The 56,804-nt window shown below is 70.0% G+C and carries 51 protein-coding genes (1 of these 51 running past the window's edge); 27 read left to right on the top strand and 24 right to left on the bottom strand.

The window, feature by feature from the left end:
• Window positions 1-626, top strand: the final stretch of a protein-coding gene (locus O9280_RS12015) for an ATP-binding protein (protein WP_298342930.1). Its footprint begins 628 nt before the window's first position; the window shows 626 of its 1,254 coding nt (coding positions 629-1,254); the start codon falls outside the window, past its left edge; it ends in the stop codon at window positions 624-626.
• A gap of 1 nt (window position 627) precedes the next feature.
• Here the strand turns inward: O9280_RS12015 and O9280_RS12020 are convergent, their stop codons facing one another.
• From O9280_RS12020 to O9280_RS12030, 3 genes are read right to left on the bottom strand one after another with little or no spacing between them, the layout of a single operon-like run.
• A complete protein-coding gene (locus O9280_RS12020) occupies window positions 628-1,296 on the bottom strand; it encodes a potassium channel family protein (RefSeq protein ID WP_298342933.1) in 669 nt (222 codons plus the stop codon).
• Between the two features lie 31 nt (window positions 1,297-1,327).
• Window positions 1,328-3,010: an EAL domain-containing protein gene (locus tag O9280_RS12025; protein WP_298342936.1), complete on the bottom strand. Its 1,683-nt coding sequence runs from the start codon at window positions 3,008-3,010 to the stop codon at window positions 1,328-1,330.
• A gap of 6 nt (window positions 3,011-3,016) precedes the next feature.
• A complete protein-coding gene (locus tag O9280_RS12030; RefSeq protein ID WP_298342939.1) occupies window positions 3,017-4,150 on the bottom strand; it encodes an HDOD domain-containing protein in 1,134 nt (377 codons plus the stop codon).
• 201 nt (window positions 4,151-4,351) lie between these two features.
• On the opposite strand from O9280_RS12030, the gene O9280_RS12035 reads away from it, so the two are divergent.
• From O9280_RS12035 to O9280_RS12055, 5 genes are all read left to right on the top strand, one after another.
• Window positions 4,352-5,443, top strand: a complete 1,092-nt coding sequence (locus tag O9280_RS12035) for an HDOD domain-containing protein (RefSeq protein ID WP_298342941.1) — start codon at window positions 4,352-4,354, stop codon at window positions 5,441-5,443.
• Between the two features lie 88 nt (window positions 5,444-5,531).
• Window positions 5,532-7,775: an EAL domain-containing protein gene (locus O9280_RS12040; protein ID WP_298342944.1), complete on the top strand. Its 2,244-nt coding sequence runs from the start codon at window positions 5,532-5,534 to the stop codon at window positions 7,773-7,775.
• Window positions 7,772-9,763 (top strand): TonB-dependent receptor, encoded by a 1,992-nt coding sequence (locus O9280_RS12045; protein ID WP_298342947.1) that lies wholly within the window; start codon window positions 7,772-7,774, stop codon window positions 9,761-9,763. Before O9280_RS12040 ends, O9280_RS12045 begins: the two co-directional genes overlap by 4 nt.
• The gene (locus tag O9280_RS12050) at window positions 9,760-10,317 is read left to right on the top strand and encodes a YfiR family protein (RefSeq protein WP_298342952.1); all 558 of its coding nucleotides are present in this window, start codon (window positions 9,760-9,762) and stop codon (window positions 10,315-10,317) included. Before O9280_RS12045 ends, O9280_RS12050 begins: the two co-directional genes overlap by 4 nt.
• Entirely contained in the window at window positions 10,314-12,287 is a 1,974-nt protein-coding gene (locus O9280_RS12055) for an ATP-binding protein (RefSeq protein ID WP_298342955.1), read from the top strand. Before O9280_RS12050 ends, O9280_RS12055 begins: the two co-directional genes overlap by 4 nt.
• An 18-nt stretch (window positions 12,288-12,305) precedes the next feature.
• Here the strand turns inward: O9280_RS12055 and O9280_RS12060 are convergent, their stop codons facing one another.
• The 6 genes from O9280_RS12060 to O9280_RS12085 form a co-directional block, all read right to left on the bottom strand.
• A complete protein-coding gene (locus O9280_RS12060) occupies window positions 12,306-12,644 on the bottom strand; it encodes a hypothetical protein (protein ID WP_298342958.1) in 339 nt (112 codons plus the stop codon).
• Entirely contained in the window at window positions 12,637-13,386 is a 750-nt protein-coding gene (locus O9280_RS12065; protein ID WP_298342961.1) for a J domain-containing protein, read from the bottom strand. Before O9280_RS12065 ends, O9280_RS12060 begins: the two co-directional genes overlap by 8 nt.
• Before the next feature lie 7 nt (window positions 13,387-13,393).
• Window positions 13,394-14,155 (bottom strand): hypothetical protein, encoded by a 762-nt coding sequence (locus O9280_RS12070; protein ID WP_298342965.1) that lies wholly within the window; start codon window positions 14,153-14,155, stop codon window positions 13,394-13,396.
• Between the two features lie 19 nt (window positions 14,156-14,174).
• Window positions 14,175-14,771, bottom strand: a complete 597-nt coding sequence (gene folE, locus O9280_RS12075) for a GTP cyclohydrolase I FolE (RefSeq protein WP_298342968.1) — start codon at window positions 14,769-14,771, stop codon at window positions 14,175-14,177.
• A 74-nt stretch (window positions 14,772-14,845) separates the two neighbouring features.
• Window positions 14,846-16,096, bottom strand: coding sequence for a TCR/Tet family MFS transporter (locus O9280_RS12080; RefSeq protein ID WP_298342970.1), 1,251 nt, complete (start codon window positions 16,094-16,096; stop codon window positions 14,846-14,848).
• Between the two features lie 72 nt (window positions 16,097-16,168).
• Entirely contained in the window at window positions 16,169-16,777 is a 609-nt protein-coding gene (locus O9280_RS12085; RefSeq protein WP_298342973.1) for a pyridoxamine 5'-phosphate oxidase family protein, read from the bottom strand.
• 122 nt (window positions 16,778-16,899) lie between these two features.
• Here O9280_RS12085 and O9280_RS12090 point away from each other — a divergent pair, with 122 nt between their 5' ends.
• On the top strand, window positions 16,900-17,283 hold the full coding sequence (locus O9280_RS12090) for a DUF393 domain-containing protein (RefSeq protein ID WP_298342975.1): 384 nt from the start codon (window positions 16,900-16,902) through the stop codon (window positions 17,281-17,283).
• Window position 17,284: 1 nt separating this feature from the next.
• Here O9280_RS12090 and O9280_RS12095 read toward each other — a convergent pair whose 3' ends face one another.
• From O9280_RS12095 to O9280_RS12105, 3 genes are read right to left on the bottom strand one after another with little or no spacing between them, the layout of a single operon-like run.
• Window positions 17,285-18,475 carry a class I SAM-dependent rRNA methyltransferase gene (locus O9280_RS12095; protein WP_298342978.1) on the bottom strand — a complete coding sequence of 397 codons (1,191 nt, stop codon included), beginning with the start codon at window positions 18,473-18,475 and terminating at the stop codon, window positions 17,285-17,287.
• Window positions 18,476-18,531: 56 nt separating this feature from the next.
• Entirely contained in the window at window positions 18,532-19,686 is a 1,155-nt protein-coding gene (locus O9280_RS12100) for a GGDEF domain-containing protein (RefSeq protein WP_298342981.1), read from the bottom strand.
• Window positions 19,671-20,888, bottom strand: a complete 1,218-nt coding sequence (locus O9280_RS12105; RefSeq protein WP_298342985.1) for a GGDEF domain-containing protein — start codon at window positions 20,886-20,888, stop codon at window positions 19,671-19,673. The genes O9280_RS12100 and O9280_RS12105 overlap by 16 nt, the downstream gene beginning before the upstream one ends.
• Window positions 20,889-20,975: 87 nt before the next feature.
• Here O9280_RS12105 and O9280_RS12110 point away from each other — a divergent pair, with 87 nt between their 5' ends.
• Window positions 20,976-21,767 (top strand): rhomboid family intramembrane serine protease, encoded by a 792-nt coding sequence (locus O9280_RS12110; protein ID WP_298342988.1) that lies wholly within the window; start codon window positions 20,976-20,978, stop codon window positions 21,765-21,767.
• A 3-nt stretch (window positions 21,768-21,770) separates the two neighbouring features.
• Here the strand turns inward: O9280_RS12110 and O9280_RS12115 are convergent, their stop codons facing one another.
• The 5 genes from O9280_RS12115 to O9280_RS12135 all read right to left on the bottom strand — a co-directional run bounded on the left by O9280_RS12115 (window position 21,771) and on the right by O9280_RS12135 (window position 27,370).
• Complete coding sequence (locus O9280_RS12115) at window positions 21,771-23,027, bottom strand: ABC transporter permease (RefSeq protein ID WP_298342990.1); 1,257 nt, start codon at window positions 23,025-23,027, stop codon at window positions 21,771-21,773.
• Window positions 23,024-24,244 (bottom strand): HlyD family efflux transporter periplasmic adaptor subunit, encoded by a 1,221-nt coding sequence (locus tag O9280_RS12120; RefSeq protein WP_298342994.1) that lies wholly within the window; start codon window positions 24,242-24,244, stop codon window positions 23,024-23,026. Before O9280_RS12120 ends, O9280_RS12115 begins: the two co-directional genes overlap by 4 nt.
• On the bottom strand, window positions 24,241-26,181 hold the full coding sequence (locus O9280_RS12125; RefSeq protein ID WP_298342996.1) for an HlyD family efflux transporter periplasmic adaptor subunit: 1,941 nt from the start codon (window positions 26,179-26,181) through the stop codon (window positions 24,241-24,243). The genes O9280_RS12120 and O9280_RS12125 overlap by 4 nt, the downstream gene beginning before the upstream one ends.
• Window positions 26,165-26,842, bottom strand: a complete 678-nt coding sequence (locus tag O9280_RS12130) for an ABC transporter ATP-binding protein (protein ID WP_298342997.1) — start codon at window positions 26,840-26,842, stop codon at window positions 26,165-26,167. The genes O9280_RS12125 and O9280_RS12130 overlap by 17 nt, the downstream gene beginning before the upstream one ends.
• A gap of 81 nt (window positions 26,843-26,923) precedes the next feature.
• Window positions 26,924-27,370 (bottom strand): Lrp/AsnC family transcriptional regulator, encoded by a 447-nt coding sequence (locus O9280_RS12135; protein ID WP_298342998.1) that lies wholly within the window; start codon window positions 27,368-27,370, stop codon window positions 26,924-26,926.
• A gap of 126 nt (window positions 27,371-27,496) precedes the next feature.
• Here O9280_RS12135 and phhA point away from each other — a divergent pair, with 126 nt between their 5' ends.
• From phhA to O9280_RS12160, 5 genes are all read left to right on the top strand, one after another.
• Window positions 27,497-28,387 (top strand): phenylalanine 4-monooxygenase, encoded by an 891-nt coding sequence (gene phhA, locus O9280_RS12140; RefSeq protein ID WP_298343000.1) that lies wholly within the window; start codon window positions 27,497-27,499, stop codon window positions 28,385-28,387.
• 67 nt (window positions 28,388-28,454) lie between these two features.
• Window positions 28,455-29,135, top strand: a complete 681-nt coding sequence (locus O9280_RS17505; protein ID WP_343228754.1) for a methylamine utilization protein — start codon at window positions 28,455-28,457, stop codon at window positions 29,133-29,135.
• On the top strand, window positions 29,128-31,521 hold the full coding sequence (locus O9280_RS12150; RefSeq protein WP_298343002.1) for an EAL domain-containing protein: 2,394 nt from the start codon (window positions 29,128-29,130) through the stop codon (window positions 31,519-31,521). The genes O9280_RS17505 and O9280_RS12150 overlap by 8 nt, the downstream gene beginning before the upstream one ends.
• On the top strand, window positions 31,518-32,420 hold the full coding sequence (locus O9280_RS12155) for a DUF3034 family protein (RefSeq protein WP_298343004.1): 903 nt from the start codon (window positions 31,518-31,520) through the stop codon (window positions 32,418-32,420). Before O9280_RS12150 ends, O9280_RS12155 begins: the two co-directional genes overlap by 4 nt.
• Before the next feature lie 16 nt (window positions 32,421-32,436).
• Window positions 32,437-32,877 carry a group 1 truncated hemoglobin gene (locus tag O9280_RS12160; RefSeq protein ID WP_298343006.1) on the top strand — a complete coding sequence of 147 codons (441 nt, stop codon included), beginning with the start codon at window positions 32,437-32,439 and terminating at the stop codon, window positions 32,875-32,877.
• Window positions 32,878-32,899: 22 nt separating this feature from the next.
• Here O9280_RS12160 and mnmE read toward each other — a convergent pair whose 3' ends face one another.
• From mnmE to rpmH, 4 genes are all read right to left on the bottom strand, one after another.
• Window positions 32,900-34,285: a tRNA uridine-5-carboxymethylaminomethyl(34) synthesis GTPase MnmE gene (gene mnmE / locus O9280_RS12165; RefSeq protein WP_298343008.1), complete on the bottom strand. Its 1,386-nt coding sequence runs from the start codon at window positions 34,283-34,285 to the stop codon at window positions 32,900-32,902.
• 100 nt (window positions 34,286-34,385) lie between these two features.
• Entirely contained in the window at window positions 34,386-36,152 is a 1,767-nt protein-coding gene (gene yidC / locus O9280_RS12170; RefSeq protein WP_298343010.1) for a membrane protein insertase YidC, read from the bottom strand.
• A gap of 4 nt (window positions 36,153-36,156) precedes the next feature.
• Entirely contained in the window at window positions 36,157-36,654 is a 498-nt protein-coding gene (gene rnpA, locus O9280_RS12175; RefSeq protein ID WP_298343012.1) for a ribonuclease P protein component, read from the bottom strand.
• Window positions 36,655-36,686: 32 nt separating this feature from the next.
• Complete coding sequence (gene rpmH, locus O9280_RS12180) at window positions 36,687-36,827, bottom strand: 50S ribosomal protein L34 (RefSeq protein WP_297876766.1); 141 nt, start codon at window positions 36,825-36,827, stop codon at window positions 36,687-36,689.
• Between the two features lie 178 nt (window positions 36,828-37,005).
• On the opposite strand from rpmH, the gene dnaA reads away from it, so the two are divergent.
• From dnaA to O9280_RS12240, 12 genes are all read left to right on the top strand, one after another.
• Window positions 37,006-38,352, top strand: a complete 1,347-nt coding sequence (dnaA, locus tag O9280_RS12185) for a chromosomal replication initiator protein DnaA (protein ID WP_298343014.1) — start codon at window positions 37,006-37,008, stop codon at window positions 38,350-38,352.
• Window positions 38,353-38,586: 234 nt separating this feature from the next.
• Window positions 38,587-39,687: a DNA polymerase III subunit beta gene (dnaN, locus tag O9280_RS12190; protein WP_298343016.1), complete on the top strand. Its 1,101-nt coding sequence runs from the start codon at window positions 38,587-38,589 to the stop codon at window positions 39,685-39,687.
• Between the two features lie 120 nt (window positions 39,688-39,807).
• Entirely contained in the window at window positions 39,808-40,902 is a 1,095-nt protein-coding gene (locus O9280_RS12195) for a DNA replication/repair protein RecF (RefSeq protein ID WP_298343019.1), read from the top strand.
• A 254-nt stretch (window positions 40,903-41,156) separates the two neighbouring features.
• Window positions 41,157-43,622 carry a DNA topoisomerase (ATP-hydrolyzing) subunit B gene (gene gyrB / locus O9280_RS12200; RefSeq protein ID WP_298343022.1) on the top strand — a complete coding sequence of 822 codons (2,466 nt, stop codon included), beginning with the start codon at window positions 41,157-41,159 and terminating at the stop codon, window positions 43,620-43,622.
• Window positions 43,622-44,416, top strand: a complete 795-nt coding sequence (locus tag O9280_RS12205; RefSeq protein WP_298343025.1) for a CPBP family intramembrane glutamic endopeptidase — start codon at window positions 43,622-43,624, stop codon at window positions 44,414-44,416. Before gyrB ends, O9280_RS12205 begins: the two co-directional genes overlap by 1 nt.
• A gap of 85 nt (window positions 44,417-44,501) precedes the next feature.
• Window positions 44,502-46,121, top strand: coding sequence for a UUP1 family membrane protein (locus tag O9280_RS12210; RefSeq protein WP_298343028.1), 1,620 nt, complete (start codon window positions 44,502-44,504; stop codon window positions 46,119-46,121).
• A gap of 3 nt (window positions 46,122-46,124) precedes the next feature.
• The gene (locus O9280_RS12215) at window positions 46,125-47,096 is read left to right on the top strand and encodes an alpha-L-glutamate ligase-like protein (RefSeq protein WP_298343030.1); all 972 of its coding nucleotides are present in this window, start codon (window positions 46,125-46,127) and stop codon (window positions 47,094-47,096) included.
• A 160-nt stretch (window positions 47,097-47,256) separates the two neighbouring features.
• On the top strand, window positions 47,257-48,540 hold the full coding sequence (locus O9280_RS12220; RefSeq protein ID WP_298343033.1) for a tetratricopeptide repeat protein: 1,284 nt from the start codon (window positions 47,257-47,259) through the stop codon (window positions 48,538-48,540).
• A gap of 104 nt (window positions 48,541-48,644) precedes the next feature.
• Window positions 48,645-49,307: an energy transducer TonB gene (locus O9280_RS12225; protein WP_298343036.1), complete on the top strand. Its 663-nt coding sequence runs from the start codon at window positions 48,645-48,647 to the stop codon at window positions 49,305-49,307.
• 177 nt (window positions 49,308-49,484) lie between these two features.
• Complete coding sequence (locus O9280_RS12230) at window positions 49,485-50,147, top strand: MotA/TolQ/ExbB proton channel family protein (RefSeq protein ID WP_297876997.1); 663 nt, start codon at window positions 49,485-49,487, stop codon at window positions 50,145-50,147.
• 32 nt (window positions 50,148-50,179) lie between these two features.
• The gene (locus tag O9280_RS12235) at window positions 50,180-50,596 is read left to right on the top strand and encodes a biopolymer transporter ExbD (RefSeq protein ID WP_297865588.1); all 417 of its coding nucleotides are present in this window, start codon (window positions 50,180-50,182) and stop codon (window positions 50,594-50,596) included.
• 3 nt (window positions 50,597-50,599) lie between these two features.
• The gene (locus O9280_RS12240; protein ID WP_298343039.1) at window positions 50,600-51,040 is read left to right on the top strand and encodes a biopolymer transporter ExbD; all 441 of its coding nucleotides are present in this window, start codon (window positions 50,600-50,602) and stop codon (window positions 51,038-51,040) included.
• Window positions 51,041-51,136: 96 nt separating this feature from the next.
• On the opposite strand, the gene O9280_RS12245 is transcribed toward O9280_RS12240, so the two are convergent.
• Window positions 51,137-51,925, bottom strand: a complete 789-nt coding sequence (locus O9280_RS12245) for a pyridoxine 5'-phosphate synthase (RefSeq protein ID WP_298343043.1) — start codon at window positions 51,923-51,925, stop codon at window positions 51,137-51,139.
• Window positions 51,926-52,019: 94 nt separating this feature from the next.
• On the opposite strand from O9280_RS12245, the gene O9280_RS12250 reads away from it, so the two are divergent.
• Both O9280_RS12250 and O9280_RS12255 read left to right on the top strand, forming a co-directional pair.
• Window positions 52,020-54,884 (top strand): diguanylate cyclase, encoded by a 2,865-nt coding sequence (locus tag O9280_RS12250; RefSeq protein ID WP_298343046.1) that lies wholly within the window; start codon window positions 52,020-52,022, stop codon window positions 54,882-54,884.
• Window positions 54,871-55,032 carry a DUF2256 domain-containing protein gene (locus O9280_RS12255; RefSeq protein ID WP_343228755.1) on the top strand — a complete coding sequence of 54 codons (162 nt, stop codon included), beginning with the start codon at window positions 54,871-54,873 and terminating at the stop codon, window positions 55,030-55,032. Before O9280_RS12250 ends, O9280_RS12255 begins: the two co-directional genes overlap by 14 nt.
• Here O9280_RS12255 and O9280_RS12260 read toward each other — a convergent pair.
• Complete coding sequence (locus tag O9280_RS12260) at window positions 54,981-55,226, bottom strand: hypothetical protein (RefSeq protein ID WP_298343052.1); 246 nt, start codon at window positions 55,224-55,226, stop codon at window positions 54,981-54,983. The genes O9280_RS12255 and O9280_RS12260 overlap by 52 nt on opposite strands.
• Before the next feature lie 61 nt (window positions 55,227-55,287).
• Window positions 55,288-56,757 (bottom strand): cardiolipin synthase, encoded by a 1,470-nt coding sequence (cls, locus tag O9280_RS12265; protein ID WP_298343055.1) that lies wholly within the window; start codon window positions 56,755-56,757, stop codon window positions 55,288-55,290.
• Window positions 56,758-56,804: the final 47 nt, after the last annotated feature.

Here is a 56,804-nt window from a genome sequence, read left to right on the forward strand (position 1 = left end):
CGCTGGCCACGATCTCGGAAGTGCGCGCGCGCGTCGATTTCGACTTCGTCTCCACCGACCTGCCCGAGCTGATCAACGAATCGCGCGAAGGGCTCGAACGCGTGCGCCGCATCGTGCAGGACCTCAAGGACTTCTCGCATGCCGGGCGCGAGGCCGGCTGGCGCCGCGTCGACCTGCACAAGGGCCTCGAGAGCACGCTCAACATCGTCTGGAACGACCTGAAGTACAAAGCGAAGGTCGAGCGCCAGCTCGGCCCCCTGCCCCTCGTGGAGTGCCATCCGAGCGAGGTCAACCAGGTCTTCATGAACCTGCTGCTCAATGCCGGCCACGCCATCGGCGAACGCGGCACGATCACGCTCGCCAGCGGCCATGACGGCGCCCGGGACGAGGTGTGGATCAGCATCCGCGACAGCGGCCCGGGGATCGACGCCGAGGCCATGCCGCGCATCTTCGATCCCTTCTTCACCACCAAGCCGGTCGGCACGGGCACCGGCCTCGGGCTGTCGATCAGCTACGGCATCGTCAAGAAGCACGGCGGCCGCATCGAGGTGGCGAATGGTGCCGAGGGTGGCGCGATCTTCACCATGGTGCTGCCGGTGCACCAGCCGGTGCGGCTGGGCGACTGACTCACTCCGGCCGTCGGCGCTGCATGCCAATCAGGCGCGAGATCACGATCGCGAGGTAGAGCACGCCCGTCACCTGCTGGATCATCACCACCGAGCGGGCCACGTCATGCACCGGGGTGATCTCGCCGAAGCCCACCGAGGTCAGGCAGGTGAAGCTGAAGTACAGCAGCTCCCACCAGCCGGTGACGCCGTCCGGATTGTTGGTCGGGTTGATGAAGAAGGCGCCCGGCGCGAGGTGCTCGATCACCGCGTACACGTAGGCGAACACGAAGGCCAGCAGCACGTAGAGCGAGGCCAGCGCCCACAGCTCGTCCAGCGTCATCACGTCGTCGCGCAGCACGTAGCGCAGCAGGCAGGTCACCACGAATCCGTGGAACGCGGCCTGCGCCAGCTGGCTCGCCACGTACAGGCCGCTGCCGCCGGCCACCACCTCGGCGGCATGCAGGACGACCGCCGGCCCGAGCAACCACCAGCCGAGCTGCGCTTCCGCGCCGGTGGCACGCGCGGCGCGAAGCGCGAGCACGAGGATCACCCAGTCGAAGCCGACGAGCATCAGACGACCGCCCTCGATGCCCTCCAACCAGGGCCAGGCCAGCACCTGGGCGAGCAGCGCGGACAACAGCAGCAGGTTCGGCAGGCGGCGCAATTGGCGCAGAATCACGAAGCGCATGGGCACTCCCCGCGAGGACGCGCAACAGGGCTCATTGCAGGCCTTCCCAGGTGCGGAAGGCTTCGCGGATGTGGTGGCGCAGGTCCTCCTCGTCCCAGGGCTTGGTCAGGAAGCGGTAGATGGCGCCCTTGTTGATCGCCTCGGTGACGGTGGCAAGGTCGGTGTATCCGGAGAGGATCAAGCGCACCGTGCGCGGGTAGAGCTCCTTCACGCGGCCGAGGAACTCCGTGCCACTGACGTCGTTCATGCGCTGGTCGCTGACGATCACCTGGACCTCGTTGCTGGCCAGCAGCTCGAAGGCTTCCGAGACGCGGCTGGCCGCCAGCACGCGGTAGCCGTCGCGGCGGAACACGCGCTGCAGGGCGCGCAGCACGTTCTCCTCGTCGTCGACCAGCAGCAGCGTGCGCGAGGCGGCGCCTTGCGCGAAGAGCTCCGGGCGCAGGTAACGCTGGCGCAGCAGCGGGTCGATCTCGGCCAGTGGCTTGGGGCCGGAGAACAGGAAGCCCTGCAGCTGGTCGCAGTCGGCGCGGCGCAGGTAGCCCACCTGCGCCTCGGACTCGACGCCCTCGGCCATCACCTTCAGGTGCAGCTGGCGGCCCATCGCGATGATCGCGCGGGCGATCGCCGCCTGGCCCTGGTCGTGGGCGATCTCACCGGTGAAGTCGCGGTCGATCTTGATCTTCGATAGCGGGTAGCGCGGCAGCTGCACGAGGCCGGCACCGCCCATGCCGAAATCGTCGAGCGTCAGGCCCACGCCGCAGCTGCGCAGCCGCCGCAAGGTGTCGCGGATGCGGTCGACATCGCGCAGAAGCGTACTTTCCGAGAGCTCGATCTCGAACTGGTCGAATGCGACGTCGGCGGCCGCAAGGCGCGTCTCCAGCTGGTTGACGAGGTCATCCTCGAGCAGCTGCACGGTGGAGACATTCACGGCGATGCGCAGGTCGTCGAACCCGGCGCGTCGCCAATGCCGCGCATCCGCGATGACGCGGTCGAGCACCCAGCCGCTGATGCCACGCATCAATCCGAGCTGCTCGGCGCGCGGCAGGAACTGCGGCGGTGCGAGCAGGCGGCCATCCGGCGCGCGCCAGCGCAGCAGGGCCTCGACCCCGGCGATGCGGCCGTCGGCGGCATCGACGAAGGGTTGGTAGTGCATTTCGAGTTCGTCGCGCGCCAGCGCCGTCGCCAAGGCGTGGGTGAACACCGGCACGCTGGGACCGGCGGCACCGGACGCGGCGTGGCGCAGCGCCCTTCCGACGCCGGAGCGCTGCGCGGCGTAGAGCGCGCGGTCGGCGGCACTCAGTGCCGCCGCAAGGGTGGGCGCGTCGTCGGGATACAGCGACAGGCCGATGCTGCCGTTGATCTCGAGCGTGTAGGGCGGCACCGACAGCGGCGCGACCAGTTCGTCCAGCAGGCGCTGCGCCCAGGCCTCCGGATCGACGAGGACCTCGGCGGCATCGGTCGCCAGTAGCAGGCAAGCACCACGAAGGCGCCACAGCCGACCCTGCGGAAGTGCGAAGGCGGCGATGCGATCGGCGGCCACGGCCAAGGCGCGACCGGCGGTGTCCTCGCCGAGGCCATCAACCAGGCCGACGAAACGGTCCAGCGCGATCTCGGCGAACAGCACGCGCCGGCCATCGGCCGCGAGCGCTTGGAGTGCCGGGGCGTCCGCCCCCAGCCACGTCAGACCGCTGACCGGATCCGTGGATTCGTCCACCCTGGTTCAGCCCTCGCCGCGGAGTTCGGCGCCCAGCGCCTGCCAGCCGTCGCGCTGGTCGGCGAGGCCTTGCGCCTCGACCCAGGCCTCGTCGAGCGGCACTTCGCCCAGCAGGGCCCAGGCCACGTGGGAGGCGCCGACGACGCCCAGCCCATGTTCCGCTGCCCCCATGGGCGTGGCGTGTTGCGCGACCGCCTCGACCAGCGTCTCCGGAAGACCCCACAGGGCGAGCAAGTAGGCGCCGGCCTCGGCGTAGGTCGGCCAATCCGCCGCCTCTCCGGGCTGCGGCGCCCACGGCACGCGGACCTGAGGCAGCAGGCGGCCGACGCCGGCCAGCAGCGCGGCGGTGGCGGCGAGGTCGGATTGCGGGCCCGGCAGCAGGCGGGCCGCCAGTCGCGAGGCGCGCAGGCTGGTGTCGCGGAGACGGTCGAGCGCCTCCGGCTCGGCCTTCGGGCGGGTGGCGCCGAAGATCTCGCCAGCCATTACCAGCCGGCGAAGGCTGAGGTTGCCCAGCCACACCACGGCGCTGTGGACGTTATCGATGCGGCGGCCGCCGCTGTACATCGCCGAATTGCACAGGCGCAGCACCTTCGCCGCCAGTGTCGGGTCGCTTTCGACCAGCGCGGCGACATCGCGCGCGGCGACGTCGAGGTCCTCCGTGCGGCGCATCAGGTCGAGCGACAGCGCCGGGGGCGGCGGCAGCCGGCCGATGCGGCCGATCGCCTCCGCCAGCAAGGGGCTTTCCAGTCGCCGCCGCAGCGCGAGCAGCGATTTCAGTCCAGAAAGCAGCGCTTCGGCATCGAGCGGCTGGTAGAGGATTCGGTGCAGGTTCTCGAGCGCGGCGAGGCCCGGTGCATCGCGCCCGTCGTCGAGCACGAGGCAGCGCACCAGCTTCGGCGCTTCGCGCTTCAGGACGCCGAGGAGCGCGTTACCCGAACCCTGACCCAGCCGCGGCTGCACCAGCACCGCCTCGAAGGCTTCGCGACGGACGAGGGCGAGGGCTTCGTCGCTGGCACCGGCGACCTGCAGGACGATCCGGTCGCCCAAGGCCTCGACGAGTGCGGCAGCCACGCTGACATCCGCACCGGCGAAGAGCAGGCGCAGCGGCGCGTCATCGGGGGTCGCAGCAGGAGCGCTCAAGCGGGAATGCGGCTCGGAGAGACGTGTTTGGACTGTAACAGAGGCCATGCGATGCCCTTCGCGCTCGGTAACGTCATGGCGATTGCGCAAGATGTGACGCGGCGCACGCTGGCGAGGGCACCAAGCGTGATGCATCCCCGGAATCGGCGGAGTCCTGCCGCTACCCTTCGTCAAAAGCGATAAAAGGCCCGACGCTCCACCATGCGTGTTTTCTTCGCCACGCCCGATCCGAACCGCCCCGGCGCCGTCGCCGATGCGCTGTTGTCCCGGGGCTACGACTGGCAGGTGCTGTCCTACGCCCGCCCCGAGGAGTCGCGCCAGGTGCTGGAACAGCACGCCGCCGACGCCATCGTCGTCGACACCAGCCTCGACGATGCGGAGGGCCTGCTCCGCCATCAGCTCTACACCGCGCCGCAAACGGCGCGTCTGGTGATCGGCACCACCGAGCACGACGGGATCGAGCCGCGACTGCAGGCGCTGGCCCACGGCCTGCTTTCCGCCTCCGACCCGGTTGAAGCCATCGCCGAGGCGCTGGTGGCCTACGCCCAGCTCGCGCAAGGGCTCGATCGACCAGCGCTGCGGGCCCAGGTGGGCGCCCTCACGCGCCTGCCCGGCGCGCCACGGCTGTACATGGCGATCTGCAAGGCGCTCGAAGACCCGAACGTCGAGATCTCGACGATTGCCGAACAGGTGATGGCCGACCCGGCACTGGGCGCGCGGGTTCTGCAGATCGCCAACTCGGCGATGTACGGCGCCGGCCGACAGATCGCCAGCATTCCGTTCGCGGTGGCCCGCCTTGGCCTGAAGACCACCCGCAACCTGGTGCTGGCGGCCGAGCTGTACGCGTTCAGCGGCCCGGAAGCGGCGCGCGCCGAGCGCGTGCGCCAGCGCAGCCTGCTGGCGGCCTGGCTGGCCCCGCGGCTGATGGCGCCGCGGATCGACCCCGATGTCGCCGCCACCGCCGCGCTGCTGGCCGGCATCAGCGAGATGCTTCCCGAGCTCGACGAGGGCGAGGTGCCGGCCCTGCCCTCGGTGCCCCCGGTGCAGGACGAGGCGGCGGCCTACCTGATGGGCCTGTGGCAGCTTCCGAGCCTCCTCCAGCAGGCCGTGGCCTGGCAGCGCACTCCGCGCCTGTCGGGGGGCGGGTTCGGCGTCGTCGGTGCCGTCCACGTGGCCACGTCGCTCGCCTTCGATCGGCCGGTGGACTGGGTGTGGCTGGAACGCTGCGGCATGGCGGCCCACCTGCCAGGCTGGCGCGAGCTCGCCGAGCGCATGGATCGCAGCGCAGCCTGAGCCGGAGGCCGCTTGTGCGGCGGTTGTGGGCCGTGGCTATCCTAGGCTGCTGCCGGGATGCCCCCTGGCAGCACGTCTGGGGAATGGCATGAGCCACGATCGGCCCGAGGCCGGCGAAGACAGCCTGGTGTTCGCGCAGGAAGCCGGAGAACCGGGCTCGCCCGAGCGCGCCGCGTGGACGATCCTCGTCGTCGACGACGAGCCCGATGTCTACGCGGCCACCTGCATGGCCATGCGTGGCGTCGAGATCCTCGGGCGCCCGCTGCATTTCCTGCACGCCGAATCCAGCGCCCAGGCCTACGACCTGCTGCGGGCCGATCCCGACGTCGCGGTGATCCTGCTCGACGTCGTCATGGAATCGGAGAGCGCCGGCCTCGATCTGGTCGCGCGCATCCGCAACGAGCTGCAGCTGCACAAGCCGCGGATCATCCTGCGCACCGGCCAACCTGGCTACGCGCCGGAGATGCAGGCGATCCGCGATTACGACATCAACGATTACCGCATCAAGAGCGAGCTGACGCGCACGCGCCTGTACACCGTGCTCACCTCGGCGCTGCGCGGCTACCATACGCTCTCGGCCGTCGAGGCCACGCGCAACGACCTCGAATACCTGCTCAAGGCGCAGACCGAACTCCTCGCCGCGAACACCATGCCGGCCTTCGCCGTCGGCCTGCTCGAGCGCCTCGCCGGCCTGTACGGCCTGCCACCGCACACCGTGTTCTGCAGCGACGGCCGCCGCGTGCATGAAGCCGAGGACCAGCGCCGTCGCGTCGTCGCCGCGCTGGGCCGCTACGCCGACTGGTCGTGGCGCCGGCTCGATTCGCTCGGCGCCGAACCGGAAGTGCGCGCCATCGAACTGGCCTTCAGCACGCGCCGCACCGTCACCAGCCCCTGCGGCATCGCCGTGTACCTGCCGTCGCGCACCGGCGCCGACGCGGTCGCTTTCCTCGGCGCCGACGACCTACCCGCCACGCACGACCCGCGCGTGTTCGACATGTTCGTGCAGAACACCACGGTGGCCGCCGACGGTGTGCGCCTGGTAGAGCGCCTGCGCGATGCCGCCTACGTCGACGGCCTCACCCGCCTGCCGAACCGCTCGGCGCTTGCCGAGACCATCGACGCGGCGCTGAAGACCCCGCCGGACGCGCCGCAGCGGCTGCTGCTGATCGACGTCGACCAGTTCTCGGAGATCAACGAAACCTTCGGCGACCGCATCGGCGACGCCCTGCTTCGCGGCGTGGCGCAGCGGCTGATGGCCCAGGCCGACGCCAGCGTGCGCGTGGCGCGCGTCGCCAACGACACCTTCGCCGCCTTCGGCCCGCGCGACCTGCTGGTGCCGGCCGAATGGGCCAAGCGCCTCGACGAGCCCTTCGACGTCGAGGACCTGCAGATCGGCCTGTCGGCGTCGTTCGGCGGCGTCGAACTGGTGAGCGACTGCGTCAGTGGCGGCGAAGTCATCAAGATGGGCTACTCGGCGCTGAAGCGCGCCAAGCAGACCGGCCATCGCTCGGTCGCGTTCTACTCTCACGAGGTCGCCACCGAGATCAAGGAACGCACGCGCCTGCTGCACGGCCTGCGCGCGGCCTTCGACCAGCAGCGCCTGTTCCTGATGTACCAGCCGCAGGTCGAGGCGCGGAGCGGCCGCACCGTCGGCCTCGAGGCCCTGATGCGCTGGCGCTCCGACGACGGCCGGCTGGTGCCGCCCGACCGCTTCATCCCGATCGCCGAGCAGTCCGGCTTGATCAAAGACCTCGGTGCCTGGGCGATGCGCAGCGCGATCCATCGCGCCGCCGCCCTGCGCGACGCCGGCCACCCGCTGCGCATGGCCGTCAACGTCTCGATGAGCCAGCTGCTGGTGCCCGGCTTCGAGATCATGGTGGCCGAGGCGCTCGCCGACGGCGGGCTGCCGGCGGAACTGCTCGAGATCGAGATCACCGAATCCGTGGCAATGCAGTCGCCGGACATCGTGTTGCCGCGGCTCGCGGCGCTGAAGCAGCTCGGCGTCTGCGTCGCCATCGACGATTTCGGCACCGGCTATTCCTCGCTCTCCAGCCTCGAGAAGCTCGCACCCGAGCGCCTGAAGATCGACCGCAGCTTCGTGATGGGCCTCGACGCCGATACCGGCGGCGGCAGCCTCGCCGAGATGATCATCGAGCTCGGCCGAGCGCTGGGCCTGAAGGTGATCGCCGAGGGCGTCGAAACGCCGACGCAGCGCCAACGCCTGATCGAGCTCGGCTGCGACGAACTGCAGGGCTACCTGTTCTCGCCCCCACTGCCCATCGAATCGCTCGGCGAATGGCTGGCCAAGCACGGCGAGGGTTTCGCCTTGTGAGCCCGCGCTGGGTGCTGCCGATCGCCCTCGGGTTCGCCGCGACGGCCGCGCAGGCCCAGCCGTCCGCCGACGAATTGCTCGATCTCGAGCTGACGCAGTTGCTTGAGCTGCCGGTGAGCGTGGCCAGCCGCAGCGAGCAGCGCAGCGCCGATGCCGCGGCCGCGGTCTTCGTCATCGACCAGGCCACCCTGCGCCGCTCCGGCATCCAGCGGCTTCCCGATGCCTTGCGTCTGGTGCCGGGCCTGCATGTCGGCAAATGGGACGGCAACAAATGGGCCATCGCCAGCCGCAACGCGATGAGCCGCTTCACCAGCACGATGCTGCTCCTCGTCGACGGCCGTCCGGCCTACACGCCGCTCTTCGGCGGCGTGCGCTGGGAGACCTTCGACCTGCCGATCGACGAGATCGAGCGCATCGAAGTGGTGCGCGGTCCGGGTGGCCCGCTGTGGGGGGCCAACGCCGTCGACGGCATCATCTCCATCGTCACCCGTCGCAGCGACGCCACGCTCGGGCAGCGCATCGCCGTGGGCCTCGGCGAAGGGGATATCGAACGCTTCGCCGAAGCCCGCACCGGGCACCGCCTCGGCGACTGGACATGGCGGCTCGGCCTGCGCTGGATGGATTCCGCGCCCGGGCTGCTGCCGCCGGTCGGGCAGAGCGCGTGGACGGCGCCGCGTGCCGTGGGCGAGGAAGGCCGCGACGAGGGCCGGTTCCGCACGGCCATGCTGCGTTTCGACAGCCCCGAGGACCGCCCAGGCGGCGCACTCACGGCCTGGCTCGGCCACCGCGAGGGCCGGTTCGTCGACCAGCGCCTCGTCGGCGGGTTGCCGCGCGACAACCTCAACTGGTTCGACCTCGACTACGCGGCCGGCGAATGGCGCCGCGGCCTCGCCGACGACCAGGCGCTGGCGCTGCGCGCCAGCCTGCAACGGCTCGACCTCGGCGACGCGACGCTCGACGACACGCAGCGGGTGTTCGACCTCGACCTGCAGCACAGCGGCACCTTCGGGCGCCACGCGTGGACCTGGGGCCTCGGCTACAACCATTACCGCAGCGACACGCGCACGCCGCTGCGATCGGCGACCCCGCCGTGCACCGGGTGCTTCGGCGCCGAGCCGCAGATCGGCACCGATGCCAAGCGCAGCGTGTTCGCGCAGACGCAGTCCGACCTCGGCCGCGGCTGGACCTTGATCGCGGGCGCCAAGGTCGAAGATTCCCGCAGCATGGACTGGGACACGCAGCCGACCGTTCGGCTTCGCTGGCAGCCCGGGTTCGGCGGCACGTTCTGGGGTGGATGGACGCGGGCCCTGCGCTCGTCCACGCGCCTCGAGCGCGATGGCGCGCTGTTCAACGTGCCGGCGAACCTCGCACCGGCCTTCGGCTGCCGGCGCTACGAGGCCGGCACCTGCGTGATCGGCAATCCCTCGCAGGCGCCCTGGCAGGTCGAAGTGGCCGAGCTGGGCTGGCGCCAGCAGCTGTCGCCGGCGCTCTCGCTCGACGCCACGGCGTTCGAAAGCCGCTACACCAACCTGGCCACGACCCCCGGCTCCCGCGTGCGGGATCGCGTGCACGGTGTAGAGCTGGTGACGCAGTGGCTGCCCTCGGAGCGCTGGTCGGTGGATGGCTCGCTGACCTGGCACCGTGGGCGTGACCGCTTCATCGGCCAACCCGGCCGCATCGACGCCTTCTTCCTGCCCGAGCTGAGCGGGCAGGTGCACCTGCAGTGGTCGCCTGCCGACACCATCGATGTCGACCTGCGCTGGTGGCGCGACGCCGACCGCGCGACCAACTCCGCGCGCATCGGTGTGCTGCCCGGCGAGGACCGCATCGACCTGCGCTTGGCCTGGCGCCCGTCGCCGGGCTGGGAAACGGCGCTGTCCATCGGCAATGCGAACGACCCGCGGGCGGTCGAGTACCTCGAGAGCCTGCGGGTGAACACCGCGGTGCCGCGCAGCATCACCTGGTCCGTGGCGTGGAGCCCGCCATGATGCAGGCCCGGGTTCGATCGATCGTCGCGATGCTGCTGGCGCTGGTGCTGGCGCCCTTCGCCCATGCCAGCGGCGCGGCGGACGAGTACGCGCTGAAGGCCGCATTCCTCTACAACTTCACCCGCTTCGTCGACTGGCCACCGGACGCCTTTCCCTCCGGGGACGGCGCGTTCCGCATCTGCGTGTTCGGCACCGACCCGTTCGGCGCCCGCTTGGACGCCCTGGCCCGACGGCGCGTCGGCACGCGCCCCATCGAGATCGCTCGCCCATCGGCCCTCGCCGACCTGCCGCGCTGCCAGATCGCCTACCTCGGCGTCGGCACGCCGGAGGCGATCGAGGCCGCCGCGACGGCCAACGCCGCCCCCGCCACGCTCACCGTCGCCAGCAACGCCGCCTTCGCCCGCGAAGGCGGCATGGTGGCGCTCGTCACCGTCAGCGGCCGCGTGAAGCTGCACGTCAACCTCGCGAGCATCCGTCGCTCGCCGCTGCGCTTCAGCGCCAAGCTGCTGGAGGTTTCGGAGGTGCGGCACGGCGGCAGCGGTGGCGGCCGGTGATCCGCGGCCTGCGCACCCTGTCGATCCGGACGCGGCTGCTGGCCGTCATCGGCGCGGTCACGCTGCTGGCGATCACCACCTTCGGTGCCATCGCGCTGGTGAGCGAGCGCGACGCGGCCCGCGATGCGCTCGGATCGGAGCAGGCGGCGCTGGCGACGCTGGTGGCGAACCGCAGCGCCGCGGCCCTGCTCTTCGGTGATCCGTCCCTGGCGCAGGAGAACCTCGACGCACTGAGCGGCATCGCCCACGTGCAAGCCGCCTGCCTGTACGACAACGAAGGTCGGCTGTTCACCGGCTACACCACCGCCGACGTCACGGCCTGTCCGGAGACACGCAGCGCCGCCGGCGTGGTGCCCGGCGGTTCGCTGGTGGTCGAAGTCCCGGTCGAGCTCGACGAGACCGTCGGTTCGCTCTCGGTCCGCTCCAGCCTCGGGCCCGTGGAGGCGCGCCTGCGCGAGCAGGCGGAGACCTGGGCGGCGGCCGGCGCGGTCGGCGCCGTCCTCGCGCTGGTGCTCGCCGCCTTGCTGGAGCGGCTGATCTCGGGCCCGATCCGGCGCGTCAGCGCCGTGGTGGAATCGATCGACACGAGCAATGCGCAGGGCCGTCGCGCGCCGGTGGAGGGCGACGACGAGGTCGCCCACCTTGCCGGGGCATTCAACCGCATGCTCGACCGCCTCGATGAGCAGACGCGCGGCCTCAAGCTGCAGGCGGAGTACAACGAGGTGCTGTTCAAGCGCTCGCCCCTGCCGGTGATCGTGCTCGACCCGCGCGCGAGCTGCATGGTCGATTGCAACGAGGCGGCGGTGGCCATCTATGGCTGGGACAGCCGCGATGCCACCCTGAACACGAACGCGACGGACGTCTCCACGCCGTTGCAGTACGACGGCACGCCGTCCGAGCAGGCCATCGCGCCTTACACCATGGCCGCACTCGCCGGTAAGCCGCAGGTCTATGACTGGCGCCACCGCCGTCCCAACGGGACGGAATTCGACGCCGAGGTGCACCTGACGCGCTTCGGGCCGGAAGAGTCCCCGCTGCTGCTGGCCAGCCTGTTCGACGTCACCGAGCGCAAGGCCGCCACCGCCGCCCTGCAGCGTCTGAACGAGGCCCTGGAATCGCGCGTGGCCGAGCGCACGCACGACCTCGCGGCCTCGAACGCCGAACTCTCGGCGACGGTGGAACAGCTCCGCCGCGCCCAGGTCGAACTGGTGCGCAGCGAACGCCTCGCCTCGCTGGGCTCGCTGGTGGCCGGCGTCGCCCACGAGCTCAATACACCGCTCGGCAGCGCGCTGCTGGTCGCCACCACGCTGGGCGACGGCATCGAAGAACTGCGGCGCAAGCTGGACACCGGGGAACTCAAGCGTTCGACGCTCGACACCTTCCTCGAGCAGCAGGCCGAAGCGCAGGCGCTGATCGTCCGCAACGCGCGGCGCGCCGCCGAGCTGATTGGCCGGTTCAAGCAGGTGGCGGTCGACCAGACCTCCGAGCAGCGTCGCCGCTTCGACCTCGCGGAAGTGGTGGACGAGATCATCGGCACGCTGCAGCCCCGGCTGCGGAAGACGCCGCACCAGGTGGTCGTCGACATCGCTCCCGGCCTCGCCATGGACAGCTACCCCGGGCCGCTGGGCCAGGTGGTGACGAACCTCGTGCTGAACGCGCTGCTGCACGGCTTGGGCGACCGCCCCGGCGAAGTGCGCGTGGTGGCCCGCCAGCACGACGCGGACCACGTGGCCTTGAGCGTCAGCGACGACGGCGTGGGCATCCCGGCCGAGCACCTGCCGCGGATCTTCGATCCCTTCTTCACCACCAAGCTCGGCGAAGGCGGCAGCGGCCTCGGCCTGCACATCGTCTACAGCCTGGTGCAGCGCAGCCTTGGCGGTCGCATCGACGTGGAAAGCCGGTCCGGCCAGGGCGCGCGCTTCACGGTGGTGATGCCAATGAACGCGCCGAAGAGCGCCGAGGCGGGCTGAGCGAGCGGAGGCGGCGGCTCAGCGCTTCATCAGGCGGCGCCACCACGGCGCGCGCTTGGCACCGGCCTTCGGCGCCGGCGTTGCCAGCGGTTCCGCCGGCAGATCAGGACGCACCAGGTCGCTGTCGGCCAGCGCCTGCGCCCAGGCGCCGTCCTCCATCAGCAGCTCGACGCGCCAGTCGCGAAGTCGGCGCGCCACGAGGTACACGGCGTCGTGCGCGGCACGGCGGTCGGCGTCCAGCAGCACGGCCTTCGCGCGCTGCGCGAGCTCGCGGTCTTTCGTTGCACCCATCGCCCGTCGCAGCGCGGCTTCGTCGGCGCCGAAGCCCAAGCCGAGTCGCTCGTAGAGATCACGCATCGTCGTCGTCCTGCAGGCGCTTCCACGCCTTCTGTACCGCGTCGAAGCGCTCGGCCGCCGCGGCCTTCGCCGCCTCGTCGGCCTGCAGCTGGCGATCGGGATGGTGCTGGCGCGAGAGCTTCCGCCACGCGGCCTTGATCGCGATCGGCGTGGCGTCCGTCTTCAGGCCGAGCACCAGCAGGGCATCACGGCGCTCGGCATCGGCCTGTGCGGCCTTGCCGGCATCGGCCTCGCGGGCCTTCTGGCGCGCGGCACGGGCACGCGCGACGGCTTCCGCCGCCTCGAAGAACGCCGGATCGGACAGGTCCGCGGGTGCCTCGAACTCGAGGCCGAGCAAGGCCTCGAAGCGCTCCGGCAGCAGCGAGGCCGGTGCGGCGAGCAGGTCGGAAAGGAAGATCAAGGCATGGCGCTCGATCTGCGAGATGCGGCCATCGGCAGCGGCGACGCGGATGTAGAGGTCGACCAGCGAGACGGTGCGCTTCGGCGAACGCTGGCCGCGCAGGAAGCGGAACAGCTTCGGCAGGTCCTTCGGCATCGCATCGGCGGCGAAGGCCTCGGCGATGTCATGCAAAGGCACGCCTTCCGGATCGTGCGTCAGCGCGAGGCCGACTTCATGGAACTCGCGCGCATCGAGCGGGCCATCCAGCACCGCCAGCCACAGCGCGGACGCACGGATGCTGTCGGAAAGCCGCTGCGGGCTGTCCTGCAGGCGCTGCACCAGCCCGGGCGCGGTGCCGTTCAAGCCCGCCTCAGGCGTGGGCGTCGGGATTCAGCAGCAGGCCGGCCAACCAGCTCTCGCCGCGCTCCAGCAGCTCCACCGGCGTGTACTGCCAGCCGGTGACGATCATCGCTTCGGCGACGGCGAACTCGCGCTGCGGCTTGTTGAAGCGGCGCTCGCCGGCCTTGACCATTTCCAGCACGAAGCTGGGCGGCGGCACCGCCTCGGGATCCGCAGCGCCGGCCATCACTTCGGCGACGCTGCCGAGATTCGCGCCCTGCCCCTTCACCAGCGCTTCGACACGCGCCAGCGCCGTGGCCTGCGCATCGCCGGTTTCCTCGACATGCGGTGCGGCAGCGGCCAGCGTCTTGCAGATGGTGTTGAGCTGGCCGGTGGCCTTCATGCGCGCCAGCTTGGCGGCGCCGGCGGCGCCTTCCGCGGCCTCGAGGTCCTGCTGCAGGCGCTCGATCTCGGCATTGGCGTCGGTGGGGATGCCGTGGTCGAGCAGTCGCAGCACTTCCTTCTGCAGCTCGGCATACAGCGACGGGTGGCTCGACTTCAGGTTGCGCGCCGCCATCTGCCACGCATAGGCCACCTGCTGGCCAGTGCGCTCGCTGGGCGTCGGCGGGCCATCGGGCTTCTCCGCGCCGGGCGCCGGCACGCCGATCCCCGTGCCCAGCATCGACAGCGCGGTATCCAAGCGGTGGCACAGGTCGGATTGGTCGAACTGTCGCATCGCCTTTCGGAGCTCGATGCGGCAGTCGATCAGCAGGGGTCGGAGGGGCAGGTCCATGCCCGCATTCTAGCCACGCTCAGCGGCGATGGCCGCCCACTTCGACGAAGGCGAGGAACTCGGCGCGGGTGCGGGCGTCGTCACGGAACAGGCCGCGCATGGTCGAGGTCACCATGCTCACGCCGCGCGTGTGCACCCCGCGCGTGGTCATGCACTCGTGGCTGGCCTCGATCACCACGCCGACACCGCGCGGCTGAAGCACGCGCTCGATGCAGTCGGCGATCTGGGCGGTGAGCTTCTCCTGCACCTGCAGCCGGCGCGAGTAGGCCTCGACCACGCGGGCCAGCTTGCTGATGCCGACCACCTTGCCGCCCGGCAGGTAACCCACGTGGGCCTTGCCGATGATCGGCGCGAGGTGGTGCTCGCAGTGGCTCTCGAAGGGGATGTCGCGGAGCACCACCATCTCGTCGTAACCCTCGACTTCCTCGAAGGTGCGCGCGAGGTAGGCGTCCGGGTCGAGGCTGTAGCCGCTGAACCATTCGCGCCAGGCGCGCGCCACGCGCAGCGGCGTGTCGACGAGGCCTTCGCGTGCCGGGTCGTCGCCCGCCCAGCGCAGCAGGGTGCGGACGGCCGCCTCGGCATCGGTGCGGGTGACGCGATCGGCTTCGTCGCTCATGGGAGTCTTCACGCGGCAGGGGACGGCTTCACACCGTAGGCCCCGCGGCGTTCACGCGGCGAGAAGTCCGGCCGTCACGCGACCGGCGGCGACACTCCGCTCGGAAGCGGGCGCGTGGCGCGATGCGCCAGCGCCCATGCGGCAGCGAGCAGCAGCGCCGAGAACAGGAAGGCCGCACCCGGCAGGTAGGCCGGCGGATGCTCGCCGATGAACAGACGGAAGATCGCCGTGAACAGGAAAGGCCCGAAGATGCCTGCCGTCGACACCAGCGAGGCCAGCGAGCCCTGCAGACGACCCTGCAGCGAGGGGTCGATGCGCTGCGTGACCAGGCTCTGCGTGGCCGGACCGGCGAGACCCCACAGTGCCATCAACGGAACAGACAGCAGGAACAGCGCGCCGGTCGGGGCCATGCCCATCCACGCGAATCCGGCGATGCCGCTGGCCAGCCCGATGCCCACCGCGCGCCGCTCGCCGATGCGCGGCACGAGTTTCCGCACCAGCACGGCCTGTACGAACGCGTTGCAGATGCCCACGAGGCCGAGCGTCAGCCCGACGTCGAGCTCGCTCCAGCCGTAGCGGTAGTCGGTGTACAGCACGTACACGCTCGGCAACACGTAGTGCGCCAGCTGCGAGAGGAAGACCACGCCGGCCAGCCCGAGCACGCCGGGGGCCGAGGCGAGCAGCCGCAGGGCGCCGAGTGGGCTGGCCCGCCGGACGTCGAAGCGCGGACTGCGCTTCTCCACCGGCAGCGACTCCGGCAGCACGAAGAAGCCGTAGAGGAAATTCGCCAACGACAGGCCGGCCGCCAACCAGAACGGCAGGCGCACGTCGATCTCGCCCAGCACGCCGCCGAGCGCCGGTCCGAGCACGAAGCCGATGCCGAAGGCCGCGCCAAGCATGCCGAACGCCCCGGCACGTTTGTCCGCGGGCGTGATGTCGGCGATGTAGGCGTTGGCGGTGCTGATCGACGCCGAGGTGATGCCGGCCAGCACGCGGCCGAGGAACAGCAGCGGCAGCGTGTTCGCCACGGCCATTAGAACGAAGTCGAGGCCGAGGCCGAGGTTCGACAGCAGCACGACCGGGCGGCGTCCGAAGCGGTCGGAGAGTGCGCCCTGCACGGGCGAAGCGAGGAACTGCGACAGCGCGAAGACGCTGCCGAACACGCCCACCCACCACGCCGCGGTCTCGACCGAGCCGCCGACGAACTGCTTGATCAGGTGCGGCAGCACCGGAATGACGACGCCGATCGCAAGGATGTCGAGCGCGACCGTGATCCAGATGAAGACGAGGCCCGGAGGGCGTCGGGCCGGGGCGGCAGCGTCCACGCTGAAAGGCCGTTCGAAGAGGACGCGCAGTGTAGCGCGCCGTCTGGCATCAGCCGTGCCGCGGCGCCGCGTTCACGGCACCAGCCACTCGCCGCGCCAGGGGCCGAAGCCCACGCGCGAGAAGCGCGCCCGTCGATGGCCCTCGAACGCGAGGTGCAGCCACTCCATGCGCTGTAGCGGCACCGTCACGACGGCGAAGTTCACGCGACCGCCGGCGCTTTCCGCCTCGTTCGGACGGTCCTTCGAAAGATGCGCGGGCAGGCCGCTGGTCGGCATCGGCGCGGCGGTGCCCGGCGCGGCCTCGGCGAGGTAGCAGCGCCGCGACATCAGCCCGGTGCGCTTCCACGCGAGGTCCGCCACCGCGTCGTCGTGATGCAGCACGGCACGGCCTTCGGCGCGAAGCTGGATGTTCTGCCCGTAGAAACACAGCGCCACGCGCGGGTCGCGCTCCAGCTCGGCCCACTTCTCGCTGCGCCGATCGGTGTGGAAGCCGAGCACGCCGCGCTCGCGGTCGACCTGGCGCAGCACCACGTAGCGCGCGCTGGGGCCGCGCGGCGAACTGGTGGCCAGCACCGCCTGGTGGAAAGCCGAGTGCCGCAGGCGTTGCCCATCGGCGAGCTGGCTCCAGAGCTGCTCGAGCACGCTGGCGAAGGTGAGCGAAGGCGGTTCACGGCTGTCCATGGGGCGCATTAGGCCGTCGGCACCGTCGCCGGAGCGCGAAGCATCGCGCAGCCATTCGCATCCGCGAACCGTTCTCGACCGGCTTCACCGCGGCTGCGCGCGCGTTGCACCACGCTACGCCGATGGATGCCCCTTCCTCCGAGAGCCTCGAAGTCTTCTTCGACGGCGGCTGCCCGGCCTGCCGACGCGAGATGACGCACTACCGCGCGCAACCGGGGGCCGAAGCGATCCGCTTCACCGATGCCGCGAATGAGCATGCGCGCCTCGCAGAGGTCGGCTTGGACGCGATGGCCGCGATCGCGACGCTGCATGCGCGCGACGCCAAAGGCGTGTGGCACATCGGCGTGCCGGCCTTCCGCGAGATCTGGCTCCGCCTACCGCGCTACGCCCCGTGGGCGAGGCGTTTCGCATGGGTGATCGATTCGCGTGCGCTGGCCTGTGCCTACGCGGTGTTCTGCCGGCTCCGGCTGCCGCGGCGCTGCCGCGACGGCCGCTGTCCCGCCTGATTCAATCCAGCACGCGACAGAACGCGGCCTTCAGGTAGCGGCTTTCCTGCACGTGCGCGAGCCACGGATGGTCGGCACCGGCGCCGGCCACCTTGATTACCTGCACCGTGCGGTTCGCGTAGAAGGCCGCGCGACGCAGCATGTCGAGGAATTCCTCCTCGCTCACGAGACCCGTGCACGAGAAGGTCGCGAACAGCGCGCCCGGCTTGCACACGCCGAGGGCCAGCTTGTTCATGTCGAGGTACTTCTTCAGCGCCGGGATCACCTGCTCGCGGTCGCGGGTCATCTTGGCCGGGTCGAGGATGACCACATCGTAGGCCTCGCCACGCGCGGCGGCGTCGCGCAGCCACGGGAAGATGTCGGCATGGATGAAACGCGTCTTCGTCGCGGCGGCCTGCGCGTTGAGCTTGAGGTTCTGCTTGGCGATGGCGATGACGTCCTCGTCGATGTCGACGCCCACCACTTCCGACGCGCCGCGGGCCGCGGCGTACACGGCGAAACCGCCGGTGTTGCAGCACAGGTCGAGCACGCTGCGGCCTTCGACCTGGCGCGACAGCCACTCGCGGTTGTCGCGCTGGTCGGCGAAGAAACCGGTCTTGTGCGCACTGCCGGGGGCCGCGCGGAACTGGATGCCGTGCTCGGTGATGACGACGGGCTTCGGCGCTTCGCGCTGGTGCAGGTCGAAACTCTCCTGCTTCTGCACGTGCTCGTCGGCGAACCACCAGAACGTGCAGCCGGGGAATTGACTCTCCAGCGCGGAAAAAATCCACTCGCGGTGGCGGAACGCGCCGGCCGAGAAGAACTCGACCACCAGCAGGTCGCCGTAGCGGTCGACCACGAGGCCGGAGATGCCGTCGCCTTCGGAATGCACCACGCGCCAGGCGTTGCTGACCGCGTCGAGCTTGAGCAGGTCGCGGCGCAGGGCCACGGCAGCGGCGATCTTCGTGCGGAACCAGGCTTCGTCGATGGCCTCGTCCGGGTCGGTGGTGAGGATGCGCAGCGCGATGCGCGAATGGCCGTTGTAGAAGCCGCGGCCGCACCAGGTGCCGTCGCGGTCGTAGACCTCGACAATGCTGCCGGGCCTCGGCTTGGTCGGCGGCTTCTCCACCATCTTCTGGAAGATCCAGGGGTGGTTCGAGCGGCGCTCGATCTTGAGGCGGACGGCGGGGTTTTCGGCGGAGGCAGCGTTCATGCCCACATTGTACGCGCCGCATGCGGAGCCCCGGCTCGACGGCCCGGACGGGCCGCTCAATCGGCCAAGACGACGCGGTTCCGGCCGCCGCGCTTGGCCGCGTACATGGCATCGTCCGCGCGCCGCAGCAGGTCGCGCACGTCGGTGTCGCCGGGGGTGCGCGACGCCACGCCGACCGAGATGGTCAACGGCCAATCGCCATGCGCGACGAAGGACATCGGCATCGCCGCGACCGTGGCCCGCAAGCGCTCGGCCAGCACGGCCGCCTCCGTCGCGGTGGTCCCCGGCAGCAGCATCACGAACTCCTCGCCACCCAGCCGGCCGACGAGGTCGGTCGCCCGCGCCTGCACGCGCAGGTGGCTGCCCAGCCACACCAGGGCCTCGTCGCCGGCATCGTGGCCGAAGCGGTCGTTGACGCGCTTGAAGTGGTCGACGTCGATCATCAGCGCGCACAGGGGCGCGTCCGGGTCGTCGATCCAGGGGCGCGCGAGGGCTTCGACCCGACGGCGGTTCGCGAGACCGGTGAGCGGGTCGGTGTTCGCCGCCTCGGCCAGCTCGTCCTGCAGGCGGGTGGCGACCATCAGCGCGAAGCCCAACGCCGTGGCCACCGGAGCGAGCGTGGCCAGCAGGTGCAAGGCGATCTGGGTCGGGTGGACGGCGACGATGGAATCCACCGGGGTACCGACGACCTGGTTGACCGCGCGAACCAGCAGCACGCCGAGGGTCGCGGCGAGAAAGGCGGCCACCACCCGGAACGAGGGCGGCCACGGCCGGCGCGCATGGCGGCGGATCAGGACGAGGCCGTGGACCAAGGGCCAGGCCAGCATCAGGGTCATGCCGACGATGCGGACGGAGACGTCGTGCCAGCCCCACTGGACCACGACGAGGAAGAGCACCGCCACGGCCATCAGGCTGGCATCGCGCCGCCACGGGATCGGGTGCTCGAAGTAGAGCTGGAAGGCATGGTTGATCCGCTGCATGCCCGCCAACAGCAGCACGTTGGCGAAGATGACGGAGACGACATCCGGCACGGTGCCGCGGAGCACGAAGGCCAGCCACCCCAACCCCTGCAGCACGAGGGCTTCGGCCCAGACGCGGAGCAGTAGGCGGTAGCGGGGCGGATACCCGCTTCGCACATACGCCAGCAGCAGTGCCGTCATGAAGCACAGCACCGTGGACACCAGCATCAGCGTCATCAGGTCGAGGGCCAAGCAGCAGATCCTTCCGCGAGCGGGCTGCGAGATTGTGGGGGTGGGCGGCGCCCGCCGCCAGCGACGACGACGCGGTTGCGGCCCGCGGCCTTGGCGGCGTACATCGCTTGGTCGGCGGCGTGCAGCAGCCCGGCGAGCGTGCCCGCGTCGCCGCGCTCCACCACGCCGACCGAGACGGTCGCCGACAAGGGGCCATCCTCCAGAACGACCGGTGTCTCGGCGATATCGCGGCGCAGAGCCTCGGCGCGTCGATGCGCTTCCTCGAGGCTGGTGTCGGGCATCAGGAGCACGAACTCCTCGCCGCCGAGCCGGGCGACCACGTCCTCGGCGCGTGCCGCATGACGCAGGCGGTCAGCCAGTGCGACGAGCACGGTATCGCCGGCCTCGTGCCCACGGGTGTCGTTGATGTGCTTGAAGTGGTCGGCATCGATGGCGACGACGGCGACCTTCCGGCCGGGTTCGAGCAGCAGGGCGTCGCCTCTCCGCTGGAGCTCCCGCCGGTTGGCCAGCCCGGTCAGTGGGTCGGCGATGGCCAGACGATGAAGTTCCCGCTGCAGGCGCTCGTTGATCATCAGCAGGAAACCGAGCGTCGACACCAGCGGCGCCAGGTTTGACAAGGTGAAGGCGAGGCTCTGCATCGCCGAGGCCTGCATCATGTGGTCGACGCCCAAAGCGCTCATCTGCACGACGGCGCGCACCAGCAGGATGAGCATCGCCACCACCATCGAGACGCCGATGACGTGGTAGGCCATGGGCTGCGGGCGTGGCGCGTGGATCCAGAGCACGCGGGCGGACTCGGCGAGCACCGCCGCGACGAGCAACGCCCCCAGCACCACGCGCACCGTCAGGCTGGGCCAGATCCAGAAGAAAACGACGCTCACCGCCACCTGCAGCAGCGGCAGCGGCGCATCGCGCCAGCGCAGCACCGGAAGGCGCAGGAAGGCGCGCAGTGCGAAAAGCAGGCTCTGGAAGCCGAGGAACAGGGCGAGGTTGCCCAGCACCACCGAGGCCACGTCGGGGACGTGTCCGCGCGCCGCGATCAACATCCAGCCGGTCGCCAGCAGGCCGATGCCGAGGGTCCAGTAGCGCAGCTCCTCCCTGGACTCCCGCGGGAAGTCGCGCATCACCGCGGCCAGGGCGACGAAAGTGAGGACTCTGAGCACCGTGGACAGCACGGCGATGGTGCGCAGATCGAGTTCCATGCGGGCCTCGCCGGAGAAGCACGATGATAGGCCCGGTGGGCCTGCCGCGCCGCTTGTCCCCGATCGGACCGCCCCCATGTCCGCGGGATGGACACCTTTGTCACCGCACCCGACCCGGCCGGACAGGCTCGCGCCCAAGGCGCGCGGGTCCGCGCTCAATTGTTCCGCTGGCTGCTGTTCGTGGTGCTTCTGGGCCTCGTGCAGATCGCCACCATCGCCTGGCCCTCGCTCTCCTCGTGGGCGGTGGTGCCGCTGACCGGGCCCGGCCTCGTCGGCCTGGTGACGGCGCCGCTGCTGCACGCCGATTGGGGCCATCTGTTCTCGAACGCGCTGGGCCTCGTGGTGCTCGGCACGCTGGTGGGCACGGTGTACCCGCGCTCGGCCTGGCGCATCGTGCTGGCCGCGTGGGTGGGCGCGGGCGTGTTCACCTGGTTCATCGGCCGGCCGTCAGTACACCTCGGCGCCTCAGGCTTGGTGCACGGCCTGTTCTTCGCCCTGTTCACCCTGGCCCTGCTGCGCCGCGACCGCCCCGCCGTGGTGGCGGCGATGATCGCGATGATGCTGTTCGGCGGCATGCTGCTGACCGTGCTGCCGCACGAGTGGCGCATCAGCTGGGAGATGCACGCCGGCGGCGCGCTGGCCGGCGTGATCGCGGCCTTCGTCTGGCGCCATCGCGATCCGCCCCCGCCGCGCAAGCTGTACTCGTGGGAGATCGAGGAGCTGCAGGCGCAAGCGCTGTCCGAGGCGAAGGCGCTGGATGAAGCCGCCTACGAACCCGACCGACCGCGCGAGGTGCCGGTTTTGTGGGTACGGCCCGAACGCCCGGACGAACGCGGCACGGTGCTGCCCTTCCGTCGCCCCGACGACGGACCGCGCTGAGGCTCAGTCGGTCCGCAGTGCGGCGATCGGGTCGAGCTGTGCGGCCTGTCGCGCGGGGTACACGCCGAAGCCAAGGCCAACGACCGTACAGGCGAACACGGCGCCCAGCACCGGCAGCGGCGCCCAGGCCACCTGCCAACCGGCCAGCGCGGCGATAGCGTAGGCCAGCAGCGCACCGAACACGAGGCCGAGCACCGCACCGGCGGCGCAGATGGCGGCGGCCTCGCGCAGGAAGCGCGCGACAATGTCCTCCTGGCGCGCACCAAGGGCACGCAACAGGCCGATCTCGCGGCGCCGCTCCAGCACGTTGGCCAGCATGATGTTCATGATGCCGATGCCGCCCACGAGCAACGAAACGGCGGCGATGGCGCCCATCACCACGCGGAAGATGCGCTGCGTCTGCTGGTGCTGGCGGAACAGCTGCGCCGGCACGACGAGGCGGAAATCGTTGGCGCCGGCATGGCGCTCGCGCAGCAGGGCCGAGAGCGTGCGCGCGCCGGCCTCGATGCCCTCTGGTGATTCGAGGCGCACCAGCAGGCGATCGAGTTCGTCCTGCAGTGGCGGGCTGGCGAAGCGCGTCAGCGCGGTGGAGAGCGGCACGTAAACGCGGTTGGTCTCGAGCCCGAGCTGCACGCCTTCGAAGGCCTCGGCGGAGAGGTCTCGATCGACCAGCACACCCACCACCTCGAGCCACACGTGGTTCACCTTCACCAGCTGGCCGACGGCTTCGCCTTCCGGGAACAGCGTGCGTGCCGCCTGGTGGCCGAGCACGGCCACCGGCGCGATGCGGCGTTCGTCGGCGTCTTCCAGCGCACGGCCCGTGGCCACCTCCAGGGACGACAGCGCGAAGAACGACGGCGTCACGCCGACGGCCTGCGCATCGGAGGCCGCATGGTCGCTGGCCACCGCATCGGTGCGCAGCCGCTTCTCGGCGGCACTCGACTGCGCCCCCGGCACCACGGCGAGCGCCGCGGCCGCGTCGGCGCGGGTGAGGCCGAGGCTGCGCTCGCGCAGTTCGCGCAGCGCGGTTTCGTCGGTCGGCGCGCTGGCTTCGACGACGAGGTTGTTGAGCCCGAGGCCTTCCACGAGCCGCAGCGCCTCGCGACGGCTGCCCTCGCCCACGGCCTGCATCGCCACGATGGCGCCGACGCCGAACACGAGGCCGAGCAGGGTGAGGCCACTGCGCAGCTTGCGCCGCGAGAGCTCGTCGAAGGCTTCGCGCCAGCCCAGGCGGTCGAACAGCATCTCGCGACGGATCACGGCGTGGCCTCCGTCGCCGGTTCGGGCTCGGCCAGCACAACGGCGTCGCCCGGCGCGAGACCCTCGAGCACTTCCGAGCGGGCCGGCCCGCGCACGCCGAGCGTGACCGGCCGCGATTGCGCTTCACCGTCCACCCACACGCGCACCGAGCTCTGGCCGGCGTCGCTGCGCACCGCGAGGTTCGGCACGCTCAGGGCGACCTCGGCCGACTTCAGCCGCACGCGCGCCTGGAAGGCCTGCCCCGGCACCCACGCGTGCCGGGCGCCGACGTCCGTGGGCACGGCCACCTTGAAGGCCAGGTACTTGATCGGGCTGTTGCGCGAGGTCGCGCGCGGCGCGCTCGCCAGCCAGCTGATCGGTGCTTCGAAGGCCTCTTCCGGTCGACCCGCGGGGTGAAGCTCGACCGTCTGCCCGACGGCCAGCACCTGCGCTTCGATCTGCGGCAGGCTCAGTTCGACTTCGAGGCTGCGGCTGTCCGGCAGCGTCGCAAGGTCGTTGCTCGCCCACATCTGCGCGCCGATCTGCGGCTTCTCGCCGCCCCAATTGGTGGCCAGCACGAACACGCCGTCGTGCGGTGCCCGGAGCTCCAGCGCGCCGAGGTCGTCCTCGCGCGTCCTGACGCCCATCGCCACGGTGTCGCGCTGCGCCGACAGCACCTGCAGCTCGGCGCCGCCACGCGCTGCGCTCTGGTCCTTGCGCCAATCGAGCACCTCGCGCTTCTCGCCGAGGTAGCGCTCGTCGGCCACGGCGTCGAGGACGACGTTGCGGGCGATGGCGGCGAAGTCGGCCTGGGCGTAGCGCGAGGCGATGGCGAGCTGGCTCTGCACCTGGGCGATATCAACGTCGAGGCGGCCCACCCCGATCTCGAGCTCCGCCTGCTTGGAGGCCTGCGAGAGCGCGTTGCGCTCGAGGTTCAGCAGGGCCTTGTCGAGCTCCAGCTGCGTCTGCTCGGCGCCGAAGCGCGCGACCACGTCGCCAGCCTTCACCGGGCTGCCGTCGGGCACCATCCACACCAGCTGGCGCTGCGCCCAGTTCTGCCCCGGCACGACGAGCTTCGTGGCCTTCGCGGCCTTGAGTTCGCCCGAGGCTTCGATCCAGAGGTCGAGCGGCGCGGGCTGCAGCACCTCCAGCGCCGGGGTCGCCTCCGGCGCGTCGCCGCAGGCGCCCAAGGTGGCGAGGACGGCCAACAGGGCCGCGAGGGGCAAGGGACGGCTCATGGCGTGGCCTCCTCCGTGGCTTCGAGTTCGACGCCCACCGCCTGGCCGGGACGCAGGCCCGCGGTGTCGCCCTCGAGCGAGAGCTCGACGTCGATCACCGGAATCGGCTGGCGCCGCGACTTGTTGCGCACGGCGGTGCCGATGCGCGTCACCCGCGCGTCGATCTGCCGACCGGCGCCGCCTTCGACGCGCACGCGCGCCTTGGCGCCCACGGCCAAGCGCAGGAGCTCGCGCTCCGGCGCCGTGGCGCGCACCAGCAGGGTCGCCGGATCGGGGATCTCGGCCACGGCCTGGCCGATGAAGACCTGGCTGCCGACCTCGAAACGCTCGCCGCGCCAACCGGTTCGCAGGACGAGGATGCCGTCGCGCGGGGCCTTTACCTGCAACTCGGTGACGGCGCGGCCGAGGGTCGCGACTTCGGTTTCAAGCTGGGCCAGCTCAGCTTCCACCAGCACGCGCTCCGCGGCGCGCTGGGCGCGGCCGGCGGTGTAGCGCTGCTCGAAGAGCGCATCGCGCTGCTCGGCACGGGTGCGGTCGATCACGAGCTTGCGGTACTCGACGGAACGCAGCAGCTCGGCGGGCTGCTCGGTCTTGCGCTCGGCCTTGATGCGCTCGGCGCGCTGCTCCTCGAGCGTGAGCGCTTCGGTCCGTTCACGCTCCGCGAGGTCGAGCAACAGGCGCTCGCGTTCGCTGCGCTTCTCGCGCCGCTTGCTCTCGGCCTCCTGCAGGCGGCGCTGCACTTCCGCGCCATCGAAGGCCACCACCACGTCGCCGGCCTTCACCCGCGAACCATCCGGGGCCATCTGTGTCACCTGGTACTGCCACTGGTTCTCGACCGCCGGCGGCGCGATGGCATCGCTGCGGGCCGCGGCGATCTCGCCTTCCAAGCGCAGCGTGCCCGCGGCATTTTCCGCGGCGCCAGCGCGCGGTGGCACGTCGTTCGACGAGGCCGCACTCGCGGGCTGCGGGCCGCCGGCTTCGATGCGCGCGCTCATGCCGGGCTTGAGCGGCAGGCCCGTCGACCCCTCGATCGTGACGTCGACGGTGAAGTAGCGGCCGCTGCCCCACTCGGCCTTCGGCTCGGGCGCACCGGCGATGTTGGCGATGCGCCCGGCCAGCGCGCGGCCGGGCAGCGCATCGAAACGCACCTGCACCGGCTGGCCGGACTGCAGGCCGGGGCGATCGACTTCGAGCACCCAGGCGCGCACGGCCAGCTCGCCGGCGCCCACCACTTCGCCGATGGCCATGCCGGGATTCGCCGAAGCCCCGACTTCGAAGCGTTGGCCACTCCACGGATGGAAGCCGAACACCGCGGTACCGGCCCGCGTGGCGCGCTGCTCGGCGCGGGCGATCTGCCGCTCGGCGAACACCAGGTCGGCCTCGAGTTGGGCCACTTCCAGGGCGCCATCACGCGCGCGGCGCTGCACGCCGGCTTCGGCGCTGGCGAGCTCCTGGCGCTTCAGCACGATCTCGCGGCGGGCGCGCTCCGCTTCGCCCTGGTAGCGGTCGTAATCGATGCGCGCGAGGTAGTCGGCCGGGATCGCCGCATCCACTTCGGCCTTCGCCAGCGCGGCCTCGGCATCGACGAGCGCGAGGGCCGCGTCGACGCGGCGCACGTCGAGCTCGGCGCGCTCCTTGTCGATGCGAGCCTTGGCCAGCGCGATCTGGGTCTTCAGCGCATTGATCTGCGCGGTCGCCGCGCCGGGGTCGATACGCACGAGGACATCGCCCGGCTTCACTGCGGCGCCATCGACGGCCAGCTGCCGCAGCACGACAGGCGAACTGTTCGACATCGGCGCGTAGATGGTCTCGGCATCACTCGAACGCACCACGCCGCTCAGCAGCACGCGGCGCGCGTCATCGGCCTGCGCAAGGACGGGGGCCACGAGCAACAGCGTCGCCATCGCGACGAACAGGGGCTTACTGGCGCTGGTCATCGTCCACCTTGCCGTCCTTCATGCGCACCTGCCGCGGGAGGCTGGCGGCCAGCGCCATGTCGTGGGTCACCATCACCACGGTCTGCCCCGCGGCGTGCAGTTCATGCAGCAACGCGAGGATGTCGGCCGCGCTCTTGGAATCGAGGTTGCCCGTGGGTTCGTCGGCGAGCAGCAGGGCCGGGTCGAGCACCAGCGAACGGGCGATCGCGGCGCGCTGCATCTGCCCGCCCGAGAGCTCCGAGGGCCGGTGGGCCATGCGCGCACCCAGGCCGACGCGCTCCAGCAACTCGCGGGCGCGGGCTTCGACGTCGTGGGCGAACGGCGTGCGCGAGAAGCGCATCGGCAGCAGCACGTTCTCGAGCACCGTCAGCCGCGGCATCAGGTGGAAGCTCTGGAAGACGAAGCCGATGCGGCGGTTGCGCAGGTCGCTCAGCTGGCCGTCGTCGAGGCCGGCGACATCGGTGCCTTCGAGCCGGTAGTGGCCGGCGTCGGGGCGGTCGAGGCAGCCGAGCACGTTGAGCAGGGTCGACTTGCCGGAACCGGAGGGCCCGGTGACGCCCACGAACTCGCCGCGGTCGATGGTGAGATCGACGCCGTCCAGGGCGTTCACTGTCTGCCCGCCGGTGCGGTACCGGCGGGCGATGTCCTTGAGTTCGATCATTCCGGGGGACGATGCGCGAAGGCCCGTGATGGTCGCAGCCATGCGCGTGGCCCCGGGGTGCCGGAAGTCATGCCCGGTCGCTCACTTCACCGCCCGCAGCACGAAGCTCGAGTTCACGTCGGCCACCTGCCCACCGGCCAGCAGGCGGTCGAGCAGGAAGCGCGAGAAGTGCTCGAGGTCCTGCACCCGCACTTCGATCAGGTAGTCCATGTCGCCGGTCAGGGCGTGGCAGCGTTCCACTTCGTCCCAGCTCTGGATGCTCTCGGCGAAGCGGGCGATGTCGGCGGCGCCATGGCTCTTCAACTGCACACGGACGAAGGCGCGCAGGTGCAGGCCGAGCTTCGCGGGATCCACCTCTGCGCGATACCCGGTGATGACGCCGTCGGCCTCGAGGCGCTGCACGCGGCGCAGGCAAGCCGACGCTGACAGGTTCACGCGTTCGGCCAGCTCGACATTGCTCAGGCGCCCTTCCGCCTGCAGGGCGCGCAGCAGGGCGAGGTCGGTGCGGTCGAGCGCAGCGGTCTGCATGTTCGTTTCTCCCATACGGGCAATGGCGCACGATTATTGCTCTTTGCTCGCCATTCGCCGCAACTTCGCAAGCCTGTTGCGGCCGTCCGGCGCCACAATGGGCGACCCTGCCTACGGTCGCCCGCCATGAACGCCCAGCCCCGCCGCGTCGAACACCTGCAGACCGACAAGGGCAGCGTGCCGGTCTACACCACCGCCGTGATCGAGCAGCCCTGGTCGACCTACAGCGCCACCGACCATGCGGTGTGGACGCAGCTGTTCCGCCGCCAGCGCGAACTGCTGGTGGGCCGCGCCGACGAGGAATTCCTGCGCACGCAGGACGCCATGGGCATGGGCGAGGACCGCATCCCGAAGTTCGACGAGCTCAACCGCATGCTGCGCGCGCGCACCGGCTGGGAGTTGATCGGCGTCGAGGGCCTGCTGCCCGAGCTCACCTTCTTCGAGCACCTCGCCAACAAGCGCTTCCCGGTCACCTGGTGGATCCGCACGCCCGAGCAGTTGGATTACCTCAGCGAGCCGGACCTGTTCCACGACCTGTTCGGCCACGTGCCCCTGCTGATGAACCCGGTGTTCGCCGACTACATGCAGGCCTACGGGCAGGGCGGCGTGCGTGCGCACGGCTTCGGCCCCGAGGCGCTGGCGCAGCTGACGCGCCTGTACTGGTACACGGTGGAATTCGGCCTGATCAACACCGCCGCGGGCCTGCGCATCTACGGCGCCGGCATCCTCAGCTCGAAGGGCGAATCGATCCACTGCCTCGAATCGCCCGCGCCGAACCGCATCGGCTTCGACCTCGAGCGGATCATGCGCACGCGCTACCGCATCGACACCTACCAGAAGACCTACTTCGTCATCGACAGCTACCAGCAGCTGATGGACGCCACGCGGCCGGATTTCGCGCCGATCTATGCGCGGCTCGCCGGCCGGGAGACCTTGCCCGCCGGCAGCGTGCTGGACGGCGACACGGTGTTCACCCGCGGCAGCGGCGAGGGCTGGAGCAACGACGGCGACGTCTGACGCCGCGCACATCGCCGTTTCGGCCTCGTGGGTATGATATGGGGAGCTCGGTGATCGGAGTCCCGGCATGGTGGTGGGTGTCCGTCTTTTCCCCTGCGGCGCGCGCCTCGCGCTGGCCATGGGACTCGCCTTGTCGTGCAGCAGCGCGATCGCCGCACTGCGCGTCGAGGTGCGCAGCGGCGGACAGCCTGTCGAATCGGCGGTGGTCACGCTGACACCCCTCGGCCGCGCGGCAGCCGTCACGCCGATCAACGCGGTCATGGACCAGGTCGGCAGCGAGTTCAAGCCCCGCGTGCTGGTCGTGACGAAGGGCTCGCGGGTGCGATTCCCGAACAGCGATGTCATCCGCCACCAGGTGTATTCGTTCTCGGCCGCGAAGCGGTTCGAGCTGCCGTTGTATTCAGGCACGCCGCCGGAACCGGTGGTCTTCGACAGCGCCGGCGTGGTCACCCTCGGCTGCAACATCCATGACTGGATGAAGGGGTACGTCGTCGTGGTCGATACGCCGCATTACGCCCTCAGCGGCGCCGACGGGCGCGTCCAACTCGACGCCCCCGACGGCGAGTACCTGCTCACGGCTTGGCATGAGCGATTGCCCACCGTCGATGCCGCGCCGAAGCAGACGATCACATTGCCCATGGCGGGACCGGCCACGCTTGAGCTGACCCTGGCTGCACCACCTCCGCCGCGCGGCACCGACCGCCTGCGCGCACTGCAAGACCGGTTCCGCAATCCGCCGCGTGACTGAGCCCTCGACCACCGTCGCCGCGCCGCGTGCCGGGCTCCGTTTCGGCACCAAGCTGCTGTTGATCCTCGCTGCGCTCGTCATCGCCCTGCAGGTTGCCGGCTGGCTGACCGTGCAAGTCGCCGTGAAGCGCAGCGTCGACGCCCAGCTCACCGACAGTCTTGAGGTCGGCGCGCGCGTCTGGCAGCGCCTGCACGACGCCCGGCAGCGCCAGCTGCTCGAGCGCGTGGCCGTGCTCGCGGATGACTTCGGCTTCAAGCAGGCCATCGCGACGCAGGACGCCCCCACGCTCGAGTCGGTGCTGGAGAGTGCGAGCTCACGGGTTGGCGCGCCGTTCGGCCTGGTGCTGGCGGCCGACGGTCGCACGCTGGCACAACGCCTTCCGGATGGCATGGTCCTGCCCGAGGCGGCGCTGGCGGACCGCGTCGAGGAAGCGCGCGAGCAAGGCTGGTCGGTGGGCGTGATCGCCCTCGGCGATAAGCCGGTGAGCTACGCGCTGGTGCCGGTGTTCGCCCCCGACCTGGTCGGCTGGATGGCAATGGGCGAACCCTTCGGCGCCGCCGAGAGCGAGGAAATGGCGGAAGTCACCGGTCTCACGCCTTCCGTGCTCGTGCAAGGCGAGGCGCTGTGGCACACGGTGCATGGCCCGTGGCGCCCCCAACCCTCGGAGGCGGCACAACTGCGCGAGGGCGCGCAGCGATCCTTGTTCCATGCCCATGACGAAGGATCCGACCCCGCCATGGCTTTGCGGATCTCGGCCGAAGACGGGCGACCGGTGTACCTGGTGCTTGCCGCACAGCGCGAGCGCGCGATGAGCCCTTACGAATCGCTGCAGTCGCAGGTGCTTTGGCAGTCACTGGCAGCCGCGCTGCTGGCCATGGGCGCCGCGTTCTTCGTCGGCCGCCGCGTCAGCGGCCCCGTCGGCGCGCTGGCGCGTGCCGCCGAACGCATCCGCGGTGGCGAGTACGCCACGCGCCTCGACGTGGCGGGTGCCGACGAGTTCGCCACGTTGGCCGAGGCCTTCAATGCGATGCAGGAGGGCATCGCCGAGCGCGAGCAGCGCATCGTCCACCAGGCCGGGCACGATGCGCTCACCGGCCTGCCCAATCGGGAGCGCGCTCTCACGCTGCTGCACGGTCGGCTGCAGGATCCCCGCTTGGCCGAAGGCGCGCTGGCGATGATCGACCTGCGCCGCTTCCACGAGGTGAACGACCTGCTCGGCCATCGCCACGGCGACCTCGCGCTGGCGGAGATCGCGCGCCGGCTGCAAGCCACGGTGCGTGGCGACGACCTGGTGGCGCGCCTCGGCGGCGACGAGTTCCTCGTCGCCCTGTGGGGGGCCGAACCGGCGGCTGCCAAGGCGCGTGCGGAGGCGCTCGTCGCAGCACTCGCCGCACCGATGGACATCGATGGCGCACCGCTGCGGCTCGACGCGACACTTGGCCTCGTTCCGTTCCGGCGCGACGACGCCGGGCACTTGCCCGACGCGCGAACGCTATTCAGACGCGTGGAGATCGCGAGCGACTTGGCGAAGCGCGAAGGCACCGCCATCGCTCTGTACCGCGAAGGCATGGACGAACAGCACCTCCGCCAGCTGGCCATCGTCGGCGAGCTGCGCGGCGCGATCGACGGTGATCAGTTCAGCCTGCACTACCAGCCCAAGGTCGACGTCGCCACCCGCGACGTGCGCCACGCCGAGGCTCTGCTGCGCTGGACGCATCCCACCCTTGGCAGGATCGGCCCGGACGAGTTCATCCCCTTGGCCGAACGCGCCGGTCTTGTCGGCGTGCTGACACGCTGGGTGGTCGACCGCGCCTTCGCCGACATGGCGTCCTGGCGCGCTGGGGGCATCGATGTTGGCGTGGCCATCAACCTCTCCGCCATCGACTTGGCGGATCCGGAGCTTCCGGGCGTAGTACTGGAGCGCCTGCGCCACCATGGCGTGCCCTCGACGCAGGTCATCGTCGAAGTCACGGAGAGCGCGGTGCTCGCCGACCTCGATCGCGCCATCGCGTCGCTCAACGTGCTGCGAGCCGATGGCCTCCGGGTTTCCGTGGACGATTTCGGCACTGGCCAGAGCTCGCTGGGCCAGCTCAAGCACCTGCCCGCCGACGAGCTGAAGATCGACAAGAGCTTCGTGCTGCAGCTGGCACCCGGCAGCGAGGACGAACGCATCGTCCAATCCATCGTGCAGCTGGGCCACGGGCTCGGCCTGAAGGTCGTTGCCGAGGGATTGGAGACCGAAGCCGGTCTCGATGTGCTCACCCGCTTGCAGTGCGACGTCGCACAGGGTTACCACTTCAGCCGACCCTTGCCCGTGGAGGCGCTCACCGCATGGATCCTCGCCCACCAGCAACGCCTGCTCGCCGCCCGAGGCGGCATCGCATGACGCTCCCGCCGCGGGCGTTGGTCCTCGCTGCCGGGATGCTGGCGGCCCCACCGTTGGCCGCGGCCACGCCCGCAGAGCTGGCCACGCGCGACGCGGTGGGCCACGCCGGGCGCCTGCTCGCCACCGGGGGCGCCAGCATGATCGAAGGCAGCGCCGGCGGCGGCATCGTGCCGTGGGCGGTGATCGCCGGGTATGGCACCGAAGACCAATGGGGCGCCGCGGCGTTCGCGACGCGCGTCGAGGTTCGTGATTACGCGCTCACCTCGCAGGGCGTGACGCTCGGTTGGCGCAATCGCGTCGAGCTCGGCGTGGCCCGCCAGAACTTCGGCCTGCCCACGCTCGCCGACGCGCTGTCGCTGCCCACGCGACGATTCCGCCAGGACATCGTGCACGCGAAGGTCCGACTGGCCGGCGACCTCGTGTACACCTCGATGCCGCAGGTCAGCTTTGGTGTACAGCACAAGACGCAGCGTGATTTCCTCGTGCCCTCGCTGGTGGGCGCCCGCGACGACGCCGATGTCGACGCCTACTTCTCGGCCAGCAAGCTGTTCCTCGGCGCCGCGGGCGGCCGCCACCTGCTGCTCAACGGCACGCTGCGGCGCACCCGCGCGAACCAGACCGGTCTGCTCGGCTTCGGCGGCGACCGCGATGACGGTTACGCGCTGGTCGGCGAGATGAGCGCCGCGGTGCTGCTCGATCCACGCTGGGCGGTTGGCATCGAGTATCGGCAGAAGCCCGACCACCTCGGTTTCGCCCGCGAGGATGATTGGAAGGACGTGTTCGTTGGCTGGTTCCCGAACAAGCGCGTCGCGGTCGTCGCCGCTTGGGCGGATCTCGGCCGCATTGCCACGCTCGAAGACCAGGAGGGTTGGTATGTCTCGCTGCAGCTCAGTCACTGAGCGCCGGTCGCCGTCCGTGATCGGAAGCCTGCGCGCGACGCTGGTCGTCACCCTGATTTCGGCCTTGCTCACTGGTTGCGCCAGCGCGCCGACCTCGCGCGGCAGCACGCTCTACGAGCGTCTCGGCGGCGAGGCCGGCGTCGCGGCGATCACCGAAGGGATGCTCGCCCGCAGCGCCGAGGACCCGCGCATCCGCGACGACTTCGCCGAGGCCGATATCGTCAACCTCTACGAGCGGTTGGTCGAACACCTCTGCGCCGTCACGGGCGGGCCGTGCACCTACGGCGGGCGTGCGATGAAGGCCGCGCATGCGGGCCTCGGGCTGACGGAAGCCGACTTCAACGCGCTGGTGGAAAACCTCGTGGATGCGATGACCGAACGCGGGGTGCCGATCGCTGCGCAGAACGAGCTGCTCGCGATCCTCGCGCCAATGCGCGGCGACGTGATCCGGCAGTAGGGCGTGGCGCGCTTCGTTCGAGCTACTTCCCGATGCAGAAGCTGCTGAAGATGTGTCCCAGCAGCGCATCGCTGCTGATCCTTCCAGTGATCTCCCCCAGGCACTCCTGCGCGAGGCGCAGATCCTCGGCGGCCAGTTCGCCTTGACGCGCACGGAGCTGTGCCGCGGCCTCGGCTAGATGCGTGCCGGCCCGGACGATCGCATGGACATGACGCTCGCGTGCCGAGAACGCGCCGCCAGCGTCGGCGCCTTGGCCCGCACCCGCCGCTTCCCGCAGCGCGGCGCGCAAAGCGTCTAGGCCGATGCCGTGCGGTGTGTCGATCCACAGGTGATGGCCGTCGGCTCGATGGTCTTCGCCGCCCGCCATGTCGGTGAGATCGGCATGCGTGTGCAGCCACAGGATCGCGGGCCGCTCCGGCCCCGGAGCGTCCGTCGTCGTCGGCACGGCGAGTTCCTCACGGAGTCGCGCCATCGCCGCCTCCGCCTCGCGGTCATCGAGCACAGCCAGCACGAGATCAGCCTTGGCCACCTCGGCGCGCGCCCGGCGGATGCCCTCGGCTTCGACGACGTCCTGCGTCTCGCGCAGGCCCGCGGTGTCGACGAGCGTGAGTTCGACGCCGTCGATGCGCACGACGTCGCGCAGCACGTCGCGCGTGGTGCCGGCGATGGGCGTGACGATGGCGCGCTCCGCGCCGGCCAGCGCGTTCATCAGCGCGCTCTTGCCGGCGTTCGGCGCGCCGACGATCACCACGTGCAGGCCATCCACCAATCGCACGCCGCGTGCGGCGTCGCGATGGAGGGCCGCATGCAGCGCCTCGACGCGTGCGAGGCGCGCGGCGAGCTCGGGGGCGGCGAGGAAGTCGATCTCCTCCTCGGGGAAATCGATGGCCGCTTCCACGTGCACGCGCAGCAAGGTGAGCGCCTCCACCAGTTCATCGACGCGCGCGCTGTAGACGCCGTCCAGCGAGCGTCGCGCGGCACGCAGCGCAGCGTCCGAGGACGCGCTGATCAGGTCGGACACGGCTTCGGCCTGGGCGAGGTCGAGCTTGCCTTCGAGGAAGGCGCGCTCGCTGAATTCGCCGGGCCGCGCGGCGCGCGCACCCAGCGCACGGCAGCGCGCGGCAAGCTGCGCAAGCAGGCGCGGGTTGCCATGGCCCTGCAGCTCGACGACGTCCTCGCCGGTGAAGCTGCGCGGCGCGTCGAAGGCGATCACCAGCCCATCGTCGATCACTTCGCCATCCGCAGCGTGGAAACGGGCGTAGCGGGCCTGTCGCGCCACGAACGGGCGATCCGTCGCGCATAGCGCCTCGGCGATCACCTTCGCGCGCGGGCCGGACAGCCGGACGACGCCGATGCCAGCGGCGCCGTTCGCGGTGGCCACGGCCACGATGGTGTCGCGTTCGCTCATGGGGCAAAGCCTAGCGCGGCGACGAGGGCGGAGGAGCCCGCGAATGCGACGAGGCCCGCTTGCGCGGGCCCCGTCGTCGGTTCGCGATGCGCGCCCCGGATCACTTCGCCTTGGCGACCGCCGGGGTCGTCGGACCGCCGTAGCGCTTGGTCATCCACCACTGCTGGGCGAGGCCGAGCACGCCGTTGGTGAGCCAGTACAGCACCAGGCCAGACGGGAAGAAGGCGAACATCACGCCGAAGATCACCGGCATCCACTGCAGGACCTTCTTCTGCATCGGGTCCATGCCGGGGCTCGGCGTCAGCTTCTGCGTGGCCCACATCACCGCGAGGTTCAGCGCCGGCAGGATGAAGAGGGGATCGGGCGCGGTGAGGTTGTCGATCCACAGCATCCACGGCGCCTGGCGCAGCTCCACCGATTCCAGCAGCACCCAGTACAGCGCGAGGAAGATCGGGATCGGCACCAGCATCGGCAGGCAGCCGCCCAGAGGATTGATCTTCTCCTTCTGGTACAGCTCCATCATCGCCTGGTTGAACTTCATGCGGTCTTCGCCGTACCGCTCCTTGAGCTGCTCGATGCGCGGCGCGACGGCGCGCATGCGGGCCATGCTCTGGTACTGCTTCGCCGACACCGGGTAGAGCAGCAGCTTGAGCACCACGACGATGCCGATGATCGCCCAGCCCCAGTTGCCGAACAGGCCGTGCAGCCAGTTCAGCACCCAGAACAGCGGCTGCGCGAGGAAGCTGAAGATGCCGTAGTCGAGCGACAGCGGCAGCGAGGGATGCACCGCTTCCATCGGGCCCTGGAGTTTCGGGCCGACCCACAAGGTGAGATCGACGCGATCGCTGCCGGCGGGCGGCACCGTCACGGCCTGGCCGACGCTGCGCGCGGCGAAGCGGCCACCGTCCACGGCGTGCAGCGAGAAGACCTGCGGCTGGCCCTTCGGCGGCACCCAGGCCGACACGAAGTGGTGCTGCAGCATCGCGATCCAGCCGTCGGTGACGGTCTTGTCGAGCGTGCCGTCTTCGACGAAGGCGTCGAACTTGCGCTTCTCGAAGTGGTCCGCGCTGCTGTACCAGGCCGCGCCGACGAAGCTGAAGCTCTCCGGGTTGGTGAACATCGCCGTCTTGGCCGGCGGCGGTGGCGGCACGCGGAGCAGCTGCTGGTAGAGGTTGCCGGTGAACGCGGCGCTGCCCTCGTTGACCAGCTCATGGCGCACGCCGATGGCGTAGCTGCCGCGGGTAAAGGTGTAGACCTTGCGCACCGTCAGGCCGCTGGCGGCGTCGCGCCACACGAGCGGCAGTTCGATCGACGTGGCGCCATCGGCGAGCGTCAGCGTCGAGGCGGACGTCTCGAAGGTGTAGGGCGCGTCCGCGCCCGGCGCGGTGGCCGTGCTCAGCCAGCCGGTCTGGGCGATTTCGAAGCGCGAGGGCTCGCGATCGAACAGGATGACGTTGCCCTTCTCGGGGTTCTCCTGGTCGAGCGGGTAGTCGAGCAGTTCGGCGAACACCAGCGTGCCGCCGGTGGACTGGACGCGCAGGCGCAGCACGTCGGTGAGGATTTCGACGCTGGCGGCCGAGGCATCGGCGACCGGGGCAGGTGTCGCCGCCACGGCGGGCGCGGCCTGGGGCGCATCGGCCACCGTGGGCAGGCCCGACGCGCCATCGGCCGTCGGTGCGGCCGCAGGGGCGGCGTTCGGCGCATCGGCAAGGCTGGGGAGCCCGGCGCTGCCGGCGTCCGCGACCACGGCGGCGACCGGCGCCGGCGGCGGGGTGGTCGGCGTGGTGCTGAAGCGGGTCCACTCGAAAGCCAGCAGGATCGCGACAGCGACCCAGGCGAACAACAGGAAAGCGCGGTTCTGGTTCATGCGTTCACTCGCCCGGCGACGCCGTGGGGCGCGGGGCAGGGGCGCCCTCGGGGGCGGATAAGGAAGGAGTGTCGGAAGGGGAGGTGGGTGCGGGCGTCGCGGAAGCAAGGCCGGCGGCCGCATCACGGCGAAGGATTGTGCCGGTGGGCGATGACGGCGGCAACGCGATCAGCCGGTCCCAGAGGAGGGCAAGGTCCTTGCGGAGCGCGGCTTTGTCCAGCGCCCCGGCGCCGGATCGCGCAACCACGATGCAATCACCGGCCGGCAGCTCCCGGTAACGGAGGCGGAAGCTCTCTCGGACCTGGCGTTTGATGCGATTGCGGACCACCGCATCCGGGCTGACCTTGCGGCTGACCGCCATCCCCAAACGACAAAAGCCCCCATCGCGTAGGCGCAGATGGAGGCTGAAGTGGCGCGTGCTCACGCGCCGGCTGTCGGCGAAGGCGTTCCGGTAATCGCGCCCGGTACGGACACGAACCTCGACCGGAAAGCGGGCGCTCACGCCGCGCGCGCCGGTCGATGACGCCGGATCGCTTAGGCGCAGAGGCGCTTGCGGCCCTTCGCGCGGCGGCGCGACAGGATCTTGCGGCCTTCGACCGTCGCCATGCGGGCACGGAAGCCGTGGTCGCGGGCGCGCTTGAGGTTGCTGGGCTGGTAGGTGCGCTTGGTGGCCATGGGTCACCTCGGTAGGTGGAAGAAAAGAGGCGGGAGATTACGCGCCGGACCCGCCTTCGTCAAGCGACGCCGCGCTTGGCGGGCCGGGGCGGCGACGCTATGCTGCCCGCCCATCCCACTTATCCACAGCCGCGTCCACACGGAGGCGGGGGTGGGCTATACGCCACTGAAACTGTCCATGGAATCCGCCTGGCCCCGTTGCCTCGAGCGTCTTGAAGCCGAATTCCCGGCCGAAGACGTCCAGACCTGGCTCAAACCGCTGCATGCCGACGTCCGCGCCGACGGCCTCACGCTCTACGCGCCGAACGCCTTCGTGGTCGACACGGTGCACGAGCGCTACCTGGGGCGCATCCGCGAGCTGCTGGCCCATTACGCCGGCGAACCCCTGAGTGTGCAGGTGACCGTCGGCAGCGCGCCGCGCCCCGCCGCGGCCGGCCGCGAGCCAGGCACCGCCCCGCCAGCGCCGACGGCGGCGGCCGCCCTGCGTGCCGCCCTTCCCGAGCTCCCGAGCAACGTCGACCCGGCCTATACCTTCGAGAACTTCGTCGAGGGTCGCAGCAACCAGCTCGGCAAGTCGGCGGCCCTGCAGGTGGCCCAGAACCCGGGCCGGGCCTACAACCCGCTGCTGCTCTACGGCGGCACGGGCTTGGGCAAGACCCACCTGATGCACGCCGCCGGCAACCTGATGCGCCAGCTCAACCCGGGCATGCGCGTGCTCTACCTTCGCTCCGAGCAGTTCTTCTCCGCGATGATGAAATCGCTGCAGGAGAAGTCGATGGACCAGTTCAAGCGCCAGTTCCACACGGTTGACGCGCTGCTGATCGACGACATCCAGTTCTTCGCCGGCAAGAACACCACGCAGGAAGAGTTCTTCCACACCTTCAACGCGCTGTTCGACGGCAAGCAGCAGATCATCCTCACCTGCGACCGCTACCCGCGCGAAGTCGAGAACCTCGAGCCGCGGCTGAAGTCGCGGCTGGGTTGGGGCCTGTCCGTGGCCATCGAACCGCCGGACTTCGAGACCCGCGCCGCCATCCTCGGGGCCAAGGCCCAGGCGCGTGGCGTGGCGCTCCCGGACGAGGTCGCGCTGGTGATCGCCAAGCGCATGCGCTCCAACGTCCGCGACCTCGAAGGTGCGCTCAATACGCTGGCGGCCCGGGCCAACTTCCTCGGCAAGCCGATCACGGTGGATTTCGCGCAGGAAACGCTGCGCGACCTGCTGCGCGCGCAGCAGCAGGCGATCTCCATCCCGAACATCCAGAAGGCCGTGGCAGACTACTACCAGCTGCGCCTGGCGGACCTCCTGTCCAAGCGCCGGACCCGCTCGCTGGCGCGCCCGCGCCAGGTGGCGATGGCCCTGGCCAAGGAGCTCACCGAGCACAGCCTGCCGGAGATCGGCGACGGCTTCGGTGGCCGCGACCACACGACGGTGCTGCACGGCTGCCGGGTGATCCGCGACCTGATGCAGACCGACGGCAAGCTGCGCGAGGACTGGGACAAGCTGGTGCGCAAGCTGACGGAGTGAGGGAGCAGGAAACGCCGTCGACAGGCCGTGCACAGCCTGTGGACAACGTGGGACAACTTGAAGGGCGCCGGCGTTGCCCACCGTTATCCACACGGTTGTTCTTCCGGTTCCCCACAGCGTTTCATCGATAAAGTTCAACAGAATCAAGGCTTTGGAAAGTTTTTCAGCGTTTTCCCCGGCCTCTACCACCACCATCGATAGATTTATCCAACGACGGAAATAGGCCCCGACCGCATGCGCTTCTCCCTGTCACGCGAAGCCCTTCTGAAGCCCCTCCAGCAAGTGGTTGGCGTCGTAGAGCGCCGCCAGACCCTCCCCGTCCTGTCGAACCTGTTGGTTGAAGTGCGCGGCGTCGAGCTGTCGCTCACCGGCACCGATCTGGAAGTCGAGATGGTGGCGCGGGCCGTGGTGGAGGACGCCGAGGACGGCGAGACCACCATCCCCGCACGCAAGCTGTTCGAGATCGTCCGCGCGCTGCCGGACGGTTGCCGCGTGACCGTCGTCGTCAGTGGCGACAAAGCCACCGTGTCGGCCGGTCGCAGCCGCTTCACCCTGGCGACCTTGGCGGCGAACGACTTCCCCTCCGTGGACGCGCTCGAAGGCGTGGAGCGCGTGTCGCTCTCGGAAGCCCTGCTCAAGGACCTCATCGAGCGCAGCGCCTTCGCCATGGCGCAGCAGGACGTCCGCTACTACCTCAATGGCCTGCTGTTCGACCTGCGTGGGGATTCGCTGCGCTGCGTGGCCACCGACGGCCACCGCCTTGCGTTGTGCGAAGCCGCCCTGCCCGGCGGCGCCGGCACCAAGCGCCAGATCATCGTGCCCCGCAAAGGTGTCCTGGAACTCCAGCGTCTGCTTGAAGGCGGCGACCGCCTCGTGGAGCTGGAACTGGCGCGCAACCACCTGCGCCTGCGCCGCGAGGATGTGAGCTTCACCACCAAGTTGATCGATGGCCGTTTCCCAGATTACGAAGCGGTCATTCCGATCGGCGCCGACAAGACCGTCGAGTTGGACCGCGAAGTGCTACGTTCGGCCCTGCAGCGCGCGGCCATCCTGTCCAACGAGAAGTTCCGTGGCGTGAAGCTCGAGGCCGCCCCGGGCCTGCTGCGCATCGTCGCGCACAACCCGGAGCAGGAAGAGGCCCACGAGGAGCTTGAGGTCGAGACGCGCATCGATGGTCTGGCCATCGGCTTCAACGTGACGTACCTGCTGGATGCCCTCGCTGCCTTGAAGGGCGAGTCGGTGGTCCTGAACCTCCGCGATGCCAATTCCTCGGTGCTGGTGCGCGAGAAGGACAGTGATCGCAGCCGCCACGTGGTGATGCCGCTGCGCCTGTGACCGCCCGGTTTGCCGCCTCGGTAAACGCTACGACGCCCGGTTCTGCCGGGCGTCGTGCTGTGGGGTCTCGTTCGTCGAAGCCAGGCGCCATCGGCGCGGTCTTTGCCGGTAGGTGTGCTCGTGCGCGTTGACTCGGTTGAAATCCGCGGCCTCCGTTGCCTGCGCTCGGTGTCCTTGGCCTTGCCTGCAGCCGGTGCATGGCTCGTCGGGCCGAACGGCGCCGGCAAGACCAGCGTGCTCGAGGCCCTGTGCTTGCTGGGGTTCGGGCGGAGTTTCCGCGGCCGTGTTGCCGACGGATTGGTGCAACGGGGCGAGCCGGCGTTGGAGGTGGTCGCGCGCTGGACGGACGACGCGGGGCGGGCCCGGGTTTCCGGGCTCCGGCATGCCGGGGACCAGTGGGAGGCGCGCTTGGACGGCACTTCCGTGGGTAGCCTGAGCGAGCTGGCCGCCCCATTCCCGGTGCTCTGCTTCCATCCGGAGTCTTCGGAGGTGGTGACCGGGCCGGCCGAGGAGCGGCGTCGGGCTCTGGATTGGCTGGCGTTCCACGTGGAACCACGCTTCGCGGAACTGGCCCGGCGCTATGGCCGGGCTCTGAAGCAGCGGAATGCCCTGCTTCGCGCCGGGGCGCCGGATGCGGAGTTCGACCCTTGGGAGCGAGAGATGGGGTTGATGGCGGAAGGCTTGGCCGCGCATCGGGCGACCGCCTTGGGCTTGTGGCAACCCGGTCTCGACCGCGTCTGGCCCACCCTCGCTCCGGGACTCGAGCCACCGTCGCTGCAGTTGCGGCCGGGCTGGCGGCAGTCCGAGGCCCTGCTGACGGACCTCCTTCTCCTCAACCGGGCCCGCGATCGTGAGCTGGGCTACACCACCATCGGTCCGCAGCGCGCCGATGTCGATCTGGGCCAGCCCTGCGGGGTGGATCCGGAGCAGTTGTCGCGGGGTCAGTCCAAGTTGGTGGCCTTGGCGCTGGTGCTCTCCCAGGCCGAGGCGCTTCGTGGGTGGTCCGGTGAGCGGAGCCTGTTGCTCCTCGACGATCTCCAAGCCGAGCTGGATCCGGGCCGACAGGCCGCGGTGCTCGAGTGGGTCGCCTCGACCGGGTGCCAGACCTTGGTGAGCGGGACCCGTTGGGACCCGAATCTGGCCGAGCAGACGCCGGGGTGGGGGCTGTTCCACGTGGAACACGGCGGGCAGATCGGGGAAGGTGTCGCCTCCTGAGGGGTGGCTTCGATGCTTGGGGCACGGCGAGCCGACACCCCGGAGGATCACGGGTTCCACGTGGAACACCAGCCGCCCTCACTCCCCGGGAACGCCTATAATCGAGCGGTTCCAGCCCGGCCCTGCGCCGGCCGTCCCGGGCCCTGCCCGAGCCGCTGCCGACGCCCTGCCCTGCTCCACGGGCGCCCGGCTGGCCTCCTTTCGGCGCCCGTTGGCCTCATCGCCACGGCCCGCCCGCAACGCAGCCGCAGAGCATGACGGAACAGACCCCCAGCACCCCGGCCACCCCGACCTACGACGCCAACAGCATTACCGCCCTGGAAGGCCTGGAGGCCGTCCGTAAGCGTCCGGGCATGTACATCGGCAACGTCAACGATGGGTCCGGCCTGCACCATATGGTGTTCGAGGTCGTCGACAACTCGGTCGACGAGGCCTTGGCCGGCCACGCGAACATGGTGCTGGTCACCATCCATGAGGACGGCTCGGTGTCGGTCTCGGACAACGGCCGCGGCATCCCGGTTGGCCGCCACGCCAAGGAGAGCGAGAAGCAGGGCCGCGACATCTCCGCCGCCGAGGTGGTGATGACCGTCCTGCACGCGGGCGGCAAGTTCGACGACAACAGCTACAAGGTTTCGGGCGGCCTGCACGGCGTCGGCGTGTCCGTCGTCAATGCGCTGTCCGAGAAGCTGCTGCTCGACATCTGGCGCGAGGGCCACCACTACCAGCAGGAGTACCGTCACGGCGAGCCCGTGTACCCGCTGAAGCAGCTGGAGCCCTCGGACAAACGCGGTACCGAAGTCCGCTTCTGGCCCTCCGTCACGGCGTTCAACCAGAACACCGAGTTCCACTACGACATCCTCGCGCGCCGTCTCCGCGAGCTGTCCTTCCTGAACTCCGGGGTCCGGATCGAGCTGGTCGACGAGCGTCCCGACGGCAAGCGCGACCTGTTCGAGTACGAAGGCGGAATCCGCAGCTTCGTCGAGCATCTCGCTCAGCTGAAGACCCCGCTGCACCCCAGCGTGATCTCGATCAGCGGCGAGCAGGACGGCATCGTGGTCGACTGCGCCGTGCAGTGGAGCGATGCGTACCACGAGACGATCTACTGCTTCACCAACAACATCCCGCAGAAGGACGGCGGCACCCACCTGACGGGCTTCCGCTCGGCGCTGACCCGCACCCTCACCCGCTACATCGAAAAAAGCGGCATCGCCAAGCAGGCCAAGATCGCGATGTCGGGCGACGACATGCGCGAAGGCATGATCGCGGTGCTTTCGGTGAAGGTGCCGGACCCGGGCTTCTCGTCGCAGACCAAGGAAAAGCTGGTCACCGAGGCCGTGCGCCCGATCGTCGATGCCATCTTCGCGGCGAAGCTGGACGAATTCCTGCAGGAAAACCCCCACGAAGCCCGCGCCATCACCGGCAAGATCGTCGATGCCGCGCGCGCGCGCGAGGCCGCGCGCAAGGCCCGCGACCTGACGCGCCGCAAGGGCGCGCTCGACATCGCCGGCCTGCCGGGCAAGCTGGCCGACTGCCAGGAAAAGGACCCGGCGCTCTCCGAACTCTTCATCGTCGAGGGTGACTCGGCGGGTGGTTCCGCGAAGCAGGGCCGCAACCGCAAGACCCAGGCGATCCTCCCGCTGAAGGGCAAGATCCTCAACGTCGAGCGCGCCCGCTTCGACCGCATGCTCGGTTCGGCGGAAGTCGGCACCCTGATAACCGCGCTCGGCACCGGCATCGGCAAGGACGAGTACAACCCGGACAAGCTGCGCTACCACCGCATCATCCTGATGACCGACGCCGACGTGGACGGCTCGCACATCCGGACGCTGCTGCTCACCTTCTTCTACCGGCAGATGCCGGAGCTGATCGAGCGCGGCCACATCTACATCGGCCTGCCGCCGCTCTACAAGATCAAGCAGGGCAAGACCGAGCTCTACATCAAGGACGACCACGCCCTCAACGCGTACCTGATCTCCAACGCCATCGAGAACGCGGAGCTGGTGCCGGCCGCCGGTGCGCCGCCAGTGCGCGGCGTTGCGCTCGAGTCGCTGATGCAGGCCGTCGCTGCGGCACAGGAAACCGTGGAACGCCATCGCCACCGCGTCGACGGCGCGGTGCTCGAGACGATCTACCAGGCCGAGCCGCTGACGGCGGAGACCTTCGCCGATGCCGCCAAGCTCGCCGCATGGTGCGATGCACAAAACGCGAAACTCAAGGCCAGCGGCCTCGGCAAGCCGCGCTACGTGCTGAGCGCCCAGGCCGAGGCGGGCGACACGCCCGGCGCCATCCACGTCGACAAGCAGCACCACGGCCTGTCGAGCCGCCAGACCATCGCCGCGGCGCAGCTGCTGCACGGCGAGCTCAAGGCGCTCACCGACACCGCGGCGAAGCTCGCCGAACTCGCCCTCGGCGACGGCGCCACCGTCAGCCGCGGTGGCAAGTCGCTGCCGCTGCGCGACTTTGCTGCCGCGCAGCATTGGCTGCTCGAGGAGGCCAAGAAGGGCCGCACCATCCAGCGCTTCAAGGGCCTCGGTGAAATGAACCCCGAGCAGCTCTGGGATACGACGGTGAACCCGGAAACGCGCCGCCTGCTGCAGGTGCGCATCGAGGACGCGATCGCCGCCGACACGATCTTCTCCACGCTGATGGGCGACGTGGTGGAACCGCGCCGCGCCTTCATCGAGGACAACGCGCTGAAAGTCGGCAACCTCGACGTCTGATGACCGCCGCGCCCGATCACGCCGGCCAGCCGTCGGCGCCGGTGGACGAGCCCCGTCCGACGACTGGCTCGCTCTGGCGTCTTTCCGGAGCGACGCTGCTCGACGCCGTCATCGCTGTCACCGTGGTGTTTGTCGGCAGCCTGATCATCGGCTTGACGCTGGGTGGCTTGCGCAGCGCCGGCGTCGACGTGGGCCCGCCCGGGCCCGGCATCCGCGGCATGCCGGCGATCCTCATCCCCCTCGCCATGCTGGCCACGCTGGGCGCCGGCCTGGCGCTGTGGCTGCTGCACCGTCGCCGCCTCCCTTCCGCACCGCGCCCGTGGACGGGGCGTCTGTTCGCCACGATCGTGCTCGCCGCGCTGGCCGTCCAAGCGCTGGCCTTCGGCTACTACCACCTCGCCGCCCACTTTGCTCTGCAGGTGGCGGGCTCGAACATCGATCCCGTTCTCAGCGCGCTCAACGCGGCCCCGCTGCTCACGGCACTGATGGTGGTGATCGCCGCACCGGTTGGCGAGGAGCTCCTCTTCCGCCGCGTCTGCCTCCATCGCTTCGCCCAAGCCGGGCGACCGCTGCTCGGCCTGGTGCTGAGCAGCACGTTGTTCGCGCTGCTCCACCAGCCCCTGCCCGGAGAGCGCGGTTTGCTGGTGTGGCTGCTGATGCTGGTGCCCTATGCCGCGATCGGCGCCGTCCTCGGGCAGCTCTACCTGCGAACCGGGCGCATCGAGGCCCCGATCCTCGGCCACGCGATCATCAACGCCCTCGGCATCGCGATGCTGGCGCTCGGCAGCCGCTGACGCCTTCGGCGGCCTTCGGGCACTCGGTTACACTTCCGTCCTGCCGCGCCCTCCGGTGGTGCGGACCTTTGCCTCGGAACGCCGAATGAGCAAGCGCCACCTCTACCTTCTCGCCTTCGCCATCATCGCCCTGGCCACCTCGGCCATCGTCTACAAATGGCAGGTGCTGAAGTTCCCGCTGCAGCCCGACGAATCGGTGCAGGTGTGGTCGGTGCAGGCCCATGTCGAATACCAGCCGCAGCGACGCGCCAACGCGCTCACCCTGCAGCTGCCCTTCCTGACCCCGGGCTGGATCGTCCTCGACGAGCGCTACGTCGCCCGCGGCTATTCCAAGATCCCCGAGCGCGAGCCCCAGGGCCGCGAGGTGCAGTGGGCCACCCGCAACGCCGTCGGCGAGCAGGACCTCTACTACCGCGCCACGATCGTCCGTTCGCAGCTGAAGGACGAAACCCTCCTCCCCGACCTGCAGCCCGAGCTGCTGACGCCGCCGGAACTCGAGGAACCCTACGCCGCCGCCGCGCAGGAACTGCTGGACGAAGTACGCGAGCGCTCCGCGGACGTCACCACCTTCTCGCGCGAGCTGATCCGCCGCCTCAACGAATCCCCGGACGAGGGCGCGCAGCTGCTGCTCGACCGTTACGCCCGCGAGGATGGCTCCGGCAACGTCGACGACGAACTGCGCACCCGCTTCCTCGTCGATCTGCTCGCCATCCGCACCATCCCGGCCCGCCTCGTGCATGCGCTGCGACTGCCGGAAGGCGGCGTGGAAGGCACGGCGCGCATCGAGACCTGGCTGCTGGTCCACACCGGCACCGAATGGCGCCTGCTCGACCCGCGTACCGCCGCGGAAGGCCTGCCGAAGGACCTGCTGCTCTGGAACGTCTCGCCGGAGCCGCTGCTGGCGATGGACAGCGAAACCACGCCCGCGCTGATGTACACCGTCAGCTACAACCTCGCCGACGCGATGGCCATGGCGCAGCGCCGCCTCGAGGTGCAGGACGCCAACTACATCCGCTGGTCGCTGCTGTCCCTGCCGCTGCAGGCCCAGGAGGTCTACAAGGTCCTGCTGCTGGTGCCGATCGGCGCCTTCATGATGCTGATCCTGCGCAACATCATCGGCATCAAGACCTACGGCACCTTCATGCCGGTGCTGGTGGCCCTCGCCTTCCGCGAGACGGCCCTGGTCGCGGGCATCACGCTGTTCGTCCTCGTGGTCGGCGCCGGCCTGCTGGTGCGCTTCTACCTCGAGCGATTGCGCCTGCTGCTGGTGCCGCGCCTCACCGCCATCCTGATCCTCGTCGTGCTGCTGATGGCCCTGATCTCGGTGATCGCCAACCGCCTCGACCTCGAGGTCGGCCTCTCCGTCGCCCTGTTCCCGATGGTCATCATGGCCATGACCATCGAGCGCATGTCGGTGGCCTGGGACGAGCGCGGCGCCGGCACCGCCATCAAGGAAGGCGTGGGCACGATCATCGTCGCCGCGCTGGCCTACCTGGTGATGAGCTGGGACCGCCTCGAACACCTGATCTACGTGTACCCGGAGTTCCTGCTGTACCTGTTCGCCGCCGCGCTGCTGCTCGGCCGCTACTCCGGCTACCGCCTGATGGAGCTGTTCCGCTTCCGCGCGCTGGCCCGCGAGGCCGACCCGATCGCCCCGGCGCCGGCCGCCGCCGCCCCGGCCGGCGGCGACGCGCCGAAGGCCTGAGCCATGGCGCTCTGGAACCCCATCGAGATCGCGCGCCGCCTGCGCAAGATCGGGCTGATCGGCATCGGTCAGCGCAACGCGCACTACGTGCTCATGCACAACCCGCGCAAGTTCTACCCGCGGGTCGACGACAAGCTGATCACCAAGAAGCTGGCCATCGAAGCCGGCTTGCCGGTGCCCGAGCTCTACGCCGTGGTGCGGGAAGAGCACGAGATCGCCGAGCTGCACGAGAAGATCAAGAACCGCGAGAGCTTCGTCGTGAAGCCGGCGCATGGCTCGGGCGGCGACGGCATCCTCGTCATCCACGGCCGCCGCGGCGACAAGTACCGCCGGGCCAACGGTTCGCTGATGAATCGCGAGGAGTTCGAGCACCATCTCTCGAACGGCCTGTCCGGCCTGTTTTCGCTGGGCGGCCAGCCCGACCACCTGCTGGTCGAGTACTGCGTGCAGTTCGACCCGATCTTCGAGCGCGTCAGCTTCAAGGGCGTGCCCGACGTCCGCATCATCGTCTTCCTCGGCTACCCGGTGATGGCGATGATCCGCCTGCCCACGCGCCTCTCGGACGGCAAGGCCAACCTGCACCAGGGCGCCATCGGCGTCGGCATCGACCTGCCGACCGGCGTCACCAAGCGCGGCGTCTGGGGCTCCGAAATCATCCGCGACCATCCCGACACCGAGCACAGCATCGTTGGCCTCAAGATCCCGCGCTGGGACGACCTGCTGCACATGGCGGCGCGCTGCTACGAGCTTTCGGGGCTCGGGTACATCGGCGTCGATTTCGTGCTCGACAAGGACCACGGCCCGATGATCCTCGAGTTGAACGCGCGTCCCGGCCTTGCCATCCAGATGGCGAACGCCAACGGCCTCCAGCCGCGCCTCGAGAAGATCGAAGCCCTGCAGGCGGCCGGGACGCTGTCGAAGGACCCCGCCGAGCGCGTGGCCTTCGCCGTGGCCAACTTCCCGACCACGGGCTGAGGCCGATACGCCACCGTGCGGTGGTGTCGATTCGTTAACGGCGCGTTTGTTGGCGGTGACAGTGTGGCGACGTCCACACCGATTCACGCCGGGTTCCCTTGAGCCTGCGGCACCCTAGGTATTACCCTCGCCAGCCCTGCTTCCGCGCCCGGAGTCCTCAATGGCCGCAACCCGTAAAGTCCTGCTGGGCGTCGCCGTCCTCACCGCCGCATTCGTGGCGACGCCGGTGGATGCGCAGATGGCGCGCGATGCGCGCGAGCGCTCGAACTCGCGCGACGAAGCGCCGGCGCTCATTTTCCCGGATGCGACCCGCGAGGTCGAAGACGGCAAAGTCTCGCCGCGCCTGTCGCGTCAACTCAACGACATGATCAAGGCGCTCAACGAGCAGGACAAACCGGAGCGCGCCCGGGAGATCGCCGACGCCGTGCTGGCCAACGAGCGAGCCAATGCCTACGAGAAGTCGGTGGCCGCCCAGGTCGCCGCCAGTGCCGCCGGCGACATGGACGATACGGCCGCCTCGATCGCCTACATGGAGCGGGCGTTGGCCGAGAACGGACTCGACAACGAGCAGCACTACTCCACGATGCAGAACCTCGGCATCACCTACATCACCGAGGGTCAGGCGCCGAAGGCCATCGAGATCCTCACCCGCTTGCTCGACGAAACGAAGTCGCAGAACCCGGACTTCATCTTCGCGCTCGCCGGCGCCCACTACGAGGCCGAGCAGTACCCGCAGGCCATCGACGTGCTGAAGCGCCTGCTGGCGACGGGCGCTGAGCCGAAGCCGGAGTGGTTGCGCCTGCTGGTCTCCTGCTACACCGAGACCCAGCAGTCCGCGGAAGCCGCAGCGGTGCTCGAGCAGCTCGTGGCCAAGACCCCGGACGACAAGCGCCTGGTCTTCGCCCTCGCGGCGGTCTATCTCGACCTCGAAGAGCAGGACAAGGCCATCGCCGCCCTCGAGTCCGCCCGCAGCCGCGGCCTGATGACGGAGGCCCGCGACTACCAGCAGCTCTATGCCCTCTATTTCAATGCCGATGGCAAAGAGAAGGAAGTGATTGCGGTCATCAACGAAGGCCTCGGCAAGGGCGTGCTGCAGCGCGACCTGGCGACGCTGAACGCGCTCGCCCAGGCCGCCTACTTCTCCGAGGACATGGCCCTCGCGATCGCGACCTACAAGGAAGCGGCCACTATCGACCCCAAGGGCGAGGCGGGGCTGAACTACGCCAAGGTGCTGTCCGCCGAAGCGATGGACGTCGACGCGCGCGATGCCGCCAAGGCCGCACTGGCCAAGGGCGTGGCCAAGCCGGGCGAAGCTTGGATGGTCATCGCCCGCTCGGAGAACGGACTGAACAACATGCCGGCTTTCCGTGCTGCGCTGCAGGAGGCGGCGAAGCATCCCGAGACGCGCGAGCAGGCCACCCGCATGCTGTCGCAGCTCCGCTGAGTCCTTCACGTTTTGTCCGCCTTCAGGCGGTATCCAGCGTCGCTTCGATCCCTTACTATTGAAGACCCGCCCCGCGCGGGGTCCCATCCAAGCCGGTCCAACGCATGACGGACAATCGAATCTACGGCACCAAAGTCCCCGCGCCCTTTAGCTGGCCGCGGACGATCGGTATCGCCTTCGCCATCGCCCTGCACGCCGCGGGTGGTCTGGCGCTGCTCGTGCCGATCAACAATGCCGCGGCCGAGGAAGAAGAAGAGCGCGTCGTGAACGTGAACTTCATCGAACCGCCGCCGCCGCCCCCGCCGCCGCCGCCGCCGCCGCCGGAACCGCCGAAGGTCGTGCAGAAGATCGTGCAGACCCCGGTCACCCCGACGCCGGTCCCGCCGCCGCCGGAAGAGCCGCCGGTCGTGTTCGACGACGCCAATGCGCTGGACGTCGAGGCCCCGCCGCCGTCGCCGCCCGCGCCGCCCGCCCCGCCGGCCGACTTCGCGCCGTCCGAGGACATCTCGGGTCGCCGCCTGAACCCGCCGCGCTACCCGCCGCAGGAGGCGCGTCGCTGCATCGGTGGCGAGGTCATGCTTCGCGTCACCATCGACGCCTCCGGTGCCGTGCTGGACGTGGCCGTCGATAAGTCCAGCCGTAGCCGCAACCTTGATCGTTCCGCGGTCGAAGCCGCACGCCGCTGGCGCTTCAACGCCGGCCTGCGCAATGGCCAAGCGGTCGGCGGCGCCGTCCTGGTGCCGGTCAATTTCACTCCTCCCTGCTAATCCAACCGAAGGTATCCACTCATGCTGCAGGACAACACCAACACCGCGCCGGCGACGGACGCTGCTGCTGCTCCGGCGGCTGCCCCGGTCGCGACCAACGTGGCGCTGACCGCGCCCGCCGCAGGCACCGCCCAGACCGTCCAGCAGGACGTCGCTGATTTCAGCGTGCAGAACGCGATGGCCCACATGGGCGTCGTCAACTGGTCGGTGTTCGCCGCCCTGGTGATCATGTCGATGGTCGCCTGGTACTACACGATCATGAAGGCCATCAAGTACGCCCGTATCAACGGCCGTGCCGGTGCCGTCACCGCCGCGTTCTGGCAGACGAGCAACGCCCAGGAAGCGATCCGCTTCATGGAAGAGCAGCCGGGTTGGGAGCCCTTCTCGAAGATCGCCCTCGACTGCGCCCAATCGGCCGCCCACCACCAGAAGTCGGAAGGCCGCCTGTCGGAAGCCCTGAACCGCTCGGAGTTCATCGACCGCGCCCTGCGCCAGGCCGTGGCCCGTGAGTCGGCTTCGCTGGAAGACGGCCAGACCTGGCTCGCCACGACGGGCGCCATCGCGCCGTTCGTCGGCCTGCTCGGCACCGTGTGGGGCATCCTGATGGCCCTCGTCGGCCTGTCGGCTTCGGGCGAGAGCTCGATCAAGGCCGTTGCCGGCCCGGTCGGTGAAGCGCTGATCATGACCTTCATCGGTCTGTTCGTCGCCATCCCGGCGGTGATCGCGTTCAACTACTTCAACCGCAACAACCGCAAGCTGATCGGCCAGTTCGACGCCTTCGCGCACGACCTGCACGACTTCTTCGCCACCGGCGCCCGCGTGGGCGGCGACAAGCGCTGAGGGGTTGACCCCCCTCTCCGCGGAGATCCTTTATGGCCTTCAGTTCTGACACGGACGGCGGTTTCACCGAACCGAACGTCGTCCCGCTCGTCGACGTGATGCTGGTGCTGCTGATCATCTTCATGGTCACTGCCTCGGTGTCCGAGAACGTGAAAGTGGAGCTGCCGAAAGCGACGGTGGACGCTCGTCCGCCGGCGCCCAAGGTGCCGCCGATCACGCTCTCCGTTCGCGAAGACGGGACGATCTTCTGGGCCGACGAGGCACTGGCCGGCAAGGAAATGCTGGACACCCGCCTCGCCGTCGAAGCGCAGAAGGAGCCGCAGCCGGACGTGCTGCTGCGCGCCGACAGCGAAACCAAGTATGCGTTGATCCAGGACGTGACCACCCGCGTTCGCGTGGCGGGCATGCGTTCGATCAACTTCGTGTCCGAACCGGAATCGGGGAACTGAACCATGGCGTTTTCCGCAGGGGGCGGTTCCGGCCCCAAGTCCGACATGAACGTGGTGCCGCTGATCGACATCCTGCTCGTGCTGCTGATCATCTTCATGGTGACGGCGCCGACGCCGGCCTCGCTGATCAACGTCACGCTGCCGCAGCGCATGCGCGATCCGCCCCCGCCGCCGCCGACCGAGCCGCCGCCGCCGGTCAAGCTTCAGATCCTGTCGTCGGGTGAGATCCTGATCAACGGCACGCCGGCTCCACTGGCGACGCTGGAAGACCAGTTCGCCGACATCACCCAGGTGCGCACTCAGGTGCTGAAGCCGGAAGAGCAGCCGAAGCTCGAGATCGAAGTCGATGCCGAGGCGGAGTACGAGGTGCTGGCGAAAGTGCTCGCCCGCGCTAAGAACGCGCAGATGGAAAAGATCGCGTTCGTCGACCAGGTCGTGCAGTAACAGGATCGCCGCCGGGCCTGCACCGGTGGCCTCCAAAAGCAACGCCGCCTCCGGGCGGCGTTGTCGTTTCCGGGGCCAGAAAGCCGGGTTCGCGCCTCAGCCCCCGGTGATCGCGCGATAGCGGCGCACGGTTTCGGCGAGGCCGTCGACCAGCGCTTCGGCGATCAAGGCATGGCCGATGGAGACTTCCAGCACGCCGGGGACCTCGGTCAGGAACGCCGCGAGATTGGCTTGCGAGAGGTCGTGCCCGGCGTTGACGCCGAGGCCGATCGACTGCGCCGCCTCGGCGCTGCGCCGGCAGGCGGCCAGCGCATCGCTGAAGGCCTGGCCTGCCACACCGCCATTTTCCTTCGACGCACTGCCGTGCGCTGCCTCATGCGTTTCGGCATAGGGCCCGGTGTAAAGCTCGATGCGGTCGGCACCAGCGTGGCGCAGGCTCGCGAAGTCCGTTTCGCCGGCATCCACGAACAGCGACACCCGGCACCCCAGGGCCTTGAACGCGGCGATCTGCGCGGCCATCGTCGCGGGCAGCGCGCTCGGATCGAAGCCGTGGTCGGAGGTGATCTGCCCGTCGCCATCGGGGACGAAGGTGACCTGGGCGGGCCGCGTAGAGCGAGCCAGCGCCAGCAGGCCGGGATAGCCCTCGCGCGGCGGCGCGAACGGATTGCCCTCGATGTTGAACTCCACGCCAGCCGGCAATGCGGACGCGATGGCGACGACGTCCTCCGCGGTGATGTGGCGGCGGTCGGGCCGCGGGTGCACGGTGATGCCGCGGACACCCGCGGCGACGCAGCGCAGGGCTTCGTCCACCGGGGCGGGCAATCGGCCACCGCGCGAGTTGCGCAGCACCGCGATCTTGTTGACGTTGACGCTGAGCAGGGTCATGGCAGGCCTTCGTGAGCCTCGAAGCGTGCCCGCTGCCTCAGTCCGAGGGCAAGCCCGCCCACGCGCCGCGCCGCATGGAGGCCATAATGCGGGGATGACCGCCCGGCCTCCGCTGCGTTGGTATTGCCTCCTCGTGTCGGCGTTCGCGCTGGCGGCGTCCGCGCTCGTGCAGGCCTCGGGCCTCGCCGGCGTGCCCATCAGCCAGCGCATTGGGCCGGACGAGTACCGGGCAGCTCCCTCGTTGTGGTCCGTGGCCGCCGCGCCCGGAAAGATCTACGTCGCCTCGCAGGATGGCGTACTGGTGCACGACGGTGCCGAATGGACGACGGTGCCACTGCCGATCGGCGTCAACGCGACGCTGGTGCGGCGTCTACCCGACGGCGCCATCATGGTCGGAGGCAACGACACCTACGGCCGCCTCGAGCACGACCCGGTGCGCGGCTACCGCTACGTCGACCTGCTCGCCAGCAGCGGCTTGCCGGAAGCCGACCGCCGCCTCGGCCCGGTGTGGGAAATTCTGCCGACGCCCGAGGGCATCTACGTGCAGTCGCAGAACTTCCTGCACCTGATGCCGGCGAACGGCGCGCCGACGCGCAGCTGGCCGATGGGCCCGGACATGCGCAGCGTCATCGCCTTCGGCGGCGACCTCTACGCGCGCATCCAGGATCGCGGCCTTGGCTGGCTGCGCGACGGCAAGCTTCAGCTGGTGCCGGGCGGCGAGGCCTTCCGTCGCATGCCGGTGTCCAACATCGTGGGCTGGGGTGGCAGCCGCTTCGTCGTTGCCGGCGATGGCGTTTGGCGTCTCGACGACAGCGGTGTGGAACGCGCCCTCGCCTGGCCGGATGGCGAACTGTCCGTGTATGTCACGGTGCCGCTCGACGGCGGTGGCTTTGCGTTCTCGACGCTCGATGGCGAAGTCATCGTGGTGGACGCCGGCCTGCGCCTGCGCCAGCGCGTGAAGATCGCCGACCAGTCGGTCGCGGATTTGGCGCGCGACAACGAAGGGACGCTGTGGGCGGTGACCGACACGGAAATCGTGCGTCTCGGCATGCCCTCGGCCTGGTCGATCCTCGAAAGCAGCCATGGCGTGCGCGGCTTGGTGAGTGACACCGTGGAGTTCGATGGGGCGCCTTGGATCACCACGGCCCGCGGCCTGTACCGCCTGACCGACGATGGTGCCGGCAGCGTGCGCTCCGAGCGCATGCCCTTCGTGCAGCTCGAAGGCTATGGCCTCATGGCTGACGAGCGCGCGATGCTGGTGGGCCATCGCGAGGGCCTGATCGAACTGAAGCCGGGGTCGCGCGAGCCGCGCGTCCTGCATGCGGGAGAGGCGGCCCACATGCCTCAGCTCGTCCGCAACCGCACCGACTTGGCGATCGCCTACACGGACAACGAGTTCTTCCTTCTTGAATTTGCTGGCGAGGGCTGGACGATCGCCGCCCGCTGGCCGCTTCAGGGCATGGCGATCATCGACGTGATCCAGACCGCCGAAGGCGAATTCTGGCTGAGCGACGACCGCGGCCCACCGCAGCGTTGGCGATTCGATCTGGCCGCCCGCGAACGCGTCGCCGCCGATGCCTTCGGCGAGGAACAGGGCCTGCCGATCGACGGCGAGGATCGCCCCAAGCTGTTCTTCATCGACGGCGAACTGAGTGCCTGGGCCAAGGGCGCGACCTATCGGTTCGATCCCGCAGGCGCGCGCTTCGAGTTTGCCGAGACGCCGGAGTGGATCGCCGAGCTCGTGCAGCCCGGCAAGCTCAGCGTGATCGAGACGACCATGGGCTTGTTCGCCTACACGCCGCGCGACCTGATGCGCCGCCCGGCCTCGACGATGGCATGGGAGCGCGTGCAGATCGGCGGCTGGTCGAGCACCGGATTCGGCCCGCCGCGCGTAAGCCGCGGTGGCGTGCTGCGCGTACCGGTGTGGAACGGCGTGCTGCAGTACGCGCCCGAGGGACCGGTGCTGCCGATGCCCGACCTGGCGGTGGGCTTCGACCAGTTGCTGGTGCAAGGCGACGATGGCGAGCTGCGTGCCGGGGAGATCGAGCGCGACAGCCTGACGATTCTCTCCGGCCAACCGCTGCGGCTGCGCTTCACGCTCGGCACGCTCGAGCCCGGTGCGCGGTTCCGCTACCGCCTCTCGCAGATCGCTCCGACCCTCTCGGACTGGTCCGACCGCGACCTGACGATCCGCGGCCTCGATCCGGGCGAATACCTGTTCGAAGTGGAAGGCCAGCTCCCGAGCGGCCGACGGATCGAACCCCTGCGCGTGCGGCTGCTGGTGATGCCGCGCTGGTTCGAGGAGCCGGTGTTGCGCGGCCTGCTGCTGCTGGCCCTGGTCGGGATGGCGGTGTGGGTGTCGCGGGTGATCGGACGGCGCCGCGTGCGCCGCGTCGAGGGCCAGAACCGCCAGCTCGAGCAGCGCATCGCCGACCGCACGCTGGAGCTGGAGCGCGCCAATTCGCGGCTTGCCGAGATGGCCGTGGAAGACCCGTTGACCGGCACGCACAACCGGCGCGCGCTCGAGCAGGCCTTGGGCCGCGAGTGGGCGCGCTGCGCCGAGCAGGGCCTGCCGCTGGCGGCGCTGATGATCGATGTCGACCACTTCAAGCGCTACAACGACCACCACGGCCACCTCGAGGGCGACCGCGTGTTGATCGAAGTGGCGGCGCTGCTGCGCACCGACCTGAGCGTGCCGGTCGAGATCCTCGCGCGCTACGGCGGCGAGGAGTTCACCCTCCTGCTTCCGGGCGCGACGCTGGAAGCTGCGGCGCGTCGAGCGGAGCTGCTGCGCGACGCGGTGGAACGCGCACGCACGGGCGTCACGGTGAGCGTCGGCGTAGCGGTGGCCTGGCCCAGCGCGGCGGAAGTGCCTTCCTCGCTGATGCGCCACGCCGACCAGGCGCTGTACGAGGCCAAGCGCCAGGGCCGCAACCGGGTGGTCTGTGCCGACACGTGAGTCGCGCCGCCCGGCCCGGCCGAGCAAGGTTTGCCCGGTGTGCCAGCGGCCCTTTGATTGGCGGAAGAAGTGGGAGCGCGACTGGGATCGCGTCGTCTACTGCTCGGACGCCTGCCGGCGCGCGTCGAGCGCCGCGCGCACGCGTTGAACTTCGGCGTCGTCCAGCATCCGCGATTGCGCGCGGCCGGCGGCCTCGGCGCGATCGCGCAGCAGGCGCGTGGTGCCGAGCAGTAGCAAGGCCAGCGCGGCCAGCAGGAGCAGCAGCACCACGCCGGTGCCGACCTGTAGCAGCACGGCCATCGCGAGACAGGCCAGGGCGGCCAGGAGGATCAACCACGCCATCGTCGGCGCTCCGAGGGGATTCGGCGCCGAGTCTAGCCTGCGCCGCCGCGCCCTTCCGCTCTCAGAGGAGCGGGGCGAGAAGTCGAGCGGCGCTGTCGGTGTAGGCCTGCAGGCCTGACGGCTGCCAGCCGCGCGGCACTTCCTTCGATTGCTCGAGGTCTTCCGAGATCCGCGCCGCCAGCCGCGCCGCGACGCGGGCGTCGCGGGCCAGCACCGACAGCTCGAAGTTCAGCCAGAAGCTGCGCGGGTCGACGTTGGCGCTGCCGATCAGGGCGATCTCGTCGTCCACCAGCAGGGCCTTGCCGTGCAGCATGCGCGGCTGGAATTCGAACACGCGCACGCCGGCGTCGAGCAGCTCGGGGTAGAAGCTGCGCGCCGCGGCCCGTACCAGCCGGTTGTCGTTGCGGCGCGGCACCAGCAGGCGCACGTCGAGGCCGCTGAGCGCGGCGGAGGTGAGCGCGAGGAGCACCGCGGCATCGGGGACGAAGTAGGGCGTCATCAGCCAGACGCGGCGCTTGGCGTTGTGCAGGGCTTCGACGTGCACGCGGTGGATCGGGGCCAGCGGGTTGTCGGGCCCGGAGGGCACGAGCTGGCAGCGCACGTCGCCGATCGGCAAGGGCGGCCAGTGCATGGCTTCGCTGAACGTGCGGCCGGTGGCGTAGTGCCAGTCCTCCGCGAAGGCCAGCTGCAGCGCGCGCACCACTTCGCCCTCCATCCGCAGGTGCAGGTCGTGGAAGGCGGCGGCGGACGCCCGCTCGCTCTGGGTGTCGCTGATGTTCACGCCACCGGTGAAGCCGGTACGGCCGTCGATGACGGCGATCTTGCGGTGCGTGCGCAGGTTCAGCGTGGGACGCCACAGCACGTGGCCGAGCTTCAGCGGGTGGAACCATGCCACCTCGGCACCGGCCTCACGCAGCGGCTGCAGGAAGCGCGGCGAGCAACGCCGCGAGCCGAGCCCGTCGATGAGCAGGCGCACCTGCACGCCGGCGCGGGCCCGTTCGGCCAGCAGGTCGCGAAGGCGGGTGCCGACGCTGTCCGGCTCGTAGATGTAGTACTCGAGGTGGACCGACTCGCGGGCTGCCTCGATGGCCTCGAACAGCGCGTCAAAGGTGCGCTCGCCCCCGGTCAGAAGGTCGATGGCGGTGGCCCGTGTCGGCGCGTGGCCGGTAGCGGCCTCGATCATCCGTTCCTGGCCCTCCTCGGACGGGTCGCCACACGGGGGCAGGCGCGCTGCCGCCAGCGCCAGCCGTGCGCGGAGGCGCTTCAGCTTGCGCCGGTGGATGCGCTGCGGGCCCAGCCACCAGTACACCGCCCAGCCGAGCACCGGCAGCCAGGCCAGGGCCAGCAGCCAAGCGAGGGTGGCGACCGGTTCGCGCCGCTGGCGGATGATCCAGGCGGCGAGCACCAGCACGTAGCCCAGCCAGGCCAGGCCCAGCCACGGCGAGGCCAGCCAGCCTTCGAGGGTTCCCAGGGTGCGGAGGAAGCCCGCCAGCGCGGCGTCGATGGCGGGAGGTAGGGCGAACGCGTCCATGGGCGGATGGTCGCATGCGGCGGAAACCCGCCGGCGCGAGGGCAGCG

This window comes from Silanimonas sp. (assembly GCF_027531545.1).
Taxonomy (GTDB): Bacteria; Pseudomonadota; Gammaproteobacteria; order Xanthomonadales; family Xanthomonadaceae; genus Silanimonas.

Excerpts from the sequence above, each read along its gene's own strand:
- O9280_RS12020 (WP_298342933.1), bottom strand. The coding sequence starts at position 1,296 with ATGCGCTTCGTGATTCTGCGCCAATTGCGCCGCCTGCCGAACCTGCTG.
- O9280_RS12035 (WP_298342941.1), top strand. The coding sequence starts at position 4,352 with ATGCGTGTTTTCTTCGCCACGCCCGATCCGAACCGCCCCGGCGCCGTC.
- O9280_RS12040 (WP_298342944.1), top strand. The coding sequence starts at position 5,532 with ATGAGCCACGATCGGCCCGAGGCCGGCGAAGACAGCCTGGTGTTCGCG.
- O9280_RS12050 (WP_298342952.1), top strand. The coding sequence starts at position 9,760 with ATGATGCAGGCCCGGGTTCGATCGATCGTCGCGATGCTGCTGGCGCTG.
- O9280_RS12060 (WP_298342958.1), bottom strand. The coding sequence starts at position 12,644 with ATGCGTGATCTCTACGAGCGACTCGGCTTGGGCTTCGGCGCCGACGAA.
- O9280_RS12070 (WP_298342965.1), bottom strand. The coding sequence starts at position 14,155 with ATGGACCTGCCCCTCCGACCCCTGCTGATCGACTGCCGCATCGAGCTC.
- folE (WP_298342968.1), bottom strand. The coding sequence starts at position 14,771 with ATGAGCGACGAAGCCGATCGCGTCACCCGCACCGATGCCGAGGCGGCC.
- O9280_RS12085 (WP_298342973.1), bottom strand. The coding sequence starts at position 16,777 with ATGGACAGCCGTGAACCGCCTTCGCTCACCTTCGCCAGCGTGCTCGAG.
- O9280_RS12090 (WP_298342975.1), top strand. The coding sequence starts at position 16,900 with ATGGATGCCCCTTCCTCCGAGAGCCTCGAAGTCTTCTTCGACGGCGGC.
- O9280_RS12095 (WP_298342978.1), bottom strand. The coding sequence starts at position 18,475 with ATGAACGCTGCCTCCGCCGAAAACCCCGCCGTCCGCCTCAAGATCGAG.
- O9280_RS12105 (WP_298342985.1), bottom strand. The coding sequence starts at position 20,888 with ATGGAACTCGATCTGCGCACCATCGCCGTGCTGTCCACGGTGCTCAGA.
- O9280_RS12110 (WP_298342988.1), top strand. The coding sequence starts at position 20,976 with ATGGACACCTTTGTCACCGCACCCGACCCGGCCGGACAGGCTCGCGCC.
- O9280_RS12120 (WP_298342994.1), bottom strand. The coding sequence starts at position 24,244 with ATGAGCCGTCCCTTGCCCCTCGCGGCCCTGTTGGCCGTCCTCGCCACC.
- O9280_RS12125 (WP_298342996.1), bottom strand. The coding sequence starts at position 26,181 with ATGACCAGCGCCAGTAAGCCCCTGTTCGTCGCGATGGCGACGCTGTTG.
- O9280_RS12130 (WP_298342997.1), bottom strand. The coding sequence starts at position 26,842 with ATGATCGAACTCAAGGACATCGCCCGCCGGTACCGCACCGGCGGGCAG.
- O9280_RS12135 (WP_298342998.1), bottom strand. The coding sequence starts at position 27,370 with ATGCAGACCGCTGCGCTCGACCGCACCGACCTCGCCCTGCTGCGCGCC.
- phhA (WP_298343000.1), top strand. The coding sequence starts at position 27,497 with ATGAACGCCCAGCCCCGCCGCGTCGAACACCTGCAGACCGACAAGGGC.
- O9280_RS17505 (WP_343228754.1), top strand. The coding sequence starts at position 28,455 with ATGGTGGTGGGTGTCCGTCTTTTCCCCTGCGGCGCGCGCCTCGCGCTG.
- O9280_RS12155 (WP_298343004.1), top strand. The coding sequence starts at position 31,518 with ATGACGCTCCCGCCGCGGGCGTTGGTCCTCGCTGCCGGGATGCTGGCG.
- mnmE (WP_298343008.1), bottom strand. The coding sequence starts at position 34,285 with ATGAGCGAACGCGACACCATCGTGGCCGTGGCCACCGCGAACGGCGCC.
- yidC (WP_298343010.1), bottom strand. The coding sequence starts at position 36,152 with ATGAACCAGAACCGCGCTTTCCTGTTGTTCGCCTGGGTCGCTGTCGCG.
- rpmH (WP_297876766.1), bottom strand. The coding sequence starts at position 36,827 with ATGGCCACCAAGCGCACCTACCAGCCCAGCAACCTCAAGCGCGCCCGC.
- dnaA (WP_298343014.1), top strand. The coding sequence starts at position 37,006 with ATGGAATCCGCCTGGCCCCGTTGCCTCGAGCGTCTTGAAGCCGAATTC.
- dnaN (WP_298343016.1), top strand. The coding sequence starts at position 38,587 with ATGCGCTTCTCCCTGTCACGCGAAGCCCTTCTGAAGCCCCTCCAGCAA.
- gyrB (WP_298343022.1), top strand. The coding sequence starts at position 41,157 with ATGACGGAACAGACCCCCAGCACCCCGGCCACCCCGACCTACGACGCC.
- O9280_RS12205 (WP_298343025.1), top strand. The coding sequence starts at position 43,622 with ATGACCGCCGCGCCCGATCACGCCGGCCAGCCGTCGGCGCCGGTGGAC.
- O9280_RS12210 (WP_298343028.1), top strand. The coding sequence starts at position 44,502 with ATGAGCAAGCGCCACCTCTACCTTCTCGCCTTCGCCATCATCGCCCTG.
- O9280_RS12215 (WP_298343030.1), top strand. The coding sequence starts at position 46,125 with ATGGCGCTCTGGAACCCCATCGAGATCGCGCGCCGCCTGCGCAAGATC.
- O9280_RS12220 (WP_298343033.1), top strand. The coding sequence starts at position 47,257 with ATGGCCGCAACCCGTAAAGTCCTGCTGGGCGTCGCCGTCCTCACCGCC.
- O9280_RS12225 (WP_298343036.1), top strand. The coding sequence starts at position 48,645 with ATGACGGACAATCGAATCTACGGCACCAAAGTCCCCGCGCCCTTTAGC.
- O9280_RS12230 (WP_297876997.1), top strand. The coding sequence starts at position 49,485 with ATGGCCCACATGGGCGTCGTCAACTGGTCGGTGTTCGCCGCCCTGGTG.
- O9280_RS12235 (WP_297865588.1), top strand. The coding sequence starts at position 50,180 with ATGGCCTTCAGTTCTGACACGGACGGCGGTTTCACCGAACCGAACGTC.
- O9280_RS12240 (WP_298343039.1), top strand. The coding sequence starts at position 50,600 with ATGGCGTTTTCCGCAGGGGGCGGTTCCGGCCCCAAGTCCGACATGAAC.
- O9280_RS12245 (WP_298343043.1), bottom strand. The coding sequence starts at position 51,925 with ATGACCCTGCTCAGCGTCAACGTCAACAAGATCGCGGTGCTGCGCAAC.
- O9280_RS12250 (WP_298343046.1), top strand. The coding sequence starts at position 52,020 with ATGACCGCCCGGCCTCCGCTGCGTTGGTATTGCCTCCTCGTGTCGGCG.
- O9280_RS12260 (WP_298343052.1), bottom strand. The coding sequence starts at position 55,226 with ATGGCGTGGTTGATCCTCCTGGCCGCCCTGGCCTGTCTCGCGATGGCC.
- cls (WP_298343055.1), bottom strand. The coding sequence starts at position 56,757 with ATGGACGCGTTCGCCCTACCTCCCGCCATCGACGCCGCGCTGGCGGGC.